52 protein-coding genes, 3 tRNA genes and 1 pseudogene (1 of these 56 cut by a window edge) are annotated in these 57,493 nt (G+C 55.2%); 27 read left to right on the plus strand and 29 right to left on the minus strand.

The features are described from left to right. Positions 1-108 (plus strand): annotated as a pseudogene (locus tag Q0O07_RS07485) (IS481 family transposase); the annotation flags it as partial. A 608-nt stretch (positions 109-716) separates the two neighbouring features. On the opposite strand, the gene Q0O07_RS07490 reads toward Q0O07_RS07485, so the two are convergent. The 4 genes from Q0O07_RS07490 to Q0O07_RS07505 form a co-directional block, all read right to left on the minus strand. Next, positions 717-792: transfer RNA gene (locus Q0O07_RS07490), tRNA-Thr, on the minus strand. A gap of 20 nt (positions 793-812) precedes the next feature. After that, entirely contained in the window at positions 813-1,664 is an 852-nt protein-coding gene (locus Q0O07_RS07495; protein WP_295492288.1) for a hypothetical protein, read from the minus strand. Then, positions 1,661-2,986 carry a replication-associated recombination protein A gene (locus tag Q0O07_RS07500; RefSeq protein WP_295492156.1) on the minus strand — a complete coding sequence of 442 codons (1,326 nt, stop codon included), beginning with the start codon at positions 2,984-2,986 and terminating at the stop codon, positions 1,661-1,663. The genes Q0O07_RS07495 and Q0O07_RS07500 overlap by 4 nt, the downstream gene beginning before the upstream one ends. 87 nt (positions 2,987-3,073) lie before the next feature. Then, positions 3,074-4,240, minus strand: a complete 1,167-nt coding sequence (locus Q0O07_RS07505) for a glycosyltransferase family 1 protein (protein WP_295492158.1) — start codon at positions 4,238-4,240, stop codon at positions 3,074-3,076. A gap of 71 nt (positions 4,241-4,311) precedes the next feature. Between Q0O07_RS07505 and Q0O07_RS07510 the strand changes: the two genes are divergently transcribed. After that, the gene (locus Q0O07_RS07510) at positions 4,312-5,016 is read left to right on the plus strand and encodes an MOSC domain-containing protein (RefSeq protein ID WP_295492160.1); all 705 of its coding nucleotides are present in this window, start codon (positions 4,312-4,314) and stop codon (positions 5,014-5,016) included. A gap of 212 nt (positions 5,017-5,228) precedes the next feature. Here Q0O07_RS07510 and Q0O07_RS07515 read toward each other — a convergent pair whose 3' ends face one another. From Q0O07_RS07515 to Q0O07_RS07565, 11 genes are all read right to left on the minus strand, one after another. Then, positions 5,229-6,167, minus strand: coding sequence for a hemolysin family protein (locus Q0O07_RS07515; RefSeq protein ID WP_295492162.1), 939 nt, complete (start codon positions 6,165-6,167; stop codon positions 5,229-5,231). A gap of 20 nt (positions 6,168-6,187) precedes the next feature. Beyond that, on the minus strand, positions 6,188-6,706 hold the full coding sequence (gene ybeY, locus Q0O07_RS07520) for an rRNA maturation RNase YbeY (RefSeq protein ID WP_295492164.1): 519 nt from the start codon (positions 6,704-6,706) through the stop codon (positions 6,188-6,190). Beyond that, positions 6,699-7,694, minus strand: coding sequence for a PhoH family protein (locus Q0O07_RS07525; protein WP_295492166.1), 996 nt, complete (start codon positions 7,692-7,694; stop codon positions 6,699-6,701). The genes ybeY and Q0O07_RS07525 overlap by 8 nt, the downstream gene beginning before the upstream one ends. Next, on the minus strand, positions 7,695-9,029 hold the full coding sequence (gene miaB / locus Q0O07_RS07530; protein ID WP_295492168.1) for a tRNA (N6-isopentenyl adenosine(37)-C2)-methylthiotransferase MiaB: 1,335 nt from the start codon (positions 9,027-9,029) through the stop codon (positions 7,695-7,697). A gap of 9 nt (positions 9,030-9,038) precedes the next feature. Then, positions 9,039-9,839 carry a 1-acyl-sn-glycerol-3-phosphate acyltransferase gene (locus Q0O07_RS07535; RefSeq protein ID WP_295492170.1) on the minus strand — a complete coding sequence of 267 codons (801 nt, stop codon included), beginning with the start codon at positions 9,837-9,839 and terminating at the stop codon, positions 9,039-9,041. Continuing rightward, positions 9,811-10,233, minus strand: coding sequence for a Fur family transcriptional regulator (locus Q0O07_RS07540; RefSeq protein WP_295492172.1), 423 nt, complete (start codon positions 10,231-10,233; stop codon positions 9,811-9,813). Before Q0O07_RS07540 ends, Q0O07_RS07535 begins: the two co-directional genes overlap by 29 nt. A 91-nt stretch (positions 10,234-10,324) precedes the next feature. Then, positions 10,325-10,759, minus strand: a complete 435-nt coding sequence (locus Q0O07_RS07545) for a MucR family transcriptional regulator (RefSeq protein ID WP_295492174.1) — start codon at positions 10,757-10,759, stop codon at positions 10,325-10,327. Positions 10,760-11,115: 356 nt separating this feature from the next. Then, positions 11,116-11,571 carry a ribosomal protein S18-alanine N-acetyltransferase gene (gene rimI, locus Q0O07_RS07550; protein ID WP_295492176.1) on the minus strand — a complete coding sequence of 152 codons (456 nt, stop codon included), beginning with the start codon at positions 11,569-11,571 and terminating at the stop codon, positions 11,116-11,118. Beyond that, complete coding sequence (gene tsaB / locus Q0O07_RS07555; protein WP_295492178.1) at positions 11,568-12,176, minus strand: tRNA (adenosine(37)-N6)-threonylcarbamoyltransferase complex dimerization subunit type 1 TsaB; 609 nt, start codon at positions 12,174-12,176, stop codon at positions 11,568-11,570. Before tsaB ends, rimI begins: the two co-directional genes overlap by 4 nt. A gap of 21 nt (positions 12,177-12,197) precedes the next feature. Beyond that, positions 12,198-12,788 (minus strand): malonic semialdehyde reductase, encoded by a 591-nt coding sequence (locus tag Q0O07_RS07560; protein WP_295492180.1) that lies wholly within the window; start codon positions 12,786-12,788, stop codon positions 12,198-12,200. Between the two features lie 26 nt (positions 12,789-12,814). Further along, positions 12,815-13,390 carry a NifU family protein gene (locus Q0O07_RS07565; protein WP_295492183.1) on the minus strand — a complete coding sequence of 192 codons (576 nt, stop codon included), beginning with the start codon at positions 13,388-13,390 and terminating at the stop codon, positions 12,815-12,817. A 97-nt stretch (positions 13,391-13,487) separates the two neighbouring features. On the opposite strand from Q0O07_RS07565, the gene Q0O07_RS07570 reads away from it, so the two are divergent. Further along, on the plus strand, positions 13,488-14,312 hold the full coding sequence (locus tag Q0O07_RS07570; RefSeq protein ID WP_295492185.1) for an SDR family NAD(P)-dependent oxidoreductase: 825 nt from the start codon (positions 13,488-13,490) through the stop codon (positions 14,310-14,312). A gap of 25 nt (positions 14,313-14,337) precedes the next feature. Here Q0O07_RS07570 and Q0O07_RS07575 read toward each other — a convergent pair whose 3' ends face one another. Together Q0O07_RS07575 and ccmA are read right to left on the minus strand one after the other, a co-directional pair. Continuing rightward, positions 14,338-14,985, minus strand: a complete 648-nt coding sequence (locus Q0O07_RS07575; RefSeq protein WP_295492187.1) for a heme exporter protein CcmB — start codon at positions 14,983-14,985, stop codon at positions 14,338-14,340. After that, complete coding sequence (gene ccmA / locus Q0O07_RS07580; RefSeq protein WP_295492189.1) at positions 14,982-15,593, minus strand: heme ABC exporter ATP-binding protein CcmA; 612 nt, start codon at positions 15,591-15,593, stop codon at positions 14,982-14,984. Before ccmA ends, Q0O07_RS07575 begins: the two co-directional genes overlap by 4 nt. 49 nt (positions 15,594-15,642) lie before the next feature. Between ccmA and Q0O07_RS07585 the strand changes: the two genes are divergently transcribed. After that, positions 15,643-15,936 carry a 4a-hydroxytetrahydrobiopterin dehydratase gene (locus tag Q0O07_RS07585; RefSeq protein WP_295492191.1) on the plus strand — a complete coding sequence of 98 codons (294 nt, stop codon included), beginning with the start codon at positions 15,643-15,645 and terminating at the stop codon, positions 15,934-15,936. A 7-nt stretch (positions 15,937-15,943) separates the two neighbouring features. Here the strand turns inward: Q0O07_RS07585 and Q0O07_RS07590 are convergent, their stop codons facing one another. The 3 genes from Q0O07_RS07590 to rlmB all read right to left on the minus strand — a co-directional run bounded on the left by Q0O07_RS07590 (position 15,944) and on the right by rlmB (position 18,230). Next, entirely contained in the window at positions 15,944-16,762 is an 819-nt protein-coding gene (locus tag Q0O07_RS07590) for an SDR family oxidoreductase (protein ID WP_295492193.1), read from the minus strand. A gap of 77 nt (positions 16,763-16,839) precedes the next feature. Next, entirely contained in the window at positions 16,840-17,463 is a 624-nt protein-coding gene (locus tag Q0O07_RS07595) for a DNA-3-methyladenine glycosylase 2 family protein (protein WP_295492195.1), read from the minus strand. Positions 17,464-17,468: 5 nt separating this feature from the next. Beyond that, entirely contained in the window at positions 17,469-18,230 is a 762-nt protein-coding gene (gene rlmB, locus Q0O07_RS07600; RefSeq protein WP_295492197.1) for a 23S rRNA (guanosine(2251)-2'-O)-methyltransferase RlmB, read from the minus strand. A gap of 143 nt (positions 18,231-18,373) precedes the next feature. On the opposite strand from rlmB, the gene Q0O07_RS07605 reads away from it, so the two are divergent. Further along, a tRNA-Tyr gene (locus tag Q0O07_RS07605) sits at positions 18,374-18,459 on the plus strand. 585 nt (positions 18,460-19,044) lie between these two features. On the opposite strand, the gene Q0O07_RS07610 is transcribed toward Q0O07_RS07605, so the two are convergent. From Q0O07_RS07610 to Q0O07_RS07620, 3 genes are all read right to left on the minus strand, one after another. Continuing rightward, on the minus strand, positions 19,045-20,076 hold the full coding sequence (locus Q0O07_RS07610; protein WP_295492199.1) for a rod shape-determining protein: 1,032 nt from the start codon (positions 20,074-20,076) through the stop codon (positions 19,045-19,047). 452 nt (positions 20,077-20,528) lie between these two features. Then, positions 20,529-21,896, minus strand: a complete 1,368-nt coding sequence (locus Q0O07_RS07615; RefSeq protein WP_295492201.1) for a hypothetical protein — start codon at positions 21,894-21,896, stop codon at positions 20,529-20,531. After that, positions 21,896-22,447, minus strand: coding sequence for a hypothetical protein (locus tag Q0O07_RS07620; protein WP_295492202.1), 552 nt, complete (start codon positions 22,445-22,447; stop codon positions 21,896-21,898). The genes Q0O07_RS07615 and Q0O07_RS07620 overlap by 1 nt, the downstream gene beginning before the upstream one ends. A 602-nt stretch (positions 22,448-23,049) precedes the next feature. Here Q0O07_RS07620 and Q0O07_RS07625 point away from each other — a divergent pair. From Q0O07_RS07625 to Q0O07_RS07640, 4 genes are all read left to right on the plus strand, one after another. Then, positions 23,050-25,866, plus strand: a complete 2,817-nt coding sequence (locus tag Q0O07_RS07625; protein ID WP_295492203.1) for a TonB-dependent receptor — start codon at positions 23,050-23,052, stop codon at positions 25,864-25,866. Positions 25,867-25,924: 58 nt separating this feature from the next. After that, the gene (locus Q0O07_RS07630; RefSeq protein WP_295492204.1) at positions 25,925-27,421 is read left to right on the plus strand and encodes a phosphoesterase; all 1,497 of its coding nucleotides are present in this window, start codon (positions 25,925-25,927) and stop codon (positions 27,419-27,421) included. A 215-nt stretch (positions 27,422-27,636) separates the two neighbouring features. Then, positions 27,637-27,972, plus strand: coding sequence for a helix-turn-helix transcriptional regulator (locus Q0O07_RS07635; protein WP_295492205.1), 336 nt, complete (start codon positions 27,637-27,639; stop codon positions 27,970-27,972). 117 nt (positions 27,973-28,089) lie between these two features. After that, a complete protein-coding gene (locus tag Q0O07_RS07640; protein ID WP_295492207.1) occupies positions 28,090-29,451 on the plus strand; it encodes an alginate export family protein in 1,362 nt (453 codons plus the stop codon). A gap of 332 nt (positions 29,452-29,783) precedes the next feature. Here the strand turns inward: Q0O07_RS07640 and Q0O07_RS07645 are convergent, their stop codons facing one another. After that, positions 29,784-29,951, minus strand: a complete 168-nt coding sequence (locus tag Q0O07_RS07645) for a hypothetical protein (protein ID WP_295492208.1) — start codon at positions 29,949-29,951, stop codon at positions 29,784-29,786. Between the two features lie 557 nt (positions 29,952-30,508). On the opposite strand from Q0O07_RS07645, the gene acs reads away from it, so the two are divergent. Further along, entirely contained in the window at positions 30,509-32,446 is a 1,938-nt protein-coding gene (acs, locus tag Q0O07_RS07650; protein WP_295492210.1) for an acetate--CoA ligase, read from the plus strand. 12 nt (positions 32,447-32,458) lie between these two features. On the opposite strand, the gene Q0O07_RS07655 is transcribed toward acs, so the two are convergent. Continuing rightward, complete coding sequence (locus Q0O07_RS07655; protein ID WP_295492212.1) at positions 32,459-33,475, minus strand: LacI family DNA-binding transcriptional regulator; 1,017 nt, start codon at positions 33,473-33,475, stop codon at positions 32,459-32,461. Between the two features lie 31 nt (positions 33,476-33,506). After that, positions 33,507-34,634, minus strand: coding sequence for an alanine dehydrogenase (ald, locus tag Q0O07_RS07660; RefSeq protein WP_295492214.1), 1,128 nt, complete (start codon positions 34,632-34,634; stop codon positions 33,507-33,509). 129 nt (positions 34,635-34,763) lie between these two features. Between ald and Q0O07_RS07665 the strand changes: the two genes are divergently transcribed. From Q0O07_RS07665 to Q0O07_RS07730, 14 genes are all read left to right on the plus strand, one after another. Further along, the gene (locus Q0O07_RS07665) at positions 34,764-35,234 is read left to right on the plus strand and encodes an Lrp/AsnC family transcriptional regulator (protein ID WP_295492216.1); all 471 of its coding nucleotides are present in this window, start codon (positions 34,764-34,766) and stop codon (positions 35,232-35,234) included. A 315-nt stretch (positions 35,235-35,549) separates the two neighbouring features. Continuing rightward, positions 35,550-36,272 (plus strand): TorF family putative porin, encoded by a 723-nt coding sequence (locus Q0O07_RS07670; protein WP_295492218.1) that lies wholly within the window; start codon positions 35,550-35,552, stop codon positions 36,270-36,272. Positions 36,273-36,392: 120 nt separating this feature from the next. Further along, entirely contained in the window at positions 36,393-37,739 is a 1,347-nt protein-coding gene (locus Q0O07_RS07675) for a glutamine synthetase family protein (RefSeq protein ID WP_295492220.1), read from the plus strand. Positions 37,740-37,883: 144 nt separating this feature from the next. Next, entirely contained in the window at positions 37,884-39,164 is a 1,281-nt protein-coding gene (locus Q0O07_RS07680; RefSeq protein WP_295492222.1) for an FAD-binding oxidoreductase, read from the plus strand. Continuing rightward, positions 39,161-40,528, plus strand: coding sequence for an aspartate aminotransferase family protein (locus tag Q0O07_RS07685; RefSeq protein ID WP_295492224.1), 1,368 nt, complete (start codon positions 39,161-39,163; stop codon positions 40,526-40,528). The genes Q0O07_RS07680 and Q0O07_RS07685 overlap by 4 nt, the downstream gene beginning before the upstream one ends. A 4-nt stretch (positions 40,529-40,532) precedes the next feature. After that, positions 40,533-41,936: a glutamine synthetase family protein gene (locus tag Q0O07_RS07690; protein ID WP_295492226.1), complete on the plus strand. Its 1,404-nt coding sequence runs from the start codon at positions 40,533-40,535 to the stop codon at positions 41,934-41,936. A gap of 142 nt (positions 41,937-42,078) precedes the next feature. After that, positions 42,079-42,366, plus strand: coding sequence for an Asp-tRNA(Asn)/Glu-tRNA(Gln) amidotransferase subunit GatC (gene gatC / locus Q0O07_RS07695; RefSeq protein WP_295492228.1), 288 nt, complete (start codon positions 42,079-42,081; stop codon positions 42,364-42,366). A 106-nt stretch (positions 42,367-42,472) separates the two neighbouring features. Further along, on the plus strand, positions 42,473-43,957 hold the full coding sequence (gene gatA, locus Q0O07_RS07700; protein ID WP_295492230.1) for an Asp-tRNA(Asn)/Glu-tRNA(Gln) amidotransferase subunit GatA: 1,485 nt from the start codon (positions 42,473-42,475) through the stop codon (positions 43,955-43,957). A 214-nt stretch (positions 43,958-44,171) separates the two neighbouring features. Further along, the gene (gene gatB / locus Q0O07_RS07705; protein WP_295492233.1) at positions 44,172-45,644 is read left to right on the plus strand and encodes an Asp-tRNA(Asn)/Glu-tRNA(Gln) amidotransferase subunit GatB; all 1,473 of its coding nucleotides are present in this window, start codon (positions 44,172-44,174) and stop codon (positions 45,642-45,644) included. A gap of 104 nt (positions 45,645-45,748) precedes the next feature. After that, positions 45,749-45,833 (plus strand) — tRNA-Leu (locus Q0O07_RS07710). 94 nt (positions 45,834-45,927) lie between these two features. After that, the gene (gene tig, locus Q0O07_RS07715; protein ID WP_295492235.1) at positions 45,928-47,427 is read left to right on the plus strand and encodes a trigger factor; all 1,500 of its coding nucleotides are present in this window, start codon (positions 45,928-45,930) and stop codon (positions 47,425-47,427) included. Positions 47,428-47,746: 319 nt separating this feature from the next. Continuing rightward, the gene (locus Q0O07_RS07720; protein WP_295492237.1) at positions 47,747-48,379 is read left to right on the plus strand and encodes an ATP-dependent Clp protease proteolytic subunit; all 633 of its coding nucleotides are present in this window, start codon (positions 47,747-47,749) and stop codon (positions 48,377-48,379) included. Between the two features lie 133 nt (positions 48,380-48,512). Further along, positions 48,513-49,784, plus strand: coding sequence for an ATP-dependent Clp protease ATP-binding subunit ClpX (clpX, locus tag Q0O07_RS07725; RefSeq protein ID WP_295492239.1), 1,272 nt, complete (start codon positions 48,513-48,515; stop codon positions 49,782-49,784). A gap of 264 nt (positions 49,785-50,048) precedes the next feature. Beyond that, on the plus strand, positions 50,049-53,333 hold the full coding sequence (locus tag Q0O07_RS07730; RefSeq protein WP_295492241.1) for a TonB-dependent receptor: 3,285 nt from the start codon (positions 50,049-50,051) through the stop codon (positions 53,331-53,333). 53 nt (positions 53,334-53,386) lie between these two features. Here Q0O07_RS07730 and mtgA read toward each other — a convergent pair whose 3' ends face one another. From mtgA to Q0O07_RS07745, 3 genes are all read right to left on the minus strand, one after another. Further along, positions 53,387-54,088, minus strand: coding sequence for a monofunctional biosynthetic peptidoglycan transglycosylase (gene mtgA, locus Q0O07_RS07735; RefSeq protein WP_295492243.1), 702 nt, complete (start codon positions 54,086-54,088; stop codon positions 53,387-53,389). A 51-nt stretch (positions 54,089-54,139) separates the two neighbouring features. After that, positions 54,140-55,045 (minus strand): RNA polymerase sigma factor RpoH, encoded by a 906-nt coding sequence (gene rpoH / locus Q0O07_RS07740; protein ID WP_295492245.1) that lies wholly within the window; start codon positions 55,043-55,045, stop codon positions 54,140-54,142. Between the two features lie 73 nt (positions 55,046-55,118). Beyond that, complete coding sequence (locus Q0O07_RS07745; RefSeq protein ID WP_295492247.1) at positions 55,119-56,060, minus strand: RluA family pseudouridine synthase; 942 nt, start codon at positions 56,058-56,060, stop codon at positions 55,119-55,121. Between the two features lie 16 nt (positions 56,061-56,076). On the opposite strand from Q0O07_RS07745, the gene Q0O07_RS07750 reads away from it, so the two are divergent. The 3 genes from Q0O07_RS07750 to Q0O07_RS07760 all read left to right on the plus strand — a co-directional run. Next, positions 56,077-56,484, plus strand: a complete 408-nt coding sequence (locus tag Q0O07_RS07750) for a M67 family metallopeptidase (RefSeq protein WP_295492249.1) — start codon at positions 56,077-56,079, stop codon at positions 56,482-56,484. 64 nt (positions 56,485-56,548) lie between these two features. Continuing rightward, complete coding sequence (locus tag Q0O07_RS07755; protein WP_295492251.1) at positions 56,549-57,190, plus strand: histidine phosphotransferase family protein; 642 nt, start codon at positions 56,549-56,551, stop codon at positions 57,188-57,190. A gap of 94 nt (positions 57,191-57,284) precedes the next feature. After that, a protein-coding gene (locus Q0O07_RS07760) for an N-acetylmuramoyl-L-alanine amidase (RefSeq protein ID WP_295492253.1) crosses the window boundary here: on the plus strand, positions 57,285-57,493 show its 5' end (the start). It continues 484 nt past the right edge of the window; only the first 209 of its 693 coding nucleotides appear in the window; the start codon lies at positions 57,285-57,287; its stop codon lies off the right edge, out of view.

A 57,493-nucleotide genomic window follows, 5' to 3' on the forward strand; every position in this document is an offset into this window, starting at 1 on the left:
GATCTCGAGGCCAAGCTCATCGAATGGGAGAACTTCTACAACTTCAACCGACCGCACGGTGCTTTCAACGGAAAAACACCCTATGAAGCCCTTCGCGAAAGGCTATAATCTCTCCCAGTCGATGTCCCGCTAGATCGTCAACCTTACACTGAACTGTTCGACCGCGTGGTGGACTTGGTAATTGACGCCTTGTCTTTTTATCTGGACAGGGTCAAAAATGGGAACTTGGATCGCTCTGAGTAAACTAGAACTGGCCGCCACGCATCCATCGAACGGAGCTGGATACAGCTCCGTTTCCGAGCCGTTCTTTAGGGGTTATCAGTAGCTGCAAAGTTGGCCGCGACAGCACCGAGCTCTGACCGGCTTAAACGGCAGCTTTTGATCAATCCACCCACAGAAGCAGACAGTCCACTCTCGGCCCAATTCCCGCCATTGACCGAAAGTGCTCCTGAACGCGTATCGTGTCCTGCTGACGCGGGCGAGGCAGGGCAGGGGCAGATCGTGTTCGTGCCGCACGGCGACGCAAAGGACCCCACTCGACCGCCTGCGCTTTATGACGAGACGTACGCGTTTTTGGTTTCGTGCGGCATTCCCGAACTCAAATAGGGCTAGCCGAGGACGCAACGCAGCGTCGTTCGGTGATTGCTATGTGATTGCTGGAAATTGAATGAGGCCTCGACCTTAATGGACAAAGGCATTTAAGTCTTTGAAAAATATGGTGCCGGCTACAAGGTTCGAACTCGTGACCCCCTGATTACAAATCAGGTGCTCTACCAACTGAGCTAAGCCGGCACTCGGCGCGTCCCATAGCGTCAAAATACGCCAAAGGTCCAGCCCTCAGTTGCAGCAATTTCAAAATTTAGTGCATCAGGTGCCCAAAGTTGCGGATTTCCGGCAACATTGCGGAGCCATGCCGCGGTTATCAGCGCGTCCGTTGCGTGGTCCGTGTAGCGGTTTAAGGGCAAATGCGGTTTTGATCCAAGCGTTTCCAACGCCAAATCGAGTCCGATGGCATCGCGTATCTTGCTGCGGCCCTTTGCCACGCCAGCCGCGCGGGCGGCGATGGTGGTGTAAATCTCTAAGGCCACCTTTCCGCCCGCCGGAAGCGGATCGAAGGGCCAAATGGCCACAGCATCGCGCAGTTGGTGTAGCAAGCGCATGCCGGCAAAACTGGCCTTAGCGACTTGCGACGCGCCAATGGCGTCATAGACGGTTGACGCCTTGCCGCTGCTGTTTTTGTTCAGCAACTCGCATTGCCGCCAAAACAGATAGTCGGATTTTGTGCCATCTGCCGCGCCGAAATAGAAATGGCGACGGTGGTGTTGCTCAAGGAAGGACGCCGCACCCAAATCCGGGTCGTCGCAGACATGGTCGACATAGCCCCAGAATTCCCGTGCGGACGCAGGAACGTCATCGCCCGGCAAATAACTGCCGCGCTCCATAAAGGGCGGGGCAAAGCTGAAGTCGAAACCGATAAGCAAATCATCATCTTGCGCCAAAAGCCAGTCGGCGATCCCTTGGCGCGACCAGACTTTGTCGGGCGGGGTCACGAGGTGCGGGGCTTCGTCGCCTGCGGCACACACCGCAAGCGCGATGCCGGGATGTCGGCTGCCTTTCGCGCCCGACCAATCGGCGCAGGCAAAACGCGTAAAGCGCGGCATTATTGCGTGTCCGGATCTGTATTGCGGGCGCGCAGCCGGTCCCAATATTGCAGCCGTTCAATTATCTTACGTTCAAAGCCACGTTCAACGGGCTGATATAAAGCGGTCGGTTGCACCGCATCTGGCCAGTAATTCGCGCCGGAAAATCCGTCCGCGCTGTCATGATCATAGGCATAGCCTGCGCCATAGCCAATGTCCTTCATCAGCTTCGTCGGGGCATTGAGGATGTGCGCTGGTGGCATCAGTGAGCCTGTATCCCGTGCTATTTTCCATGCAGATTTTTGCGCCATATATAGGGCATTCGATTTGGGTGCGGTGGCGAGATACAGGCAAGCTTGCACAATCGCGACTTCGCCCTCCGGACTGCCCAAAAATTCATAGGCCTGTTTGGCGGCGAGACATTGGACCAAAGCCTGCGGGTCGGCGAGGCCGATATCCTCACTTGCGAAACGGACCAAGCGACGCAGGACATATAAAGGCTCTTCGCCTGCCACCAACATGCGCGCCATCCAATATAAGGCCGCCTGTGGGTCGGAGCCGCGCAAGCTTTTATGCAGCGCGGATATAAGGTTATAATGCCCCTCCCGATCCTTGTCATAAACGGGCATCCGGCGCTGCAACAGTGCCGCCATGGCTTGCGGATTGAGCGGATTGTCAATGTGAATGGCAAACAAAGTTTCGGCTTGATTGAGCAAAAAGCGGCCATCACCGTCGGCGCTGGTAATCAATGCTGACCGGGCATCGTCGGTGACGGGCAAAGGGCGTTCCAATATGGCTTCTGCACGGGTCAGCAGCGTCGCCAGCGCCGTCTCGTCCAAACGTTGCAGCACCATCACCTGCGTGCGCGACAGCAAGGCGGCGTTGAGCTCGAACGACGGATTTTCCGTCGTTGCACCGACGAGCGTGACCACGCCGCTTTCGACAAAGGGCAGAAATCCGTCCTGTTGCGCGCGGTTGAAACGATGGATTTCGTCCACGAACAGCAATGTCTGCTTGCCCGTCCGTGCCATTGCCTCGGCTTCGGCAAAGGCTTTTTTCAGATCAGCCACGCCCGAGAACACCGCCGAAATCGACTTGTAATGCATGTCGACGGCGTCCGCCAGCAATCGTGCAATGCTGGTCTTGCCGGTGCCCGGTGGTCCCCACAGGATCATCGAGGATAATTTACCCGCAGCGACCATATGACCGATCGCACCATTGGGGCCCGTCAGATGTTCCTGACCGATCACCTCGTCCAATTTGGCGGGACGAAGCTTGTCGGCAAGCGGCGCATTTTCCTTCATAGATCCAGGAATAACCGGGGTTTCGCCAAAAAGGTCGCTCATGGGCAACGCCCGTTCCGCCGTGCTTCATGACATAAGCATAAGTGCTTCGGAAAGGTTCCGGAAGACGACCGCCCGCTTGCCACAGGTTTAACGCGCAGCGACCGCACGCGCAGCACGTTGGCGGATGAGGCGGATATAGGTGTCGGCGACGGTCTGGTTAATCGCATCCCAGCTGAAATCGAGCGATCGTTGCTCGCCAGCAGCGCCATGCCGCGCGCGCAAATCGGTGTCGGTGCAATAGAGTTGCAAACTGTCGGCAAATTTCTGGATTGCGCCCGGCGTGATCAGGCGGCCTGACACATTGTCCTGCACGAGGCTTTCGCTGCCAGTCGCCTTGGCCGCAACAACGGGCAAGCCGCAGGCCATCGCCTCCAATGTGACATTGCCAAAGGTTTCGGTCACGCTAGGGTTGAACAAGAGATCCATGCACGCCACCGCGCGGCCCAGATCCTGCCCCCCTTGAAAACCCACAAAACGGGCATGGGGCAGGCGGCTTTCAAACCAACCACGCGCCGGACCTTCGCCAATGACCATGACCTGATGTGGGACATTGCGGCGGTGCAACTGGTCAATCGCGTCCGAAAAGACGTCCAAGCCCTTTTCCATGACCAAGCGGCCCAGAAAGCCGATGACAACGGGTTCGTCCGTCACGCCTTGCGCGCGCCGCCATGCAAGGTCCCGGCGGCCAGAGTTGAAAATGTCCCGGTCCACGCCGCGTGACCAGATGTCGATGTCATAATTCATCCGTTGCGCACGCAAAACCTGCGCAAAGCTCTCGGATGGCGCGACCAAAGCGTCGCATTTGCGGTATAATCGGCGAAGCCACGCCTCCACCAAGGGTTCGGCGAAGGACATGTTATAATATCTGAAATAGGTTTCGAAACGTGTGTGCACGGAAGACAGAACTGGCAATTTGCGGCGGCACGCCCATTTGACCGCCTGACGCGCGACGCGGTCCGGACTTGCGATATGGACGACATTGGGGGCAAATGCCTCCAGATCGCGCCTGACTCTTGCCGACAGCGATAGGGGCAGGCGATATTCCGGACGAAAGGGTATAGCGAAGGACGGGACGCTAACGACGTCGCCTGTCGCAACAAACGCAGGCTCCGGTACCGTTGGGGAATAAATACGCACCGATGCGCCTTGCCCCAAAAGATAGCCTACAAGACGATTTAGAGCCTGATTTGCGCCATCACGGACATAATTATAATTGCCGCTGAATAGCGCAATGCGAAGGTCGCTGGTCTGCATGGCTCGGCTTTTATCGGCGACAGCGCAAAATGCCAATGGGAATGGTGCATTTGGTAAGATATACATCCAATATGATATCAAGTCAGGTCGATGTTTTGCTGATAGGGCAACCCAAAGCGTTTCACGCCGACGGCACGATGAGCGCTATGGCACGCGCGCCGGTGGACCGATCCGTCTTTCTGGGCAAGCATGGCTTTGCGGGGGACCAAGTGGCCGACCAGACGGTGCATGGCGGCGCGGACAAGGCGGTGCATTTTTATCCAGCGGAACATTATCCCAAATGGATTGCCCATTTTGCGGCGGAAAATTTTGTTCATCCTCTGCTCGACCAAGCTGGCGCATTTGGCGAGAATATTAGCGCTGGCGTACTTTTGGAGGACAATTTGCGTATTGGCGACCAGTTTCGCCTTGGGCGCGCAGTGGTTGAAGTCGCGCAGGGGCGGCAACCATGCTGGAAGCTCGATCATCATTTCGGTGTGCATGGCCTATCAGGTGCAGTCATCAAAACGGGCCGTTGCGGTGGCTATTTCCGCGTGATTGAAGAAGGCGAAGTCGCACCCGGCGACCGCATAGAACAGGTGCATATGGCCGAGCATGATTGGACCGTTGCCCGAAGCTTTCATCTGTTGATTGGCGGCGGGCATCGCGCTGAAGGCGCCAAATCAGCGCTGCGGGCGCTTGCGGCGCTGGAGACGATGGCGGAAAGCTGGCGGGCTAGGGCGGCGAAATTGGCGGGGTTACCCCCGTTCAAGGGAAGTGCAATGCCCTCTGCTTAACCTCTGCATAAACGGTCTGGGAGGCTGTGACTTTGAAAAGTCACACCCCGGCACCCTGAACTTGGTTCAGGGTCCATTTATCTATTCTTGCTCTGGATTTTCTGCTCGATAGACCCTAAAACAAGTTCGGGGTGACCACATCCTTTTAGGTCGTCATCCTGAAACAAGTTTAGGGTGACGACCAAAAAGGATTTGGCCGATCTCCTAGGCGCTTATTCGCTGATATCGTTTCTTTTGGACGCAGGGGCGTAAAGGCGAATGCGGGTTACGCGTTTTTCGTCGGCTTCCAATATTTCCAAAGTCCAGCCGCTCGCATCATGCATCAGCATTTGGCCGGTATCGGGGACTTGGCCGGCAATGACAAAGGCAAGCCCGCCAAGTGTGTCGACGTCTTCATCCACTTCCGCCAGCTTCGGGTCAATGGCATCGGCCAGATCGTCTAGCTCAGCGCGGGCGTCGGCTTCCCACATATTTGGGGCCATTTGCGTGAACAGCAATTCGGGTTCGTCGTCATGTTCGTCTTCGATTTCGCCGACGATTTCCTCTACCAAATCTTCAATAGTGACCAAGCCCTCGGTTCCCGAATATTCATCCAGTACGATGGCCAAATGGGTGCGGGTCCGGCGCATTTCGTCGAGCAAGGCAAGCACGCTCATATTTTGCGGCACGAAACGTGGTTGGCGAATGAAGGATTCGAGGCTGTGGGGACGGTCCTGACCTGAGGCGAGAACAGCGAACACATCCTTGATATGGATCATACCAATGACGCTATCCAACGTGTCGCGGTATACGGGCAGGCGGCTATGGCCATGCTCGGCGAACGCCGCGATGCAATCGGCAAAGCCGGCGCTTTCTTCAATCGCGATAATGTCGCTGCGCGGTACCATGACGTCGTCAACGCGGTGCTCGCTGAAATGGAGCAAATTGCGCAGCATCGTGCGCTCGACGGCGGTCAAGTCGCCATCGGCGTCCGATTGTCCGTTATCGTCGCTATCTTCCTCATGCTCAGCAATCGCTTCTTCAAGCTGCTCGCGCAAGGTCGGCTCGTGGTCGCGGCCAAAGAACATGGTCTTCAGCCGCTGCCATATTCGTCCGTCGTTATCGTCGTCGGTTGCGGTTTTCGAACCGCTAAAACTGTCACCCTCAGGCATAATGGAAGCGTACTGGCCTCTTAATGGTCGATCTGGTCAGTATATGGATTGGGAAGGCCCATAGATGCAAGCGCTTTTACTTCAAGCGCTTCCATCAATTCGGCTTCGTCCTCCTCAATATGGTCATGGCCAAGCAAATGCAGCATCCCATGGATGACCAAATGCGTTGCATGATAAGCGATGGGGATCCCTTTTTCTGCCGCTTCGGCGGCGCAGGTTTCATAGGCCAGTATGATGTCGCCGAGCATGATTTCGGGGGCATTATAGGTGCCGGTGAGCAAGGCCTCTAATTCCGCATCATCCAGCATAGGAAAGGACAGCACGTTTGTTGGCTTGTTCTTGTCGCGCCATTCTTGGTTGAGCGCATGGACTTCTGCATTGTCGGAAAGCTTGATGCTGACGCTGACGGGAACAGCGGGATCAGCTAGTTCAGCAATGGCCGCAAAGCGGAGCGCCACATCTACGGCCTTTTCGACTTCATTCTGCCCGAAATTGCTATTACCCCAAACCACGCCCATGTCGAGTTCGACATCAATCATGCCCGCCCTCATAGGCGTCGACGATCTTACCGACGAGCGGGTGGCGCACAACGTCGCTGCTGTTGAAACGGATGGTACTTATGCCATCGACACCGTCAAGCCGTTGCACCGCGTCATTCAGGCCGGACATGCGTTCGCCGCCGGGAATATCGACCTGACGGGGATCTCCGCAAATAACCATGCGGCTGTTCATGCCAAAACGGGTGAGGAACATCTTCATCTGTGCCGCTGTGGTATTCTGCGCCTCATCCAAAATGATGAAGGCATCGGCCAAAGTCCGCCCGCGCATGAAGGCAATGGGGGCGATTTCGATCTCGCCAGAGGCAATCCGCCGCTCGACCTGTTCGGCGGGCAAGCAATCGTACAAGGCATCGTAAATCGGCCGCAGATAGGGATCGACCTTTTCCTTCATATCGCCGGGCAGGAAACCCAGCCGCTCGCCCGCCTCTACCGCCGGACGGGAGAGGATGAGCCGTTGCACTGCGCCGGTAATCAACATGGCCACGGCCTGCGCCACCGCCAGATAGGTTTTGCCGGTGCCTGCTGGCCCAAGCGCGAAGATAATCTCGTCGCGGGCCAATGCCTCCATATAAGGAATTTGTGTGGCCGAACGCGGCACCAAAGTCTTCTTGCGCGTGCGGATCATGATACCCGGCGCGTCGGTCGCGTCCTTGCGGACTATGCCCTCTAAAGTCGGTTCGGCGGTCATCGCGATGATGGACTGCACAGCTTCGGTATCGATTTCCTGTCCACGCGATAGGCGGGAATAAATGTCATTGAGAACGTCGCGGGCGCGGCCAATGGCGCCAGCCTCGCCCTCAATCTGCACGCGGCTTCCACGGGCCGAGATATAGACCCCGAGGCGGTTTTCAATCGTAACCAGATTGCGGTCAAACTCGCCAAAAACCGCGTTAATCAAATGCGGTTTGTCGAAGTTCATTTCCAACCGGGACAAGTCACCGGCTTGCGCTTGGGCTTTTTTGGCCATTCAGGCGGCTGCTCTCATCGTTGGTTCACCTTTTAAGCTGAGCGGTCCAGAATCGGTTATCTTCGCGGTTACGATATCGCCGATTGAAAGGTCCGGCGCAAGCACATGAACGGACTGAAGCCATGGTGATTTACCAATTAATTGTCCGGTGAATTTTCCAGGCCGTTCCAGCAGGACATCGGTGGTGCGACCAACCGTTCGGTCGTTAAACGCCGTCTGGTCCGACACGATTTGCGCCTGAAGCCGTTGTAGCCGTTCGTCCATGATTTCCATGGATATCTGATCGGCCATGTCGGCGGCGGGTGTGCCGGGGCGGGGGCTATATTTGAAGGAATAAGCTTGCGCATGGCCGACTTCGCGCACGAGGCTTAATGTGTCCTCAAAATCAGCATCACTTTCGCCGGGAAAGCCGACGATGAAGTCGCCGGAAAAGGCGATATCGGGCCGTACAATACGAACGCGGTCCAAGATACGCATATAGCTGTCGCGGCTGTGGCTGCGGTTCATGGCCTTTAAAATGCGGTCTGAACCCGACTGAACGGGCAGATGCAGAAATGGCATCAGCTTTTCAACATCACCATGTGCGGCAATGAGCCCTTCGGTCATGTCGTTCGGGTGGCTGGTCATGTACCGGATGCGCCGGAGGTCTGGTATCTTGTCGAGCGCGCGAATAAGGCCGTCTAGGCCTTGAAGCGTGCCCTTATCGTCTTCGCCATCCCATGCGTTGACATTCTGGCCAAGCAACGTGATTTCGCGTGCGCCCGCATCGACGATCGCTTTTGCTTCGTCGATCAGTTCGGCCCAGCCGCGCGAAATTTCCGCGCCTCTGGTGTAGGGCACGACGCAATAAGTGCAGAATTTGTCGCACCCTTCCTGCACCGTCAGAAACGCCGATGGCGGTTGTTTGCGGCGGGCCGGCAGCTTGCTAAATTTGTCGAGGCCAGGCAGGTCGAGGTCAACCACACGTTCGCCGCGTCCGACCGCTGCCACCATGTCGGGCAAATTGTGATAGGCTTGCGGACCAACAACGATGTCGACTTCGGGTGCGCGGCGGCTAATCTCGCCGCCCTCGGCCTGTGCGACGCAGCCTGCGACGGCGATGACAGGGCTGGTCCCATCTTTGCGGCGCAGGCGGCCAATCTCGGAATAGACCTTCTCAGCTGCCTTTTCACGGATGTGGCATGTGTTGAGGACGACAAGATCGGCATTGGCTTTGTCATCCGCAGGCGACATGCCCTGGCTTTCGAACATCTCGGCCATGCGCTCGCCATCATAGACGTTCATCTGACAGCCGTAATTTTTGATTGAATAGGTTTTTGGGAAATCCATGCTCATAATGCGCGCTTATACTATGCGCGCCGCGTTACCGCCACCCTCCATCGCAGCGCCAATACGCGCCCGCACTTCGGCAGAAATCGCTTTGCGGTCCGGATAATGGAGCGGATCAAATGGCTCCAGAAAATGCAGGGTCGCGGTTATCGGTTTGAGATAAGACAAAAGGCGCCAGAAATTCTCAGTCACTTTTTCGTCGCCAACCCAAGCCACGCGCGGCGTGTGGTGGCCATAGCTTAGATAGACAGGCTGAACGAGCATGCCAGCGGGCGGCGGAACCAAAGCGGCGAACAAAGATGGTTTGAACGGCAATAGGCCCGATCCATCATGCGTCGTGCCTTCGGGAAAGATGGTCACCGGCTGGTCGCCCGTCATGGCCGCGCGTAAATCATTGACCTGATTGCTAACGCTGGCGCGGTTTTCGCGGTTGACGAAAATAGTGTTGTTGATCTTGCACAGCCAGCCAATCAGCGGCCAACCTTCGATGCCGTCATTGGCCACGAAAGTGCAGCCCGTAACGCCAGAAATTACGGGAATATCGATCCAACTATGGTGGTTTGCGGCATAGAACACATTCTGGCGTATACGGGTACCAGTGGTGGCGGTCGCAATGCCGCTGGTCCAGCTGATCGAGAGCAAAAACAAGCGCGGCCAAGGCGACGGTTTGCGGGTTATCCGCCAGACATTATGCAACAGCAAGCTTACGGACAGGCTTGCCGCCATCAGCAGCAGCCGTGTCAAAAACAAGAACTGTCCCGTAACAAAAGCTGTCGGGTTGCGCCGTTCAATCCTTGCGGTCGATGGCGACGCCATAAAGCTCCATACGATGGTCGACCAAACGATAGCCCAGCCGTTCAGCTATGATTTTCTGCAATGCCTCAAGCTCCGGATCGACAAATTCGACGACCTTGCCGGTTTCGACATCAATCAAATGGTCATGATGCGCCTCGGGTGATGCCTCATAACGCGCGCGGCCATCGCCAAAATCATGCCGGTCCAATATGCCAGCCTCTTCGAACAAACGGACAGTCCGATATACGGTGGCAATCGAGATTTTGGGATCAATGGCCGATGAACGGCGGTAAAGCTCCTCTACATCGGGATGGTCGGTCGCATCGGAAATCACGCGCGCAATGACGCGCCGCTGATCGGTTATGCGCAGGCCCCGTTCGTTACAGAGCGCTTCAATGTCAATTTTGATATCCATTGCCCAAGACGTTTAGTGCCGCCCCGTGATTCGTCAAAGAAAAAGGCCGGTGGTGTCCCAGCCTTATTTTTTTTGCGGATAAGCGAAAAGCTTATCTCACTTTTTTCTTACGGCCCGAACCCGGCGCGCGTCCAAGACCAATAGCCTTAGCCAATTCGCGGCGCTGTTCCGCATAAGCGGGCGCTACCATCGGATAATCGGCGGGTAATCCCCACTTTGTGCGATAATCATCCGGCGTCATACCATAATGCGTCATAAGGTGACGCTTCAGCATTTTTAGCTTTTTACCATCGTCCAGACAGACGATGAAATCACGCTTTATAGAGTTACGGATAGGAACGGCTGGTTCCAAGGCGGCTTCTACGACAATAGCAGGGCCAGAAATTCCGGACAGTGCGGCGTGTACGTTAGAGATTAAAGTGGATACATCAGACACTGCAACGCTGTTGTTGCTAACATGTGCTGCGACAATATCGGCAGTTAACGTAATTAACAGTTCAGTGATATCGTTACTTTCTTGTGACATTTTGAAAACTCTGCACCCGGTTATTATTGTTTTTGTAGTGTAGAATCGTTTACATTAGCAAAAAAAATCGTCAACTAGTTCAAAAATATTACCTTTGCGGTGTCAAAATGGCAAAGATATCGAGGTAAAATGTCCGCCGCAGACAGTTATTCTGCCTGCAAGGGCATTTTACCTAGAGATCGAAGCCATTTTGGCGTCCTTAAGATTTGACCCATTTTGTCCCTAACTGCGCTGGCAAAGCTGGACTTAGAACCACTAAGCCCGCACTTTGCTGCTTTGCACCGCACAAAACAGCCTCAAACCGCGAAGGTGATATTTAAGCGTTCACGGCCTGATGGTCAAACATCGGCGTTGCGTTATAGTTCCAATAGCATCGTGATTGCATCGGGATCTATACCGACAGCATTTTTGTAATAATTTTTCCGGCGCCCAATCGGGGTAAATCCAGATTTAAGATAAAAACCCTGCGCATTGTTGCCATCGCGCACTTCAAGGAAGATTTTTGTTCGCCCCGCATTGCGCGCTTGGTGGATTGTTTCGGATAATAAAAGTTTCCCGATATTTTGGCCCTGAAGTCGCCGGGCGACGCCAATCATCAACAATTCTTGATGATCAAATACCCAGCGGCTCATGGCAAAGCCGCAGATGTCTCCATCGTCTTTAGCAAGCAATAATTGGCAGTCGGGGAGCACCAAAGTTGATAGGCATTGTGCGGCGGTCCATGCCTCGCCAAATCTAGGGTCGAATGCGTCGTGCATGATATGCATCATGGCCGCAATGTCGCCGGCGCCGCCTTCGACAATTCCAATCATTTGATGTGGGTTATGGGCTTTGCGTCCGGCGCCCTGCCGTAAATTGGCGTTGCCGCAAGCGGATGCTGTGCCCGCAAATGCGTCCAATGGCGCGCATCAGGTAGCATATCCAGCCAGTGGCGGTCGTCCCGTTGGGGATCAATGTCGCCTGCCACCAATTTGGCCGTGGCAAGGCTCAGCAGATAGGCGGGCAAGACGGAGCGGACAGGTGCCAGCGAATGCCCATGCGCATCAAATGCCTCAAAGAAATACTCGCCATGGCCGCCCGTCATGACAACGTCTATTGGTGCGGCTTCGGACAGCTTTGAACGCCCCATCGCCGCCACTAAAGCGAGGCAGCCATAGCCATGCACATCAATGTGCCATGCCAGGCCTAAAGCCTTTGCGGCGGCCACGCCGACCCGAATACCTGTAAAACTGCCCGGTCCGACATTTACCATGACCCGATCCGCCTTGCCATTATCGGGCAATGCCGCGATCAGGGGAAGCAAGCGTTCGGCATGGCCGCGGACTATGACTTCATACGCAGCGGCAATAACATTCTCGTCATCAAACAAAGCGACCGAGCACGCCCGTGTCGCAGTATCGATGACCAATGTCCGCATGACCGTTCGTTGGCCGCTGTGTCAGAGGATATTGTTAAAGCGGTCGAACGCGGGCCTTGGGCTGCGCTCGAAAATGCTCGCTTTGTCGCCATAGCCCAAGGTGCAGATGAAGTTGGATTGCACTTTGGTATTTGCAAAAAACGCCTCGTCCACCGCGTCATTGTTAAACCCTGACATCGGGCCAGTGTCCAACCCCAGTGCGCGCGCCGCGAGGATGAAATATGCGCCCTGCAGGCTGCTGTTGCGAAAGGCGGTTTTTTCTATCGCGACATCATTGCCGGCAAACCAGCTGCGCGCGTCGGCGTGCGGGAAAAGCTCTGGCAGATTTTCGTAGAACTCAAGGTCCATGCCAATGATCGCGGTCACGGGGGCCTGAAGGATTTTTTCGCCATTGCTTGGCATGCAACATGCGGCAAGTTTCTGCTTAGCCTCTTCGCTGCTGCACCAAATGATTCGCGCAGGCAGGCAATTGGCCGATGTCGGACCAAATTTCATCAGGTCCCAAATCTGTTCCAGCTGTGCGGACGACACGGGCGTATCCAGATAGCCATTATAGCTGCGCGCTTCACGAAAAAGTTGATCAAGGGCAGCATCGTTCAGGGCGTGTGACATGATATATACCTTCGAAATATGGGAATTTAAGCTGCGCGCACTTCACTGACTTCAGGCACATAATGCTTCAGCAGTTGTTCGATACCGTTTTTCAGCGTGGCGGACGACGATGGGCAGCCGGCACAGGCGCCCTGCATTTGCAGGAATACGACGCCCTTCTGGAATCCGCGATAGATGATATCGCCGCCGTCATTGGCGACGGCAGGGCGGACGCGTGTTTCGATCAGCTCCTTGATCTGCTCCACAATATCGGCATCGGCAGGGTCATCCAACGGATAGTCTGCTGCACCTGACGGGACCGAGAAGCCAGCGGAGGCCGGCTTGAACAAAGGCATGTTGGCGCTGAAATGGTCCAGCAATATGCCAAGTACGTCCGGCTTGAGACTTGCCCATTCAACGCCGGGCGCTGCCGTCACGGAAATAAACGAATGCCCTAAAAAAACGCCGGTGACGTCAGCAAGCGCGAAGAGCGCTTCGGCCAAGGGAGAAGCCTCTGCCTCTTCTGGCGAAGCAAAGTCGCGCGTTCCTGTGTCCATGACCACACTGCCGGGCAGGAATTTGATGGTCGAAGGGTTGGGTGTGAGTTCAGTTTCTATCAGCATTTCCTGCATGTGGTGCGGTCGCTGACAAAGTGCAAGCCAGAATGTCTTGACAGCGGCCAAGCGTGCGTTGACGGAATGGACGAAAAGGAGAGCAAAAATGACAGATCAACCGCACAAAACCGCATGGATCACAGGGGCATCGTCGGGCATTGGCGAAGCGTTGGCCAAGGCTTTTGTTGCCAGTGGCGGCTATGCGATATTGTCTGGGCGCAATGTTGCGGAGCTACAACGCGTTGCGACTGAAACAAATGCGGCGGAACGCTGTTTGATTTTGCCATTCGACACGGTGGATTATGACGGCTTGGCTGGCAAAGTGGCCGAAGCTATTGCGTTTCAGGGCCATGTCGACGTGCTGGTCAACAATGCGGGCATTTCCCAACGGTCGCCAGCATTGGATACCGATCTGTCGGTCTATCAACGGATTGTCGATGTTGACTTGCTCGCGCCCATTGCGCTCACGCAAGCGTTGCTATCGCACATGGTGTCGCGCGGTAGCGGGCAGCTTGTGATGATCTCCAGCGTGGCGGGCAAGGCAGGAATTCCGATGCGTACCGCTTATTGCGCGGCAAAACATGGCTTGATCGGCTATGCCGACGCGCTGCGCAGCGAGGTCGCCGGGCAGGGTGTAAAAGTCCTTGTCGTCGCGCCGGGGTCCGTCAAAACCAATGTCTCACGTAACGCGCTCAATGCCGATGGCTCCGTGCGGGGCATCAGCGACGCAGCGATCGACAATGGTATTGATCCCGATAGGGTCGCAAGTCTCATTTGGGAGGCTGTACGTGATGGTAAGCGCGAAATCGTAATCGCCGAAGGGATGGAGGCTGGCATACCCGTGCTGCGCGCGCAGGATCCGGAAAAGCTGTTTGACATGGTCGAGGCTATGGTCGCGGACGGCTACGCCAAGAAGCTATCGGCGCGATAACGCTCCTTACCCCAGGGGCAGGACTCTAAGTTCTGCCAGCGCGCAACGCCGCGCCCGCGGCAAAGGGGGACAGCGCCGTAATCACCAACGACGTCGCCGCCAGTAACTGCATCGCGTTGCCGGGGTCTTCGGCCAAGGTGCCTGCGCCGAAGATCAGCAATGGAATGGTGATGGGCACCAACAACAACCCGCCAAGCGCGCTTGCACCGCTTAGGCCAGCGGTGAGGGCTGCGATCATCACCGACAGGCCAGACAAAGCGGGCAAAGCCAAAGCAAGGCCAAGGAGCAAGATACCTAATTGCGCCTCTGGCAAGCCAATCAGCGCAGAGCTAACCACGGTTGCCAATAGTAATGGCAAAGCGAAAGCGACAATATGTCCTGCAATCTTGGCCGTCGCGACAAGTTCATCCGACCAACCCCGCAAGGCAAGCTGATCGAGCACGCCGGACTGACGGTCGGGCAGGATAAGCCGTTCAATGGGCAGCAGCGTCGCGAGCAGCGCGGCAATCCATAAAATGCCGCCGCCTGTGCGTGCCAGCAATGCCTTGTCGGGCCCCGTCACAAAGGGGAATAATGTCGCCACGGAGAGATAAAACACCACCGGAAGCCATAGACCGCCGCCCGTCCATGCCAAACGCACTTCGCGCCCGACCAGAGCAACAAACGCCCTCACGCTGCTGCGCCTTGGCCGTCGAGCAATAGGCTGATTGCGACATTGATGGAGGGCGGTTGATGTGCGGCGACAAGGACAATTCCGCCCGAGGCCGCACGCGCAATTATCGCCTGATCAAGCCGCACGCAGCTTGCACTATCGAGGCCATTATAGGGTTCATCCAGCAACCAAATATCTGCATGGGATGCAAGGACGCGCGCGATGCTTGCGCGCTTGCGTTGTCCCGTGGAGAGAAAGCGCACGGGAATATAAGCGAGGTCTTGCAAATCCATATCGGTTAAGGCCGCATTACGTGCCTCGGCCGATGCGCCGTCCATATCCGCCCAAAAGCGGAGCGCGGCCTCCACGGTCATATTGCCATCCAACGCCAGATTTTCGTCCGCAAGCGCCATGTAACCTTCGGAATGGATCGCACCGGACGTTACTGTCAGCAATCCGGCGACAAGGCGCAGCAATGTCGATTTTCCGCATCCATTGGCACCCCTGATCCAGATGATGTCACCGGCGCGCGGCGCCAGCGATAGATCGCGCAGCACCATGCGGTTGCCGCGCATGACCGCGACATTGTCAAGGCTAAGCGATGGCAAGGATGCTTGACGGGAAGACATATCGCGACTTAGGCAGATATTCGTGCAATTGCAAAAGCAGGATGAGGTTATGCATATTTCAAGACTGGAAGACGCCGCCCGCGATATCGCCATGCAACAATTGCCGCAATGGACATATGATGCGGATGCCAAGGGTATCCGCCGAACATTGCGCTTTGCCGATTTTGCAGAAGCGTTTGGTTTCATGACCCGCGTGGCGATTTTGGCCGAAAAAGCGGATCATCATCCCGAATGGTTCAACGTATATAATCGCGTTGAAATTTTGCTGACCACCCATGATGCCGATGGCCTGTCGCAACGCGATATTGACCTTGCCAGCAAAATCGACGCGATTGCGGCTTAGGCCGCAATTACGGCTTTGGCTGCACAACGTCGCCTAGGCCGCCCAATAGGCCCAATTGCTTGCGTAAACGGTTCGGAAACCAGCGCGCAGAAAAGGCCAGTTGCTTCGCCATTTTGTTAACCGGCGTATGCACCTTCTCGCCGTGAATGGCTTCCCACGCTGCAGGGCCGATGATTGAAACGGGGCTGACCTCAACGCCCGCCGACTGAAGTCTTTCCTTGCCCGTCATGTTGCTGCTGGCGTCGACATTGCCGATGATGTTGGTATCGATGAATCCGGGCATCAGGCTGCGAGATTTAATGCCGTACGGACGCCATTCAATGTCATGCGCTTCGGCAAGCCCACGTACCGCGAACTTGGTGGCGCTATAGACGCTTAAGCCCGCCGACCCGTAAATACCCGCAGCAGAACTGGTGTAAAGCACACATGCGTCCTGCGTATTCTTCAAAAGGTCGAAACACGCCCGCGTGCCGCTGATTACGCCCGTCAGGTTGATCGCGATCATGCGGTCAATGTCTTCGTCGGTCATGTCCTGGATAGGGCCGCCAGCGCCGATCCCTGCATTGTTGAACAAGACGGTCATATGGCCGTTGGTGTGCTTGGCAAATGCGGCAACAGCCTTTTTCCATTGCGCGCGGTCAGTGACGTCCAATTTGTGACGCGAATAACTGTCCTTTGGTAACAAGGCAGCGGTTTCGTCCAAACCTTTTTCATCAATGTCGGCCAGACCGATAAACCAGCCCGCATTTGCAAAATAGCGCGCGACTTCGCGACCAAGGCCGGACGCGGCGCCCGTAATGAAAATGCTTTTTTGTGCTGTCGACATGATGATCATTCCTCTCTTACTCACATGACTGTCAGCGACATCAATTTGCCTCAAAGGTCAACTGATTATTGCAGATCCTAAATGGCCTGAAATCCCTTAGCATAGATATGCCAACTAAAAATCGCTGCAGCCCCGCGATGCGGCCGCCAGCGTTCGGCAATGACGCGGATTTCTTTTTCCGATGGCCGCGCATCAAGCTTGAGCAAGCGACCAACCCCCTCTTGCACTGCAAGGTCGCCCGCTGGCCAAATATCTGGGCGGCCCTCGGCGAACAGCAAATATATCTCTGCTGACCAGCGGCCAATGCCCTTGACCTGTGTGAGATAGGTAATGGCCGCCTCATCATCATCGGGCAAGGCGTCGAGTGGCAATGCGCCTGACATAACCAGCTCCGCCAGTGACCGCGCATAGCCCTGTTTCTGCCGACTAAGGCCGCAGGCCCGCAACGCATCGAAATCTTGCGCCAACAACTGCTCGGGCGGGCATCCGGCGCCCAGTTGGGCTTCCAGCTTGTTCCATACCGATGCCGCCGCCGCGACGCTGACCTGTTGCCCGACGATCGTGCGCAGCAAGGTGGCGTATCCGCGCTGACTAATCCTTTCGTCAGGATAGCCTGTGACCGTGATGGCTTCAGCGATGCCGGGTTCAATCGCGGCCAGCGTATCGAGTGCGGCATGCAGCTTTTGTGTCGTTATGCCCACGCGGCTTATGCGCTGCGTCGCACGGTGGCCGCGTATAAGGCGATTGCGGCAGCATTGGACACGTTCAGCGACTCCATCTGTGCGCTGATCGGCAATTTCGCTAATTGGTCGCAATGCTCCTCAATATTACGGCGCATACCGTCGCCTTCTGCGCCTAGAACCAATGCATTGCGTCCCGGTGTCAGCGCTTGATCCAGCGTGACCTCGGCATGGCCGGACAAGCCGATTCGCCAATATCCCGCCTCGGCAATCTCCTCCAGCGCACGCGCCAGATTAACCACCCGCACCCATGGCGTAATTTCCAGTCCGCCCGACGCGGCTTTGGCCAATGCGCCCGATTCGGGGGGCGCGTGCCGATCTTGCGTCACAACAGCCACCGCATCAAAGGCGGCCGCTGTTCGGAATATTGCACCGACATTGTGCGGATCGGTGACTTGGTCGAGAATCAGCAAGGGCCGGTTATCGTCATTCGGCAACGCAAGTGCATCGGTCAGCCAGACATCCTCCAGCGGCGCAACCTCAAGCACAAGACCTTGATGCGGCGCATCTTTCGGCACGAAACGCGCCAGATCGTTCACCTCGGCATATTGCACTGTCAGGCCCTCAGGCACGACAATCTTGCCGATTTCCTCCCGCGTGCCCCATAAATTGATCAGGCGGCGTTCGGGATTGTCGAGCGCGGCATAGACAGCGTGCCGTCCGTAAAATTTGGGATTGCCGCTGGTAACGGCGGCGCCACGGCGTCGATGGCTCTTATGTGAAGACATATATGTACCTGTACATGAAAAAGAGAAGCTTCTGGTGCCCTTTCCCACTTGAGGCATTGACAGGCAAGGGCCGTTTCGCCATTGCGCTGCTTCTTCTGCGGGACCGGCCCTTATGCTTTGGCATATTGCCCCGACGAAGAAGTGGACAGGTGGCCGAGTGGTTAAAGGCAGCAGACTGTAAATCTGCCCGGTTTTCCGTACGCTGGTTCGAATCCAGCCCTGTCCACCAATTTTACCTATAAGTTATCGTTTTATAATAACTTTATTTCTTATTTTTGGCAAACCTCTTTTCCGTGTTAGCGATTCCGTTGTCCGCCATGCCTGCTTTATTTGCCTTTTCAGCGTGCGGGCAAACTCTCGATCTGTCTTGTGTCCGGTGATTGCGCGGCCCTCTTGATTGGTCACGCCAGACCCGGCCAAAATACGCGAAATCGCTTTGCGTAGGGCGTGGGCGCTGCACTCTCTTGGCAATCCAGCTTCGTCAATGCGGCGGCGAATCCAGTTGCAAAATCTAGTCATGCGTGTCCCGCCCTCTGGCTATAGCATGGCCGAAATTGGACCGAAAGCAGACTGTCTGCTTTGAAGCCCAGATGTTCGATTATCAAAACAGACTTATTTGATGCTCAGGCTCATTACTGCCGTGATACCGTCCCAGTCCACGAATTCATAATTCTGCGTTTCAAGAACGCTATCGCTGCCTACTCACCTCGACTTTGCAGCAGGGGAATTTGTTATAACGGTGCATGGGATCAATTCATGAACGGCTTGGATGCAACCATTAGGCCTAGCATCGCTCTTGGCTAGACCAGAAAAGCTAATAGGTAAAAATACGGAACTGTTCATTTTCCAGAGCGAGTACCGTGCCTCTCGCAACACAAGTTAATGGATCGTCTGCTACCATTACCGGCAATCCAGTTGCCTCGCTGATTGCAGCATCCAAGCCACCCAAAAGCGCCCCCCCACCTGTGAGGACAATACCTTGGCCTACGATGTCTGCCGCGAGTTCAGCCGCCGTATTCTCAAGAGCAATTCTAATGCCTTCAATGATAGCGCCGACAGGTTCCGATAGTGCCTCTGCAATCTGCATTTGGTTAATCGTGATTTCTTTGGGTACGCCGTTCACGAGGTCACGCCCCTTAATGCTTACCGTCTCCCCATGTCCTTCTGTTGGACGACGTGCCACGCCAGCTTCCTTTTTTATATGCTCTGCGGTTGTTTCTCCGATGAGTATATTGTGGTGTCGGCGCACATAAGACACAATTGCTTCGTCCATCTTGTCTCCGCCAACGCGAACCGATGCTGTGTAGGCAAGGCCGCGCAGAGAGAGTACGGCGATTTCCGTAGTGCCGCCACCCACATCGACGACCATCGTTCCGATAGGTTCTGCGACTGGCAGGCCCGCACCAATGGCAGCTGCCATGGGTTCAAGGATCAAGTGCACTGCCCTTGCCCCCGCATTGGATGTCGCATCCCTAATAGCACGGCGTTCGACGGAAGTAGCCCCCGAGGGTACGCATATTACAATCTCGGGAGCCCTTAAGAAACTTCGACTACCGTACACCTTCCCGATGAAGTACTTTATCATCACCTCTGCGGCTTCAATATCAGCGATTACGCCGTCTCTAAGCGGCCGGATCGTCTCAATATGTGCTGGTGTTCTGCCCATCATAAGCTTGGCTTCGTTGCCCACCGCTTTCACACGCCTGACACCATTGATCGTTTCAATCGCAACGACAGACGGTTCATTCAGCACAACACCGCGGCTAGGCACATGCACGATTGTGTTGGCTGTGCCTAAGTCAATCGCCATATCGTATGAGGCAAACTTTAGGATCCTGTCGAGCATTGAGCTTTATCTCCTTTCAACCTAAGTGCACGAAATCGATAATCAGCAGGAGCGATGAGAATGATCAATGCGTGCGCCGTGAGTAGGGTTATCAAATAGAGCGGGTAAGGCAGAAGAAGTACCACTGCGGAGATAACGCAAGCGATGCTGTAGGCCGCAAACAAAGCGTTGCGCGCTGAACACTGCGACCCAAGCGCCCAAGATAGTTGAACGGAGTTAGAATGCGCAACTAGACTAATGATTGAAAAGAAAGTTACGTTCAAGATTACAAAAGCTTCCTGCATCTGTTAGACATCTTGAACAAATAGGACATTAACTGTCGCTAACGCGGCACCACCCGCTTTTATTTCGCCGGTTGTAGTGGATTTATCTGTAAACAAGCGGCGCAGCGCCGTAAGGCGGCTAAGCAGTGCGCAGATGTGCTTGATCAACAAAAACATTGCGTTAACGGATCATGCTTTGCGCACGGTTACGCTGCGCTGCGCTGCCTCTAGCTGGCTGGCGAGGAAAGCCGTTTGGTTGCGCTGCGCTGTCAGTTCCTTCTCAAGTTCAAAGACTTTAAGGCCCAAGCTCTCGATCGTGTCTTGCGCGCTGTCGCGCTCCTGCTCAGATTGACTAACCAGTCGCGCGACTTGGTCATCCCGCTCTTTTATACCAGCCTCTCGCTCCTCTAGCAATTGCGTCATGGCTTCCAGTCGGGCGGTGATTGTTGCCCGCGACTGCTCCGTCTGAACCTTGGCCTCAATCGTGGTTTCTAGCTTCGCATTCAGTCGCCCGATGCTGGCCTCGAGCCGCCCAGCCTTAATATTTGACTGTTTTGCCAAATCGTCCAGATGTCGAACCTGCAATGCGAGCCGTTCATTTTCTGCAGCGGCTTCGCCATTAACCTCCTCAAGCGTCCGCAGTCTAGATCCAGCGTTATCAAGCTCCGATTTAAGTTGGTTAATTGTTGAGTCCCGATTTTTTTTATCGTGCTGACCTTCCTCAAACAAACGAGTCATTTCGGTGCGAGCATGTGTTGCCTCTTGCTCTTTTTGCTGACTGTAAAGAACAGCAGATTGTTTTTCTTGATAAATGAGATCGTATTTATCGTTGGCAGCAATTATCTCGTCGGACTTTTTCTGAAGGCTATTCTCTAACGCGTCACACTGATTGGAAAAGAGCAATATTTTGCCATTTGCATCGTTATATTTAGCAGTCAGATCTGCAATCTTCAGGGTATAGTTTCCCACCGTCTCTTGAAGAGAAGAGACTTGGATCTGAAGGCTTTCTGACTCCTCATTCGCTACGGCAAGTTGGCTTACATAACGATCAAGTTGATCCTCAGTCTCGCGCTTGGCGACACCGAGCAAATGGTGCCGATGCTCCAAAGCTTCAAGGCCTGTCCGCGTCAGCTCATATTTGCGACGTACGTCTTCGACTTCTGCCTGCAACGGAACAAGCGCTGCGTGCGTCACTTTATACTGCTCCGACTTTTCAGCAAGCTGCTGCTGGAACTGGTCGCGTTCTTGCCGAATAGCCGAATTTGTAAGAGCGAGTTTGCGATGCTCCTCAAAGCTCTTTGCTAGGTCAACCCTTAGGACGAGAATCTGCTCGACAAGGGCTTGGATACCAATCAGCCCTTGATGAACGGTACCGATGGTGGACTCAATTGATTGCTTGCTCTCACCTAGGCTCCCGAACGCCGCCAGATCGTTCGCATAAACCGAATCCTTGTCTCGAAGCTTGCTCGGGTCACCTTCTGCCGAAGAAATAGCCATTGCATCAGAGGGGGAGTTTGCCGAACCGCGGCGCGAGAAAAGACTCAATATGGTAGCCATCAAGATATCCTACAAAAACTGTGTACAGTGAAAATGTCGCAAGGATCAAAAAGGCGGAGAGTTCTTAGCGCACCAGACCTCAGCTGCAACCGGAGTGTCATCAACATACGACACACAGAAATGCGCGCGGCTTGGCAGGCGGAGCCAGAGCCAGACGTAATGCCTCGAACAACGATATCGGGTTTGTTCCCGCTCTGCTCTTGGATGTTGAGCCCGGAAACATAGTTTGAGAGCTTATCAAGGCCATCAACGACAATTTCGCCCAAACGTATTCCAATAACCGCGGCAATCGTTAACGTCACATCAATATGCAGTTTTTCGGTTTTTTGGGCTGTAACGATATTTTCTTTTTCTCTCGACACCTCATCTACCGCCACATGTTGGGCAACGGTGGAAATGCTTGGCGTTGAGGACAAAAAAATAGAAATCAATGACAAAATGCCCCTGAAAACGATATAAGCATGAACGATTTTTGTTAATTCACTTCTATGGCGGTTTAGGGACTCTAAGATGTAAATTGATGTAAAATAGATGACAAATTTATGACTCATTAGGTCGCCAACAAGTGAAGATTTAGCAGTGGTTTAAAGCACCAAATATTGAGATGCTTGTCCGGAGTCAGAGCATTTGAAGCTGTTTTAGGGAAATTTAATGCTTCTGGTACAGCGCAGCATTTCTCTGCTTTAGACCCAACTCCCTGTCTACAAGGAGGCGCTGGCGCAAGGCAGAATCGGCAGCTTTTGGGCCGGTTCCGGAATGACTGTTTTAAGACGGCGACGGCAAAATAGCTGCCGCTCGACTGATGCTTGGCATCGTCAGAAAAGGGCGGCGAATGAAAACTTTCGGGATTGTAGTCATCTCTCTGCCGTTAAGAGACTTGGCCCTAGCCAGCAATAGGTAAGCAGAACACGCCATCTGGTTCGACCTTAGCAACGGCAATCATAGCTCCTTTGAAGAAAATTGGATTGGTGCATCAATATACGCGAAGTTGAGCGAGCTTGAGCGGAGAGCAGCCTAAACATATCGTCGCTGGGCGTCTTCAAATTGAAATATTAAAGACGCCCAGCTTCATCAGAAAGTCGCTAGGCTTTAACGAGTGTTCACTAGACGCCCCATCGTCGGTCTATTTCGTTCGATTCAATAGGGGCTTTTAATGAAACTGAAACTGTCTGCGCGCGGCGTTGCCGCTCTTCGCCTTGCTCTTCTGGTCAGCGTAGCTGGCACGCCCGCTATGGCGCAGGAAATCGATGGTGCCGAACAAGCCACGGCTGTAAATGCGCGCGACCGCGCCGGCGAAACGACAACCGGTGAAGACGGCGAAATCGTTGTTTTAGGTGAGCGCCCGATCCGCGAATCTGAGCGCGCCGCGTTATTGGTGCAGAAGAACAGCGAGCAGCTAGTCAGCGTGCTGTCGGCCGACTCCGTGGGTCGTCTACCTGACCAGAACATCGCACAGGCCGTTAGCCGCCTTCCCGGCGTAGCCGTGCAGCGCGACCAGGGCCAGGCCCGCTACATCAACCTGCGTGGTTCGCCGCTGAACTGGACGACGCTCAGCTTCGACGGCATCAACGTCATCTCGCCAGAAGGCCGTGATGCGCGTTTTGACTCCATTCCGTCGGCCATCGCGTCGCAGGTGATCGTGCGCAAGGCCGTTACGCCGGACATGACCGCTGAAACCATCGCTGGTAACGTCAACGTCGTCACCCGTTCGGCCTTTGACTATAAGGGCCTGCATCTCGCAGGTCGCGGCGGCATCGGCTATGTCGATCTGGGCGGCGGCAAGGAATATGAAGGCAGCGGCGTGATTTCGGATCGCTGGGAAACTGGCATCGGTGAAATCGGCGCGGTGATCTCCGGCAGCTATTATCAGCGCACCATGGCCACCGACAATTTCGAAACCGATTTCGAAACGGTTAGCCGCGACCTGCGCCCCGTCGGTTCAAACGAAGATACTAACGGCCTGATCAACGTTGGCGGTTCCAACCGCCGCGTGTGGGCGCGTGAAACCGAGAACAAAGAATATCGCCTGACACGCAAGAACTACAGCATGTCCGGCAAGCTGGAATGGGCACCGGACAGCGACAATAAGCTCTTCGTGACCTCCATCTACTCGGCGTTCACCGACGATGAGCTGCGCAACAATTACATCTTCGACATGGACGACCAAGAAAGTCGCACCCCCAACGCCACCACGGCGTGCACCAGCAGCGTGCTGTCCCCCAACACCACCGGCTATGCCGATGCCTGCGTGAACACCCCGTTGAAGGGCACGGTCTATGGCGTCGATCTGAATGCCAACCTGCTTAGCCGTGAATTTCTGCAATCGGTGTTCATCAACACCATCGGCGGTGATCACACTGCCGACCTATGGACCATCAGCTGGCGCGGCAACTATACAAAGTCCAAGGATGACCGCACAGCGCCAGCGCAGCTGAACTATGACAGCCCCGGTTTCGGCACCAACGGCGCAACTGCCAATCAGCGTCTGACCGTGGCCTATGACCTCACCGATCCCCAGTTGGCCAAGGTCGAGCTGTATCGCACCCTGCGTGCTACCAATGGCACGCTGTCTCGCGGTGACCGGGTGACCAGCGTCGTCGATTTCACCCAGCCGCTCAGCCGCATCCGTGGCCTGAAGGCGGTGGACACCACCGAAGCCTATACTGGCCGCATTGATGTCACCCGTGAAACCGAGATGCTCGGCGGCACCAAGTTCAGCTTCGGCCTGCAATATGACAATCGCGTCAAGGAAACCGATGACCGTCTGCTCGATGTAAGCGCCAGTACAGTGGTGAATGGCCAGAATCTGTTCACCCTTGCCGGTGTGCCGACCACGCCGCAGGCGGTTAGCATTTCGGACAAGTTCAAGGGCCAGTTGCCAATGGGCTACACCTTCCCATATCACAGCAAGGATGCCATCATCGACGTGGTAAAGAAGGTGGAGCCTTACGCAAACTACAACGCTGTCACCGCCAACTACTACAAGGTGCAGGAGAAGGTCTGGTCCGGTTATGCCATGGGCGTGACCCAGATGGATTGGGGCAGCATCGTTTACGGTGCCCGTATCGAGAAAGTGGACAATGTCTCCTCGGCGTTCGCGCAAACCGGGCTAGTCACTGTCGACAGCAGCTTCACCGAGGTCTATCCCAGCTTGCACTTCAACTGGACGCCCAGTGACGACATGAAGGTGCGTTTGTCCTTCAACACCGGTGCGGCTCGCGCGGATTATGATGTGCTGCGCCCCAACTTCACCTTTAACGATGCCAACCTGACCGTGTCGGGCGGCAACCCCGATGCGCGCCCGGAAAAGACCAAGGGTGTTGACCTGTATTGGGAATATTATCCGCAGCGCGGCGGCTTCATGATGGTTGGCGCTTATTACAAGGATGTCAGCGACGTGTTGTTCGGCGCGACCCGTCAGTTCGGTTCGGACATCCTGAATTCGAACGGCATCAACCGCTCGGATTATGTGTTCTCCACCACGCTGAACGGCGGCAAGGGCAAGGTCTATGGCGTTGAAGGCGCCCTGCAATTGCAGCTGGACAATTTCCTGAGCGAGGATAGCTGGATCGGCGGCTTCGGCATCCAGACCAACGCTTCGGTGAACCGCAGCGAAGCCATCACCCCAGATGGTGACAAGGTGCGCTTCCCCGGCACGTCGGATTTTGTGTGGAACGTCGGACCATATTACGAGAAGTACGGCTTCTCGGCGCGTGTGTCCTATCAGCTGCGTTCCAGCTGGATCGATGGCCTAGGCGAGCCAGCGGTGGGCGGTGACTTCTATTGGGCGGCCGATGGCGAGCTTGATGTGTCGGCGCGTTACGCCATCACGAAGAATATCGAAGTCTATGCCGACTTGTCGAACCTGCTAAATGGCCCCGGCCGTCGCTTTGTTGGCACCGATGCCCGCACGATTGAGCGCGAAACTTTCGGTCGGCGTTACACTGGTGGCTTCCGCGTAACGTTTTGATGATAACACAGCCCGCTGCGGCACATTGCTGCAGCGGGCACCCAAATGGAGCGGTACCATGCGCCTAATCACTCTGGCGGCATGGACCGCTTTTTGCGTTTCCCCCGTCCTCGCCCATGATGGTCACGGGGGCCTCGTCGAGCACGACAAGAATACGTCCACCGCCGGTGCCGTGCCCGCCAAGGGCCGACTGTGGTTGCCCGGCGACCATCACATTCACAGTGAATTTAGCGCCGATTACGAACCCAATCCGGCTAGTCCGCAGACGGCACCGACCCCGCTGCTCGGCAAGGATGGGCGCTATTCGATCGCTCGTAATGCAGAGATGGCGCGCCGTTTTGGCTTAGGCTGGATGGTGAGCACCGATCACGGCGGGCCCAATCACAGCAAGCTGAATTACGAACAGGCCTGGCCCGAAGTCGACAAAGCGCGCGCCGCTGTGCCGGAAATGTTGATCTTTTATGGCATGGAGTTTGACACGCCGGCCGGCGATCATTCGAGCTTAATCATCCCTTTCACTGGTGATGAACGCGCGCAGTTGCGTGCCATTGAATCCGGCTTTTCTAAGCGCGACCCATGGCCGGTAGACAAAGCCTGGGACAGCGAAGGCCGCATGATTGACGCGCTGAAACTGATGCGCGACCAAAAGGTGCCGCCGGTGCTGATTGCCAATCACCCGAGCCGCTCCGCCACCGCGCCCTTTGCGTGGGGCCTTTATACCCCTGCGGAGTTCCGTAACTGGAATGATACCGCGCCCATGATATCGGTAGGCATGGAAGGTGCGCCCGGTCATCAGGCTGCTGCAATCAATACCGATGGCAGTATCGATGCAACCGGCGCGCGTGGAGGCTATCGTAATGCACCCACGCTCGGCGGATTTGACCAAATGACTGCACAACTCGGCGGGTTCTGGGACTCGATACTTGGCGAAGGGCGGCGGTGGTGGATCACTGCTACTTCAGATTCACATTCCCATTGGCGCGACGGTGGAAGCGATTTTTGGCCGGGCGAATATTCAAAGACCTACGTCCATGCCCGCAGAGAACATCGTGATGTGCTTGACGGCGTGCGAAATGGCCGCATGTTTGTCACCACTGGTGATCTTATAAGCGAATTGGATGTCACTGTTACAGCACTTGGCGGCCGGAAGACGGCCAATATGGGTGGAGCAATTTTGGTCAAGACCGGCGACGATGTGGCAATTGTGATGCGTTTGCGCGATCCGTCCGGCGCTAACCATGGTGGGTACATGCCTGAGGTGGCACGGGTCGATCTCATCATAGGTGATGTAACTGGACCAGTTACCGATCGTTCGGCAGACGTTAACCCAAGCACGCGTGTGGAAAAGCGTTTTGCTGCTAGCGATTGGACGCGATCAGGCGAAGTGCTTACGATGCGCCACACGCTCCGTAATGTGCAGGATCCATTTTATGTCAGAGTTCGCGGCACCAACACCAGCCAAATTGAACCAACAGCAGATGCCAAAGGCGAAAATCCATGGGAAGATCTGTGGTTTTATAGCAACCCTATATTTGTGAAATTAGCCAGACCCTAGCAAGTTCTTAAGTTTGCGCCTGAGCGCAGATGGAAGCAAAGCGCCATATCCAAGATTGGTATAACACATAGCTGAAGCGATCGCCGCCCATTTTTGGTGACAGTGTACCGCAGGCCATATATCTACAAATAGACGCATAACAGAAGGCCAACACCCACTTGACCAGAGAGGCTTGATATGATATTTCCATAATTCTCAAAACATAGGAATTAAACATGGCAAGACACACTTGGGCGGTCGAGGCGCTAAGTGCGCTGGCCCATGAGACCCGCCTTCGCGTGTTTCGGCTGCTGGTGCAGGCGGGTGCGGAGGGCATGACTGCGGGCGCGATCGCCGCTGCGGTCGATGTGCCTGCGTCAACCATGTCACACCATATCGCCACCTTGGAGCGGGCAGGGCTCGCGCAGTCCGAGCGCGAGAGCCGGATGATCCATTACCGCGCCGAATATGATGGCATGCGCCGACTCCTCTCGTTCCTGATCGAAGACTGCTGTCAGCAACGGCCGGAGATGTGCGCCGACCTGGTCAGCGCGCTGGCCTGCAAGCCTTGAGGGGGAAGCAATGACCGACAAGAATAACAATATGCGGTTTCTGTGCATGGGCAACAGTGTCCACTTAATCCCAGACAAGGCGTGCCTCCAGACGATGCGCTACGCACCCGGTGGGGCGTGAAAACGCGCCTCATCATCGCCGCGAGTGTCGTGGTACTGGCGCCAGCGCAGGCGATGGCTGCGCCGCCAACACTTCAGGATAGTATAGGAGGCCCCGAGTGGGTGACGCTGTCGGGAAGCAGTCGCCTGCGATACGAAGCGCTCGAAGGCCAGCCGCGCGCGGTCCTGAACGCGACAGACGAGCAACTGGCTATACGCACGATCATCACGGCGCAGGCCGACCTGCAAGGCATTAAGGTCAACGCCGAGTTGCATGACAGTCGTGCCTGGCTGACCAAGCCGGGCGGTGTGGTGAGCGCGAACGAAGTGAACACCTTCGAACTGGTCCAGGCGAACATCGCGGGGGATGTCAGCCTTGGCGGCGGTGCCAAATTGTCGCTACAATTGGGTCGCATGACGCTCGGCCTCGGTTCCCGACGGCTGGTTGCGGCAGACGACTACCGCAATGCCACCAACGGCTACACCGGCTTGCGCTCGGACCTGCGCACCAAAAACGGTCTGGCGGCGACGATGATCTATGTCCTGCCGCATATTCGCCTGCCCGACGACCTGCCCTCGATAAAGGCGCAGCAGCCTCAGTGGGACCGGGAAAGCTTCGATTTGCAGCTCTGGGGCGGGCTTGTCTCGCACACCGGGCTTGTGCGTCAACTCACGCTCGAAGTCGGCTATTTCGGCGTGCTGGAGCGCGACTGGCCGGGCCGCGTCACGCGGCAACGCGACCTCGACAGCTTCAGCGCACGCCTGATCCGTGATCCCCGGCCAGGCAAGGTCGATTTCGAGCTGGAGGGTATCTACCAGTCGGGAACCGTTCGGGCGAGCGGCTCGACCAGTGCGGCGATCCTGCCGGTGCGCGCCTGGTTCATGCATGCCGATGCCGGCTACTCCTTTTCCGGTCCTGCGAAAGTGCGGCTTTCGCTGGAATATGACCGCGCCAGTGGCGACGAGCCCGGCGGGAAGTTCGGGCGGTTCGACACGTTGTTCGGAATGCGCGGTGCCGACCTTGCGCAGTCGGGTATCTACAATGCGATTGGCCGAGCCAACATCAGTGCTGTCGGCGTTCGCCTGGAGAAGGGCCTCGCGAACCGCTGGGAAGGTTACCTCACCTACAAACCAATGTGGCTCGCCAGCCGGACGGATTCCTTCTCGACCACCGGGGTGCGAGACCTCACCGGTAGCGCCGGGAACTTCGCAGGCCACCAGGTCGAAATGCAGTTGCGATACTGGTTGGTGCCTAAATTCCTGCGCGGACAACTCAGCGCCGTGAACCTTTCAAAGGGCCGCTTCCTGCGCACCGCGCCGAACGTCGTTACTGGGGCCGACACGCGCTACGTCGCAACCACAATCAGCGTACATTTCTGAACCTGGTATCCGCTCGCGGATTCGTCTGGTCGAGTAAGACCCGCGGCGGACATCGGCAAGTCAGAATGACAGGTTTGGGGATTGGCAGTTGTTCCGTACAGCGACCACAAATTGGTTGCTGCGCCATCATACTGACTGGAAACATATCATTATTTTGTCGGCCGGCGGAGCGTTTACTCGGTCAGTGGACGGGGGATTAGGGTGATTTCTGTTTGGCGCCCATCGATGAAGCGCACGTTAGTTCCATTAAAAAATGCGTTCTCTTCAGTCCGGAAATCTACGCGCTGACCGCCCCATTCGGACACTGCGGCGTAAGTTGTCAGCTCAATTGACTAAGCAGTATTGGCGGCAATCAACCCGCTGCCGCGTGGATCAGCATTCTGATTGTCCCAAAATCCGATGGAGGGACCTGCGCCGTGACCATGCAAACCAATTGGGTGCGTGTAAATCGATGGATCAAGCCCAGCCGCCAATGCTTCCGCCCGAGCAAGCGCCAGCACGTCGTTCCCACTGCGCCCAACCGCGGTTGTCACGCCGGGGTATCAAAGGCTCTTATACTCGGGCGTTCTTCAATGTCCCTGGAGCGGTAAACATTGACGGTGATAAGGGGCACGGTTGGTCTTACACGAATGAGTTGTTAGTCGATGATCAAAACATGACCTATCATCTGAATGGTATGTATTCTGATCTATATGTCCGGGAGAACGGACAGTAGGTGTTTGAAGAACGGGCATTTAGAAAGCTGCACATCGATCACCCTTATTAGGGTCAGGACCTATTTGCTTGCCGGGCAATGCCTTATACGGGATTATATGCTTTGGCCGCAATTCCCGACTGCAACCAAGCGCCAGTTTCATGGGTTGCATTAGCCTTTCCCCCGCGGCTTGTGCTGGCCGAATGTGCAGGGGATGTTATCTTCGCTGGACTTTGCCGTTGCGGACCTTGGGACTTTGGGCCTAGTTCGGAATGCGTCTGTGCTGGATTGCGGTCGGGGGTGCAGATGACTGCAGGCGGCATTATACGGACGTAGGCATGATAATTTTAGGGAGAGGGCAAAATGTCGGAAATCTATCCTGTTTCGGACGATTGGAAGAAAAAGGCTTTTGTCACGGCGGAGGGTTACAACGCCGCTTATGCCCAATCCGTCGGCGATCCGGATACATTCTGGCGCGAAGAGGCCAAGCGCCTCGACTGGATAACGCCCTTTACCAAAGTGAAGAATACGAGTTTTCACGAAGCTGATTTCGGCATTAAATGGTTTGAGGATGGCGCGTTGAACGTGTCTGCCAACTGCATTGATCGCCATTTGCCCGAACGCAAAGATGATATCGCAATCATCTGGGAAGGCGATGATCCCTCGCAGCAACGGCGGATCACTTTTGGCGAGTTGCACGCCGAAGTGTGCTTGATGGCCAACGCCTTGAAGGCATTAGGTGCACAAAAGGGCGACCGCATCACCATCTATATGCCGATGATTCCCGAAGCCGCGATGGCCATGCTTGCATGCACGCGCATTGGCGCCATCCATTCGATTGTCTTTGGCGGATTTTCGCCCGAAGCGCTTGCGGGTCGCATTCAGGATTGTGATTCCAATATTGTCATCACAGCCGATGCCGGCATGCGCGGCGGGAAGCTGGTGCCGTTGAAGCAGAATGTGGATGCAGCCTTAATGCAGTGCGCGTCGGTCAAGGCATGCCTTGTGGTGCGCCATGTGGGGAACGACATCGACATGCATGGCGCGCGCGACGTCTGGTATCACGATATCCGGATAACGGTCTCAAGCGATTGCGCGCCAGAAATCATGGGCGCAGAAGACCCGCTGTTCATTCTCTACACGTCGGGGTCCACCGGAAAGCCAAAGGGCGTGTTGCACACGACTGGCGGGTATCTGGTGTGGGCGGCGATGACGCATCATTATGTGTTCAACTATACGCCGGGCGACATATATTGGTGCGCTGCCGACATTGGCTGGGTCACGGGCCATAGCTATGTCGTTTATGGTCCGCTTGCCAATGGTGCGACGACCGTGATGTTTGAAGGCGTTCCCAATTATCCCGACCATAGCCGGTTCTGGCAAATTGTTGACCGTCATCAGGTCAATATTTTCTATGGCGCGCCAACGGCCTTGCGGTCACTGATGCGCGAAGGCGATGATTGGGTGAAGAAAACCTCCCGCAGTTCGCTGCGTTTGTTGGGGTCGGTCGGGGAACCGATCAATCCGGAGGCGTGGGAATGGTATTATCATGTCGTCGGCGAAGGCCGCTGCCCTATTGTCGACACTTATTGGCAGACCGAAACAGGCGCGACCATGATGACGCCTTTACCGGGCGCGCATGCGTTGAAACCGGGCGCGGCATCAAAGCCGATGTTTGGCGTGCAGCCGGTGCTTGTAGACGGCGACGGCAAAGTGCTGGAAGGCGCGACGGACGGGAATTTGTGCATGATCGACAGTTGGCCGGGTCAGATGCGCACAGTGTGGGGCGATCATGAGCGGTTTTTTCAAACCTATTTCACCACCTATCCCGGCAAATATTTCACGGGCGATGGATGTCGGCGCGATGCCGACGGTGATTATTGGATTACAGGGCGGGTTGACGACGTCATAAATGTTTCGGGACACCGAATGGGCACTGCTGAGGTTGAAAGCGCACTGGTCGCCCATGCCAAAGTCGCAGAGGCGGCGGTGGTCGGTTTCCCGCACGATATCAAAGGGCAGGGCATTTATGCTTATGTTACGCTCAATGCAAATGAGGTGGAGTCCGCGGACATACGCGCTGACCTCATCAAATGGGTGCGCCATGAAATCGGTCCGATCGCAACGCCTGATGTCATCCATTTTGCGCCGGGTTTACCGAAAACACGCTCGGGAAAAATCATGCGCCGGATATTGCGCAAAATTGCCGAAGGGGATGTGTCCAATTTGGGGGATATTTCGACCCTCGCGGATCCGTCGGTCGTGGACAATCTGGTACAATCAAGGTCTACCGACGTATAAATCGCTCTGGTTTCAGGCTGTTCCGCGTGTGAGCAGCCTTACCGGAACAGGCGCGATGCTGAGCGCTTCGCCTTTGAGCACGGCGATCAAAGCTTCGACCAGCATTTCGCCGGCTTGTACATAATCCTGCTCAATGGTTGTAAGTGGCGGCTGCGCATAAGCGCCCATCGCTATGCCATCAAACCCGATGACGCGGACATCCTGACCAATGTTGATGTCCTGTTCCTCGAGCGCGCGCATGGCACCGAGCGCGATAAAATCATTCGCACAGAACAAGCCATCGAAAGCGATTTTGTCGCGGAAGAGGCCTTTTACTGCGGCATAGCCTTGGTCTTCACGCACTGCGTTTTCGGGCAGCGGCGGGCAAATGGGCTGCATCCCCTTATCCGCCATCTGCGCCATATAGGTTGTCAGCCGGTCCTGAAACTGCGGCTGCTCGCTATGGGTGGGGCCAATATAGGCAATGTTTTTACAACCCTGTTGCAACAAATGGTCAATGGCCAGTTGCGCGCCTTCAACATTGTCACTTTTGATCGAAATCAGGTCTTCTTTGCTGGCGCCCCAGCAGATCATTGGTGTTTTGTGCCGGGCATATTCGCCGAAAAACTGCCAACCGGCAATATTCTGACCGCTACCAATGACGATGAGGCCATCGGCCTGTCGGGTGCCCGTATAATTGGCAAAGAAATTGGCAGGTGAATCCTGAAATGAGATGATCAGATTATAGCCCCGTTCGGAAGCCGACGCCGCAATGCAGCCCAATAACGACAGATAAAACGGGTTGATATTCGCCTTATTTTCACCCTGCCGACACAGGATGACAAGTGCGATCGAATATGTCTGCTGCGTGCGCAAGCGCAGCGCATTATGGTCAACCGAATAATTGAGTTCGTTCGCCAGCGCGACGATGCGCGCGCGCGTGGTTTCATTGACTTTCTTATCCCCGCGCAAGGCACGCGACACGGTGGGCTGCGACACCCCAAGCATCGCCGCAATTTGATGCGCCGTAATGCGTCCCTTTTTACCCATGCTATGGGGTTAGCACTGGCAGGTGGTCAAGTCACGCAGTGAGAGCCGTTTCCGGTGCAACAAAGTCCAAATTGAGGCTTTCTGCAACGGCTTGGCTGGTAACTTTGCCCTGATGCACGTTCAAACCGGCGCGCAAGCCGCGTCCAGTTTCTGTGCTGCTGTCCAACGCAGCTATGCCCTTGTTGGCAAGCGCAAGGCCATAAGGCAAGGTCGCGTTGTTGAGCGCGGCGGCGCTGGTCTGCGGGACGGCACCGGGCATATTGGCGACGCAATAATGGATGATGCCGTCAACAACATAGGTTGGTTCGGCATGGGTGGTGGGGCGTGATGTTTCAAAGCAACCCCCTTGGTCAATGGCGACATCGACTAAGACCGCCCCCGGCTTCATCCGTTTCAGCATCTCGCGGGTCACAAGGCGTGGCGCGCTTGCACCGGGAATAAGCACTGCGCCAATGACGGCGTCGGCTATACTTATTTCATGGTCGATAGTTTCAAGCGTCGAATAGCGCGTGCGCACCCGTCCGTTGAACATGTCGTCGAGTTGGCGCAGGCGGGGGATCGAACGGTCAACAATGGTGACCTCTGCGCCAAGGCCAACGGCCATACGCGCCGCATGCGTGCCAACAACGCCGCCGCCCAGTACGGTCACACGGCCAGCAGCCACACCCGGGACACCGCCGAGCAATATGCCTGCGCCACCTTCGCTGCGGCGCATGGCTTGGCCAGCCGCTTCAATTGCGAGGCGGCCAGCGACTTCGCTCATGGGCGCCAATAGGGGCAGGGTGCCACGATCATCGGTTACGGTTTCATAGGCAATGGCGGTGCATCCGCTGGCGATGAGGCCCTTTGCTTGTTCTGGATCGGGTGCAAGGTGCAAATAGGTGAACAGCAATTGGCCGGGGCAAAGCTGCACCCACTCGCTTGGCTGTGGTTCCTTGACCTTAACGATCATGTCGCAGCCTGCGAAAATTTCCGCTGCCGTTGCTGCGATTTCGGCACCTGCCGCGCGATAGGCCTCGTCACTTGCCATGATGCCAGCGCCAGCGCCCGATTGCACCAAAACCTGATGGCCATCGGCCACATATTCGCGGACCGCACCGGGCGTTAGGCCAACGCGATATTCATGAACCTTGATTTCGCTCGGGACGCCAACACGCATGAATTCTGCTCCTCAATATATGATGATGAAGACTAGCATTGTCGTGACGCCGAAACTGCGCAAAGATTCGACTTATATGGACATTTGGTGCATATATTCGTCGTATTTCGTCTATTGGATAAAAATAATATGCAACTTGATCGGGCGGACCGTAAATTACTGGGCGCGTTAGTGGCAAATGGCCGCGCGACTCAGATGGAGCTGGGGGAGGCGGCTGGACTATCCCCAAGCGCGGCGGCGCGGCGGCAAAAAGCCTTGGAAGATGAAGGCATATTGCGCGGCTATCGGGCCGATGTAAATTTGCGCAAGCTGGGGCTGGGGGCGACGGTCATGGTGACAATCACCCTCGATAGTCAAAGCGAGGAGGCGATGGCTGCGTTTGAGGCAGCGGTCGTCAACAGCCCGTCGACCATCCGTTGTCACCTCATGAGCGGGCGGAATGATTATCTGCTGGTCGTGCGCGCCGCATCTATTGAGGATTATGAAATCATTCACCGCCAAGAAATCGCTCGGTTGCCGCGGGTCGCGCGGATCGAAACCGCATTTGCGTTGCGCGAAGTGGTGAACCGAGCGGTTCCTCCCCGTCTTTTCGATACATAAAGCGGCTTAAACGCGACGATCAGGCACTGGTAACATTGCGGTGACTTGCCCGACATAAATGGTGTCTAGAATTGCGCAAGACTGTGTCCGTTATGTCACATGACTTAAAAAGGACAATGAGGTTGCGACAAAATTGCTTGCTTGGGGAACGCTTTAATGTTTGTGTGCACGTGCACAATAAAAGCATCGGTAAAGGCAAAGCCAGCCATTGCGTGGGCAAACAGATTTAGCGGGAAGAGAACGGCATAGGCCGTTGGTGGCGCATTGCGTGGCTATCAGGCTAGTATCTATTATACCTAAAGAAGGGGTAAAATTATGCGTAATTCCATGTTAAAATTGGCAGGCATCAGCGTTGCGATCAGCGCGATGGCGTTGTCGGCACCTGCTTTCGCACAAGACGAAGCGGCTGAAGCTGCTGGCCCAATCACGGTATCTGGCGGCGCTGCTCTGGTGTCCGACTATCGTTTTCGGGGCGTATCGCTTTCCGATAAGGGTTTTGCGATCCAGCCTTATTTGACGGTCAAACATGAGTCTGGCCTATATGTTGGCGCTTGGGGTTCCAATATTGCCGATAATGCCGGCGACGATCTTGAACTTGATCTCTACGCGGGCTTTAGCGGCGGCGACAAATTAACCTATGACATTGGCGCAACTTATTATGTCTATCCAGGCGTTTCGAGCGTCAATTATGTTGAGTTCACTGGAAAGCTGGGTTCAACCTTTGGCCCGGCAACGCTGGGTGTGCAATTGAGCTATGTCCCAAGCCAAGACAACACCGGCAATGACGACAATATCTATCTTGGTTCCAATGCCACCATCGCAGTGCCCAATTCCCCGATTTCAATCGTCGGAACATTGGGCATGGAAGATGGCGCGTTTACCTCTGGTAGTGACAAGCTCGATTGGTCGCTTGGCTTGAACGCGGCTGTTTCCGGTTTCACACTTGGTGCGTCTTATGTTGACACCAACCGCCGTTCGATCTTCGCACCCAAGGACAGCTCGTCTGGACTAATTTTCACGGTAAGCTACGGCTTCTGATGCTGAATTGAGCGTTTTCGGCGCGGCAAAACGCCGGTCGATGTAGAATAGACACATGCCGGGCTTGACCTTTCAAGTCCGGCATGCGCTTATTCGTCTTCCGAAAAACTGGTGAAAAAAATGTCCGTCAATCTTGCGAATTGGATCGCTGAGCACAAAATCGATGAGGTTGAGTGCATCGTGCCTGACATTAACGGTGTGCAACGGGGCAAGGTTTTGCCTGCGAAAAAATTTCTGTCATCGGTCCGTGACAAATCGCTGCGCATACCGGGCAGTGTTTTCATCTGCACCATTGACGGCCATTATCCCGAAGACATTGCGGACATTTGGGACAAGGATCCGGACAAAATCCTGGTCGCTGATCCCGATACAATTTGCGTTGCCCCCGGCTTTAAATCACCGACGGCTTTCGTGATTGCCGATGTCCTGCATGGCGACGGAACCGATGTTGAAATCGCCCCACGCACGATATTGAAAAAAGTACTTAACATGTATGCTGATCGCGGGTGGAAGCCGATTATGGCGCCTGAGGTCGAGTTTTACCTTGTCAGTCAGAATGTCGACCCCGACTTTCCGTTGATGCCACCAACGGGATCAAGTGGCCGGGCAGAAACCGCAAGCCAGCCTTATGGGTTGGAAGCGATGAACGAATATGAGGATATTATCGACCACATCTATGATGATTGTGAGTTGATGGGCCTCGATATCGATACGATGATCCACGAAATGGGTGCGGCGCAGTTGGAGGTGAACTTCGTCCATGGCGACCCGTTGAAGCTGGCGGACCAAGTGTTTCTGTTCAAGCGCACCGTCCGCGCGGTGGCAAAACAGCATGGCGTCTACGCTACCTTCATGGCGAACCCGATGGCTGGGCAGCCGGGCAGCGCAATGCATATCCACCAGTCGGTGGTTGACGCAGAAACTGGCCGCAACCTCTTCTCCAATGCCAATGGCAAGGACAGTGCGTTGTTCCGCAGTTATATCGCTGGCCTCGTCAAGTTTATGCCGCAGATATCGCCGCTCTGGGCGCCTAATGTGAACAGCTTCCGCCGGATGCGCCCCGATAGCGCCGCGCCGATTAACGTCCAATGGGGCGAAGACAATAGAAGCTGCGGTTTCCGCGTACCCATTTCGGACAAGGCCAACCGCCGCGTTGAAAACCGCCTGCCGGGTGCGGATTCCAACCCTTATCTCGCCATGGCGGCGTCGTTGGTCTGCGGCTATATCGGCATGGTGGAACGGATGGTGCCCGCCAAAGCAATCACCGGCAGCGCCTACAACCGCGCCCGCACCTTGCCGCGCACATTGGAAGCAGCCTTGGATCGGTTCAGCGCCTGCAAGCCCGTGCGGAACCTGCTAGGCGAAGAGTTTTTTGACATCTTCTACGCGGTCAAGGACTATGAATTGTTCAATTACCAGTCCGTGGTCTCAAGCTGGGAACGTGAGCATTTGTTGCTGAGGGTGTAACGTGAATCGCGTTTGCACATCGCTCTTTCGTCGTCATGTTGAACTTGTTTCAGCATCTATCCCGCAAAGCCGACAACCGCCTTTTGCTTATAAACGGACCTTGGAACGCCCGTCACCACAGGTGAACCAAGTTCAGGGTGAGCAATGAAAATGATCGGGGCAAGTGACCTCAACCAAAGCTATTACGCCGCAACGGCACAAGCTTGGGAAACGCAAGCTTCGTTGGCTTCTGCAGAAGACTGCGACATAGTCGTTATTGGCGGAGGATTTACGGGTCTTTCCGCCGCGCTGGCCTGCGCGGAAAAAGGCCTTTCGGTTATATTGCTTGAGGCCAACAGCATCGGCTTTGGCGCTTCGGGACGCAATGGTGGGCAACTCATTCCCGGCCTGCGCTGGTCGATGCGGGAAATTGACGCTGCGTTTGGGCGCGCACGCGCACAGGCTATATTTGATTTGGCGTATGGTGCGGTCGACCGGGTCAAGAACCGTATCGCCGAGCACCATATTTCGTGTGATGCAAAATCGGGGCATTTGGAAGCGGCCTATAAGCCAGCGCATTTTGATGCCATGCAGCGCGATGCCGCATTTTTGGCACAGCATTTTGGTTGGGAGGCACAAATCGTCCCGCCGCAGGATGTCGGGCGCCATATCAGCGGTGGAGGCTATCACGGCGGTATTTACGACCCCCAAGGCGGGCATTTTCATCCGTTGAATTACGCGCTTGGACTGGCCAAGGCGGCGCAAAAGGCTGGCGTGCGGATATATGAAAATAGCGCGGCCCAAACACTGGCCGATACAGGAACACATGTCGAAATACGGGCAGGGGCAGGAACTGTGACCGCCAAGCATGTCATCATGGCGGCTGACACTTGGACGGGCGGTATCGCGGCCCAACTGAGCAGCTACACCGTCCCAATCATGAATTATAACATTGCGACTGCGCCGCTATCGCATGCTGACCAATTGTTGCCAAGCGATGCAGCGGTTGCCGACAGCAGGTTTGTGCTGAACTATTTCCGCTTGAGCGCGGATAGACGCCTGATTTTTGGCGGTGGCGAGAAATATGTGCAGCAACCGCCCAGAGACATTGCGGCCTTCGTCCGCAAACATATGGTCGAGGTGTTCCCATCGCTTGCCCACACGCCAATTGATTATGCGTGGGGCGGTGCGGTAGGGGTCACTATAAACCGGCTGCCGCACATGGGACGCGCAGGAAATGTGTTTTTCGCCCACGGCTTTTCTGGCCATGGCGCGCTGGTGACGACGCTGGCGGGGGAATTGATGGCAGAGGCGGTGATTGGCACACTGTCCCGCTTTGATGTGTTCGCGAACTTACCGCACAACCGCTTTCCCGGTGGAAAATGGCTCGCGCGGCCCTTGGCGACGCTTGGGTTACTTTATTATGCGATGCGGGACCGACTATGATTGACCGCCAAGCGATAAACGACATGCGCGAACGCGAAATCGCGCGCTTCATTGCGGCTAACCCGAAATCGAAAGCGCACGCCCAAAGCGCGCAGGGCTGGTTCCAAGGTGTGCCGTTCCATTGGATGCTCGATTGGTCCACCCCATTTCCGATCGTCGCTCAGGCGGCGTCTGGCGCGACGCTGACGAGTATTGACGGGCAGATCTTCGATGATTTCTGCCTTGGAGATACTGCAAGCATGTTTGGCCACGCACCAGCGCCGCTGGCAAAAGCCATAGCCGAACAAGCGGAGCAGGGATTAAGCTATATGCTGCCCACGGCAAAGGGCGCAGAACTGGGCTGTATGCTTGCCGACATGTTCGGCCTGCCGCAATGGCAAGTCACGACCACAGCCAGCGAAGCCAACCGCGCCGTCATTCGTTGGTGCCGCGGCATAACAAGACGTGACAAGATTTTGATCTTCAACGGTTGCTATCATGGCGCGGTCGATGATGTTTTCGTCGACTTGCGTGATGGCCGCGCCGTCAACCGACCAAGCTTGATCGGGCAAGTGCAGGACTTGTTGCCAACCACCGTGGTCGTTGAATTTAACGATGTGGATGCGCTTGCCGCTGCTTTACGCGGCGGCGATATCGCTTGCGTCTTGGCAGAACCGTTGATGACCAACATCGGCATGGTGCGCGATGCGCCGGGGTTTCTTAAGGAACTACGCCAGCTTTGTGATGAAACTGGCACGATTTTGGTGCTCGATGAAACGCACACCATCTCGTCCGGCTATGGCGGACATAGCAACACGCACGGCCCAAAGCCCGACATATTGGTCGTGGGCAAATCCATCGGCGGCGGCGTGCCATGCGCGGTTTACGGCTTCACGGCGGAGATTGCCGAACGGATGGCGGCGCTGAATGCATCGCGTCCAGCGGGGCATAGCGGCATAGGCACGACCCTGTCCGCCAATGCGCTCGCCATAACCGCCATGCACGCGATGCTGGGGCAAGTGATTACGCACGACGCTTATGCCCATATGCTGTCCATGACTGACCGGCTGGTGGCGCAATTGAACGTGGTGATTGCGGCTAAGGGGGTGCAATGGCATGTCAGCCATGTCGGTGCGCGCGTTGAATTGGTCTGTTGCGCAAAGCCGCCCCGCAATGGCAGCGAAGCACGCGCAGCGATGGACCATGCACTGGAAGCAACCATCCACCTCTATCTTGCCAATCGCGGCATATTGCTCGCGCCATTCCACAATATGATGCTGGTCAGTCCGGTAACGCAAGCCGCACAGGTTGACCGCCTCGCCGCAGAGTTGAACAATGCGCTGACTGAGCTATTAGTATTTGAAAATTCGGGCGGACGGAAGTGACATCATGACAATCAAACGCGCAATATCATCAGCGACCATCGCGCCGCGTAGCGAGGCAGAGGCGTTTTTTGCGGCGCATCCCGACATCGATTCTATCGAGATGATCTACACCGACTTTGGCGGCGTGCCCCGCGGCAAGCGCCTGCGCCAGCATGAGGTGTTGTCCGTCTATGAAATCGGGCGCTTTTTCCCCGGCTCCATCGCTGTGGTCGATATCACTGGGCAGGACACCGTCGAAACGGGGCTGGTCTGGGAAGATGGCGACGCCGACCGTTCGATGAAGCCAATTCCGGGTACATTGGTCCGCACCCCTTGGGCCGGCGACAATGCTGCACAATTCATGGTCGATTTTTATGAACTGGATGGCCAGCCGCATGATCTTGACCCGCGCCATGTTCTTGGTCTTGTCGTGGACCGTTTTGCCGAAATGGGCCTGACGCCCGCTTTGGCGGTGGAACTGGAGTTTTACTTGCTGGATCCAAAGCGCGCACGCGATGGGTCTATCCGTCCCGCGCGGCCAGAATATAGTAATGAAGCCCCGCAGATGGTCGAAGTTTATGGCCTGCGCGAGCTTGACGATTTCCGTCCCTTTTTCGACGAATTGTACGAAACCTGCGATATTCAGGGGCTTCCGTTGGAATCGGCGATATCCGAATTTGCGCCGGGCCAGTGCGAGTTGACCCTGCGCTATAAGCCCGACGTGCTGCGTGCGTGCGATGACGCGATCATGTACAAGCGCGTCGTGAAAGCGGTGGCGCAGGCGCACGGGCTTGAGGCGACGTTCATGGCAAAGCCATTTGCCGAACAGGCAGGCTCTGGCATGCATATTCACGTGTCGATGAACGACAAAGAAGGCAATAACCTCTTCGCCGCCGATGATCCCGAAGGTACGCTTATGTTGCGCCATGCCATTGGCGGGATGATCGCCAGCGTTGGCGATTGTTTCGCGCTGTTTGCGCCGCATGCCAATAGCTACCGCCGGTTTAAGGCGAACAGCTACGCGCCGGTTGCCCCCACTTGGGGCGTCAATAATCGCACCGTATCCTTCCGTATTCCGGCCGGTCCGTCCTCAAGCCGCCATGTCGAACATCGCGCCTGCGGTGCTGACGCCAACCCCTATCTTGCGGTGGCGGGTGTATTGTCGGGTATCCATCATGGTATCACGCACCAGATTGACCCCGGCCCTGCGGTTGTGGGCAATGGTTATGACCGTGATGGATCAGGTGATGACAAGCCGCCAAGCAACTGGTTTGCCGCAGTCGACCGCTTCCACGGCTCCGCATTGTTGCGGGACTATCTGGGCGACCGCTTTGTCGACATGTTCACGATTGTAAAGCGCGTGGAGCAGGACCGCTATTTCGGACAAGTGCCCAGCATTGATTATGATTGGTATCTGCGTAACGCTTAGGATCAGGGCCAATTAAATCCAATTTGGTGCCGCGAAGGTGCATTTAACTATTGCTGCCCCTAAGCTTTTCCGTTGAAGCAATGCGGGCGCAATGCTAGCGGCACGAAGGGAGCGCTTGTCGATCCCGACCACAAGGAACACCATGTCTGTAGATAAAGATACCGTGAACAAAATCGCGCGGCTTTCGCGTATCGCGATTAGCGATGCTGAGGCTGACAAAATGGTCGGCGAGCTCAATGGCATTTTGGCCTGGGTGGAGCAATTGGGAGAGGTCGATGTCACCGGCGTCGAGCCGATGACGGCGGTCATTCCCAATAAGCTGCGCCTGCGCGATGATGTGGTGACCGATGGCGACGTGCGCGACAAGGTGCTCGCTAACGCACCAGCCAAGGAAGGCAGCTTCTTTGGCGTGCCGAAGGTGATTGAGTGATGGGTGCGTTAATTCTTTCTACTGTCGTCACCCTGAACTCGTTTCAGGATAACGCCCAACCGTCGCATGTTATCCTGAAACAAGTTCAGGATAACGAGGATTTTGTATGACCGAACTTACCAAATTAGGCGTGGCCGCTATCCGTGAAGGGGTATCCTCCGGCGCATTTACGGCTGTTGAAGTCGCTACGGCTTTCAATGCAAATGTCGCTAACGCAAAGGCGCTCAACGCCTTCATCGTCGAAACACCGGAAAAGGCCATAGATGCGGCGCAGGCCGTCGATGGCGACCGCGCCGCTGGCAAGCCGCTTGGCAAAATGGCGGGCGTGCCGATTGGCATGAAGGATTTGTTCTGTACCCAAGGCGTGCAGACAACCGCGGCAAGCCATATTTTGGAAGGCTTTGTGCCGACCTATGAATCGACCGTCTCTGCGAATCTTTGGAAGGCTGGGGCAGGGATGCTCGGCAAGCTGAATATGGACCAATTCGCCATGGGATCATCGAACGAGACCAGCTACTTCGGCAATGTCATTTCGCCTTGGCGGCGCAATGACGGCAGCAATGCTGCATTAGCGCCCGGTGGCTCGTCTGGCGGATCGTCCTCGGCAATCGCCGCGCGGCTTTGCCCCGCAGCGACCGGAACCGACACCGGCGGCTCAATTCGTCAGCCTGCGGCGTTCGTCGGCATTAGCGGCATTAAGCCGACTTATGGCCGTTGTTCGCGCTGGGGCGTTGTCGCTTTTGCCAGTTCGCTTGACCAAGCTGGGCCGATGGCGCGCGACGTGCGCGATTGCGCGATCATGTTGGAGGCGATGGCGGGCTTTGACCCTAAGGATTCGACCTCGCTCGACTTGCCCGTGCCCGCATGGGAAGCTAGCCTGAACAGCGACCTGAAGGGCAAGCGTATCGGTATTCCACGCGAATATCGCCTCGACGGTATTGACGAAGATATCGCCAAAATGTGGGACAATGGCATCGCCTGGTTGAAGGATGCAGGCGCGGAAATCGTGGACATCAGCCTGCCGCACACCAAATATGCGCTGCCCGCTTATTATATCATCGCGCCAGCCGAAGCGTCATCGAACCTTGCGCGTTATGACGGCGTGCGCTTCGGTCTGCGCGACTTGCCGGAGGGGGCTGGCCTGCAAGACATGTATGCCGCGACCCGCGCCGCTGGCTTTGGCGAAGAAGTCCGCCGCCGGATCATGATAGGCACATATGTGTTGAGCGCTGGCTTCTACGACGCTTATTACACCCAAGCGCAAAAGGTCCGCGCCTTAATCGCGCGTGATTTTGACAATGCATGGGCAAGCTGCGACCTCATCCTCGCGCCAACCGCACCAAGCGCAGCGTTTGGATTAGGCGAGAAGAACGCCGATCCCTTGTCGATGTATTTGAACGATGTGTTTGCTGTGCCAGCCTCACTGGCTGGTCTGCCTGCCATGTCGGTTCCCGGCGGTCTGAGCAAAGAAGGCTTGCCCTTGGGGCTTCAGATTATTGGCAAAGCGCTTGATGAGCAGGCGGTGCTGAACGCTGGCCTAGCGATTGAGCAGCGTTCAGGGTTTACGGCGGAAGCCAAGAAGTGGTGGTGAAAAATGTCGCAATGGCGGATGGAAAAACGATCCTCTAGATATGTTTGGGCTACGGGTGCATGGGCATGGAAGGAATGGGCCAAGTACTTTTGGACCGGCAATATGCTTCGTTCGACAGTTGATTATTACGACCTCTGGTTAAATCGTGACCGGTACATAGAGAAACACTTTACGTTGGAAGAAATCCAGCAACGCACAGAGGCGTTTGAAGAAAATGACTGAATCCACATATCGCATTCAAGGCAACACCGGCGCATGGGAGGTCGTGATTGGCCTTGAAGTCCATGCGCAGATCACCAGCGAGTCCAAGCTGTTTTCGGGCTCGTCGACCGGCTTTGGCGCTGAACCCAATAGCCATGTCAGCTTGGTCGACGCCGCTATGCCGGGCATGTTGCCCGTGCCCAACCGCGAATGCCTGCGTCAGGCGGTCCGGACGGGCATGGCGATCAATGCGCAGATCAACCGCTGGTCACGCTTCGACCGTAAAAATTATTTCTACGCCGATTTGCCGCAGGGCTACCAAATTTCGCAGCTCTATCACCCCATCGTAGGCGAAGGCGAGATTGAGGTAACGCTCAACGAAAAAGACCCGGATAGCGCGGTCAAGAAAATCGGCATCGAGCGAATTCATGTCGAACAGGACGCGGGCAAGTTGATGCATGACCAGCATCCAACCATGTCCTTTGTCGATCTCAACCGTTCCGGCGTGGCCTTGATGGAAATCGTCTCGCGCCCCGATATGCGCAGCCCGCAAGAGGCTGGCGCCTATGTCAAGAAATTACGCTCTATTCTGCGCTATGTCGGCTCTTGCGACGGTAATATGGAGCAAGGCTCCATGCGCGCCGACGTCAACGTGTCGGTGCGTAAGCCCGGCGGCGAATTGGGCACGCGTACCGAGACCAAGAACGTCAATTCGATCCGCTTCATGATGCAGGCGATTGAATATGAGGCGCAGCGTCAGGTGGACCTGATCGAAAGCGGCGGCGCGGTGGTGCAGGAAACGCGCCTGTTTGACGCGGACAAACAAGAAACGCGCTCGATGCGGTCAAAAGAAGACGCGCATGACTATCGCTATTTCCCCGACCCCGATTTGTTGCCGGTGGAACTGGACGATGCGTTTCTGGAGGAATGTCGCGCGTCCTTGCCCGAGCTTCCCGATGCCAAGCGCGCGCGCTATGAGGCATTGGGCCTAACGGCATACAACGCCGCTGTCCTGACCGCAGAGGCCGAAACCGCATTTTGGTTTGAAGATTTGCTCGCTGAAGGCGTCGATGCCAAGCAAGGCTCCAACTGGTTGATGTCCGAATTGTTCGGCGCGCTGAACAAGATGGGCAAGACTTTGGACGAAAGCCCGGTCAATCCCAAGCAAGCTGCCGAATTGCTCGGCCTCGTTGCCGATGGCACGATCAGCGGCAGCATCGCGAAACAAGTCTTCGAAATCATGTTGGAGACAGGGCAGGCGGCATCGGCTATTGTCGAAGAAAAGGGCCTGAAGCAAACCAACGACACGGGCGCGATTGAGGCGGAGATCGCCAAGATCATGGCCGCGAACGAGGACAAGGTTGCGGAATATCGCTCCGGCAAGGACAAATTGTTTGGCTTCTTTGTGGGCCAAACGATGAAGGCGATGCAGGGCAAGGCCAATCCGCAAATCATCAATGATTTGCTGAAAAAGGCTTTAGGGTAAGCAGGCGGTGCGGGGCTGCGGTGCTTTCGCCGCTTCTCCCCTTGCCCCGCAGCGGCTTTCCCGTTAGAGGCTCCCGTCGTTTGTTAAACGACAGCTTTTCGTAAGCGGGCGTGGCGGAATTGGTAGACGCACCAGATTTAGGTTCTGGCATCGCAAGGTGTGGGGGTTCGAGTCCCTTCGCCCGCACCACGAAAAAGGGGACGTTCCCGGCTGTCGTTGAACCCGAAAGCCATTTAACAGTTTTTGGCAGGCCAGCGGGTCTGTCGTAGATAGAGAAGAAAACATGCAGACCGTCGAGACACAGAATGAAGGCCTGAAGCGCGCTTATCGCATGACGATTACCGCAAAGGATGTTGAATCCCGCATTGATGCCGAGGTGAAGAAAATTGCCCCTCAAGTGCGTATGCCCGGTTTCCGTGCCGGCAAGGTTCCTGCCAATCTGGTCAAGAAGATGCATAAGGACTCGCTCCTTCAGGACGCGCTGAACAGCTCGATTCAAGAAGGCGTGCAAAAGGCGATTTCGGATAACAAATTGCGTCCAGCAACTCAGCCACATGTGCATCTCGGCGAAGATTATGCGCCGGGCAAAGACGCAGTTGTCGATTTTCATCTCGAAATCCTGCCTATGATTGCAGCGCCTTCGATTGACGGTATCGCGCTTGACCGCCTGACTGTCGAAGTGAGCGACGCGCAAGTCGATGAATCGATCCTGAAGCTTGCCGAAGGCCAAAAAAGCTTTGAAGCAGCCGACAAGAAATATGCCGCCAAAATGGGCGATAGCGTCGTGATTGATTTTGAAGGCAAGGTTGATGGCGTGCCTTTTGAAGGCGGCAAGGGCGAAGGCATGGCCGTAGAGCTTGGCTCTGGTCAGTTGATCCCCGGTTTCGAAGACCAATTGGTTGGCGTGAAAGCCAATGATGAAAAGGTTTTGAACGTAACCTTCCCAGACGATTACAATGCCGAAAACCTGAAGGGTAAGGCGGCAACTTTTGACATCGTCGTCAACGAAGTGCGCAAGCCCGTTGCAGCCAAGGCGGATGACAATCTTGCTAAGATGTTTGGCCTCGACGGCATCGACAAACTGCGTGAACTGATGAAGGTTCAGGTTGAGCAAGAGCATAATGGCCTGACGCGGACTTACATGAAGCGCCAGTTGCTGGATCAGCTTGCCGCCGGTCATGATTTCGAGGTGCCGCCGTCGATGGTCGAAGCCGAGTTTGAACAGATTTGGGCGCAATTGGAGCAGGAAGCTGCCCGCGAAGAAGATGCCGAAGCTGCGAAAAAGGAAATGGAAGCTGAGCGCGAAGAATATCGCGATATCGCCGTCCGCCGTGTTCGTTTGGGCTTGCTCCTCTCCGAAATCGGTCAAGCCAATGGCGTTGAAGTCAGTGCGCAGGAAATGAACATGCTCGTGCAGCAAGCTGCGCAGCAATATCGCCCTGAAGACCGTCAGCGTTTCGTCCAATATCTGCAGGAAAACCCAATGGCAGCCGCACAATTGCGGGCGCCGATGTTTGAAGACAAGGTTGTCGACTTCCTGTTCGACAAGGCGACCGTGACGGACAAGACCGTGACCAAGGACGTGCTGGAAGCAGCGATTGAAGCCGAACCAGATGCACAGCCTGCGGCCAAGAAAAAGGCACCTGCGAAAAAGGCGGCGGCAAAAGACGAGGCACCTGCCGAGGAAGCCAAGCCTGCTGCGAAGAAAGCTGCCCCTAAAAAGGACGCTGAAGCCGCGCCAGCCAAAAAGGCACCCGCCAAAAAGGCTGCGCCTAAGAAATAATCGCTGCGATATGCGATAAAGCAAAAGGGGGGATGCGATGCGTCCCCCTTTTTGTATCGGCTAAGGCTAAGGCGCTTTGTTGTCCGCGAGAACAAATGGCGTGCGTTTGCGGGTGTTGGATATGTTTGCGAGGACAGCGTAAATATCGATTAAGGCACTAAAAATAGAAAAAATAATCGAGTTTGTGAATGATGGAGCAGCAGCGCTCACCTAAACGCTCCAACTCATCCCCAAACTTAACCGTTTTCGTGCTTGAAACTTTGCTTGCCCACGCCGATGTAGGCGGTAACGCATAAACATAACATCTTAGAGGTATTTCATGCACGTTCCTTTTGATCCTGTCCAAGCATTGGTCCCCGTCGTTATCGAGCAATCGAACCGTGGGGAGCGCAGCTGGGACATTTTTTCGCGGCTTTTGCGCGAACGGATCATTTTCGTGACGGGCGAAGTGGAGGACAATATGGCCTCCGTCATCACGGCGCAGCTGTTGTTTCTCGAATCGGACAATCCGAAGAAAGACATCTGGATGTACATAAACTCGCCGGGCGGTGTGGTCACTGCGGGCATGGCGATCCACGACACGATGCAATATATCCGTCCGAAAGTCGGCACCGTATGCATCGGGCAGGCGGCTTCGATGGGCAGTTTTCTGCTTGCGGCGGGGGAGCCTGGCATGCGCGTTGCTTTGACCAATTCCCGTATCATGGTGCATCAGCCTTCCGGCGGCGCGCGCGGCATGGCGTCGGATATCCAGATTCAGGCCAACGAAATCCTGCGTATTCGCAAGCGGATGAATGACCTATATGCAAAATATACTGGTAAACCATTGAAGGATATCGAAAAAGCGATGGATCGCGATACCTTCCTTGAAGCAGATGAAGCAAAGGCATTTGGCCTTGTGGACGAGGTGTTCGACAAACGCCCAGCCAATGCAGAAGCGGACGCAAGCTGACCTATCGTCGATTAAATTCTTAAATTTGCCGTGATGGCATGGTCCATATTGGGCTATTGCCAAATCGGAGCGCATCTTTAGGATGTGGTTTCAATAAGGTGCGTTTGAAATTGGCGCGCAAGCAGGACATATCATGACGAAGTTGAGCGGTTCCGATACAAAAAGCACCCTTTATTGCTCCTTCTGCGGAAAATCGCAGCATGAAGTGCGCAAGCTAATTGCTGGCCCCACTGTGTTCATCTGTGATGAATGCGTGGAACTTTGCAATGATATCATTCGCGAAGAAACAAAGGGCGCGTTGAACGGCCGTAAAGAAGGCGAAGTGCCAACACCGCGGGAAATCTGCGAGGTATTGGACGACTATGTCATTGGTCAGCCGCAGGCAAAGCGCGTATTGTCGGTTGCCGTACATAACCATTATAAACGCCTCAACCATGGCGCAAAGGGCGCGGATGTTGAACTGGCGAAGTCCAACATCCTGCTTGTCGGCCCCACAGGTTGCGGCAAGACATTGTTGGCGCAGACGCTGGCTAAGACCTTCGACGTGCCGTTTACGATGGCAGACGCGACGACATTGACGGAGGCCGGCTATGTCGGTGAAGATGTCGAGAATATCATTCTGAAGTTGCTTCAAGCCTCCGATTATAATGTCGAAAAGGCGCAGCGCGGCATCGTCTATATCGACGAAATAGACAAGATCAGCCGCAAGGCCGAAAATCCCTCCATCACCCGCGATGTTAGCGGCGAGGGCGTTCAGCAGGCGTTGCTCAAGCTCATGGAAGGCACAACGGCCAGCGTCCCGCCACAGGGCGGCCGCAAGCATCCGCAGCAAGAATTTCTGCAGGTCGATACAACGAACATCCTGTTCATCTGTGGCGGTGCCTTTGCCGGACTTGAAAAGATTATTTCAAACCGTCTTGAAGGCAAGTCGATTGGTTTTGGCGCGCATGTCGCCGACCCGGACGAGCGTCGTACCGGGGAAATCCTCAAGCAGGTCGAACCTGAAGACCTTTTGAAATTTGGTCTCATCCCGGAATTCGTCGGACGATTGCCGGTAACCGCCACGCTTGAAGACCTCGACATCGCGGCTTTGGTGAAGATTCTGTCAGAACCAAAGAACGCGCTGGTGAAGCAATATCGCAAGTTGTTTGAAATGGAAGATGTCGGCCTAAGCTTCACCGATGATGCGTTGGAAGCCATCGCCAAAAAGGCGATTGAACGCAAAACCGGTGCGCGTGGGCTGCGGTCCATTCTTGAGGCAATTTTGCTGGATACGATGTTCGACCTGCCGACCTATGACGGCGTGGACGAGGTTGTGGTCGACAAGGACGTGGTCGAGGGTCGCAAGACCCCCGTTTTGGTCTATGCCAAGTCTGCCAAGGCCAGCAAAGAGGATGCGGCCTAACCTAGGGTCAGGTCACTGTGGCAAACGTGCCACATTGGCCGATAAAATAAACAAAAATGCTGCTGTGCACAATTTGGTGCAACGCAAAACTTTGCTTGTGCAGCGCACTCAGCTAATCGCGTCTCGTCCGTGGGACTGACTGTCATTTTACTGACTTTTTCAGGTTTCAAGGGGAGCGCAGGGTCCTTTTCGTCCGCGTGATTCGCACTTGTTGCGCGAGGGTGTCGAAATGTCAGAACCAGAATTTCTCAAAGGGGTTTATCTATGCAAGTTCGTTTTTATCTAGCCGCTAGCGCCGCCGCATTGTCGGTGGCTTCAGTTTTCGCCACGCCTGCGTTCGCGCAAGAGACCACTTCATCTGTTCGTGGAACCGTTGAAAGCGATACCGGCCCAGTTGCTGGTGCGACTGTTACGATTGTCCATGAGCCATCGGGCACGACATCGACAAGCACGACCGACAACTCTGGCAACTTCAGCGCAAGCGGTCTGCGTATTGGCGGCCCATTCACAGTGAGTATTAACGCAAGCGGTTACGAGACTGCTCAGGTGACTGACCTATCCTTGAGCGCGGGTGAAAGCTTTCGTCTTCCGGTTGTTCTTCAAACACAACAAGAGATCGTAGTTACCGCCTCTGCTCTTCGCGGTGCGACCGAGACAAGCACCGGACCAATATCCGCTTTTAACCGTGAAGATATTGAGGGTGTTGCGTCGATTAACCGTGATATTCGCGATGTCGCACGCCGCGATCCATTTGTAACTATTGACCTTTCGAACAGCCGTACAATTGAAGTCGCTGGTCAAAATGGCCGCTTAAATCGTTTCTCTGTTGACGGCGTTCAGTTCTCCGATGATTTTGGCTTGAATAACGGCGGCTTGCCTACCTCGCGCGGTCCTGTGCCGTTTGACGCAATTGAACAGCTTTCTGTTAAAGTGGCACCTTTCGACATTTCAGAGGGCGACTTTCAGGGCGGCGCAATTAACGTCGTTCTTAGGTCTGGCGGTAACAACTTCTCCGGTTCGGCTTTCTATACTTACACAGACGAACGTCTGACGGGCGACAAAACGCGTGATCGCCAAGTCGCATTGAAATTTGACTCAAAGCAATATGGCGGCATCATTTCGGGACCAATTGTGAAGGACAAGCTGTTCTTTATGTTTGGATATGAAAAAACGAAGGAATCGGATCCTTTTGATGACGGTGTAGGCGCTGGCTATTCCAACCAAGTTCCAGGCATAACACAGGCGCAAATTGATCAAATTAGTTCGGTCGCGAAGTCCGTTTATAGCTATGACACGCTTGGGCAGATCCAAAACGCCGTTGAAGAAGACGAAAAATACGTTGCCAAATTGGATTGGAACATAAGCGATGACCATCGCGCGTCGCTTACCTATATCCGGAACGTTGGTACGCAGCAGTTCCAGCAGAACACTTTTACGACCCCGCCTTTCGCGCTGGGATTGTTCTCGAATGGCTATGAACTGGGAGAAGAAGTCAATTCGGGCGTGTTCCAGTTGAATTCTCAATGGACCGATACATTCTCTACTGAAGTACGTGCATCTTATAGAGATTACAATCGTGATCAGACACCATTCGGTGGTCGTGAATTTCCGCAATTTGAAGTTTGTCTTGATCCGACGTCGGTGACGAACGTCGGCACTAACACCTTTATCGCTTGTGGCGGATCGCGCGTTTTCTTCGGGCCTGACGTCAGCCGTCAGTCGAATGATTTGAATACTGATAACCTCTCAATCGATTTCACCGCTCGTAAAGACGCAGGCAGCCACCAGATCAAGGCAACCTTCGGCTATTCAGAAATCAATACCTTCAACCTCTTCCTGCAACGGTCGTTGGGCGATTATTATTTCGACTCTCTTGCGGATTTCCAAAATCGCGTTGCAAGTCGCGTGCGCTTTGGTGCTGCGGTTCCGAGCTTAGATGCGAGTAACGCTGCAGCTAACTTTAAGAGCCGCGCCTATACTTTCGGTATTCAGGATGATTGGGAAGTGTTTCCCGGTCTGGAAATGAACATCGGGTTCCGTTATGATTTGTACGAAAACCCAACGTCTGTTCCGCTAAATTCCAACTTCCTGACGCGCCAAGGTTTCGCCAATACCAACACGTTCAATGGCGAAGGCGTGTTCCAACCGCGCTTTGGTTTCAACTGGCAAGCAACAGACCGCTTGGTTGTTCGCGGCGGGATCGGCATTTTTGCAGGTGGAACGCCAGATGTGTTCTTGTCGAACAGCTATTCGAACACTGGTCAGCGGACCAATGCGATCGATATTCAGCGGAGCACGGCGGCCGCAACCTGTAACGTATCACCAGCTGACCCTGCATTGTGCGCAGCAGCTTTGACTGGTGTGAACGGCGTTATTCCTGGAGCAGTGAAGACTTTCGTGGCTACCAACACGGCGTCACTGGCTGCTGCACCTGTCAATGCAATTGCGCAGGATATTGCAACTGCCCGTCAGGCACGCGCAACGCTCTCGCTCAATTACGATGCAGACCTTGGACCGCTTGGCGATGGCTGGTTATTTGGTGTTGACGCTTTGTACGGCAATGTCATTGAAGCGTATCAGTGGACCGATGCGCGTTCAGTAAGCATCGGTACACTTCCTGATGGGCGGCCCCGTTATGCGCCATTGGGCGGTATCTCCACGACCAACCAAGATTTGTTGATGACCAACGAACAACAAGGCCGCTCCTATGTTGGCGTGGCGCGGGTTTCAAAGTCTTGGGATTGGGGGCTTTCGATTGACGCGAGCTACACACGTTCAGACGTGAAAGACACCAATGCTATCACGTCTGCAACGGCAGGGTCGCTTTATTCAAACAACGCTTTTGCAAATCCAAACTTCGCTGCCTACGGCACTTCGATCTATCAGATCAAAGACCAATGGAAATTTGGCGTCGATTTCAACAGAGCGTTCTTTGGTGAAAATAAAACGCGTTTGTCCTTGTTCGGTGAATATCGTTCGGGCCGACCATACAGCCTGACGATGAATGACCAAACAAACCGCTCCGCCGTTTTCGGCACAGTAGGGAATGGTGCACGTCATTTGCTCTATGTTCCAACCGTTGGGGATACCCGCGTTTCGTTTGATACCGTAGCCAATGAAACTAAGTTCAACGACCTTGTCGGTCAGTTGGGAATTGCCAAGTATCGCGGAAAGATCATTGGCAAGAATACCCAAATGTCGCCTGATTTCTTCAAGATCGACCTCTCGTTGAGCCAAGAGCTTCCCCTTTTCGTTGGAAATTCGAAGCTGCGGTTGTTTGCCGATATCGAAAACGTGCTGAACATGATCAATAAGGATTGGGGTTCATTGCGTCAGGTATCGTTCCCACAAACGGCTGCTTTGGTCTCTGTTCAGTGCCTAAGCGCTCCTGTTGCGACAGGGACAGCGGCAGGTACTGGCGTTGCCAACACTGCTTCGACACAAAATTGTGCACAGTTTCGTTACTCCAGCGTGAACGCGCCAAACGAAGCATTGGTTACGCGTCAGTCTCTTTACGGCATCCGCGTTGGCGTGAAGGTTAGCTTCTAAGCTACCTCTAACCAAACCGAAAAACAGGGCGGGGCTTCGGCTCCGCCCTTTTTTTATGTGTAGATGCAAGCGTCGAGGCCGTCACGTTTGACGACGCGGATGCGGGCGGAGATGCTGTTGCCATAGCGGCGGGTAAAGCCGCCCACGCCGTTGACTGCCCGCTTTTTGGGCAAGGGCAGGATTGCCGCTAGGCGCGCGGCCTCTATGCGGGTCAGGTTCTTGGCGGATTTCTTGTAATAACGCTGCGCACCGGCTTCTGCGCCATAGGTCCCGATGCCGGTCTCGGCGACGTTCAAATACACTTCCATGATCCGGCGCTTGCCCCAGATCTTTTCGATCAGGAACGTGAAATACACCTCAGGCACTTTGCGTAGATAGCGGGTCCAACCGGACCCTTGCCAGAGGAATACATTTTTCGCGGTCTGCTGGCTTATGGTCGACCCACCACGCATACGGCCACCCTGCTGGTTACGCGCCAAGGCTTTTTCAATGGCGTCGCGGTCAAAGCCGTCATGGCTGCAATATTTACCGTCCTCTGCGGCGATCACTGCACGCACAAGGTTCGGCGAAATGTCGGAAAGGGGGGTCCAGTCGCGTTTGGCGCCGTTGCTGTCGAATAACATCGTCAACGTCGTCGGGACAGGGACCACGGCATAGACGGCGGTAAGCGCGACGGTGCCCCCAATGAAGTACAGTGCGCCCTTAAAGCTGGAACGAAGGACACGGGCGGAAAACGAACGCTTGGTTTTTGTCATAGCCAAAAACTAGCGCAGTGTTTTCCGCCCGTCACCTATTTTTACAGATAGTTAATATGCGAGCAGTAGCCGTTTTTCGCCCGCAATGCGCAACATAGCCTTTTGCAGTTTTTCAAAAGCGCGCACTTCGATCTGGCGCACACGCTCTCGGCTAACGCTGAAGGTCTGGCTGAGTTCTTCCAGAGTTTGCGGGTCTTCGATCAGGCGGCGCTGCGTTAATATGTGCTTCTCGCGTTCATTCAGGCTGCCCATCGCTTCGGATAACAAGGCATGGCGCATGTCACCTTCTTGTGCGTCGGCCACGCGCTCGTCTTGCAATGGCGTGTCATCGACCAACCAGTCTTGCCACTGGCCATCACCATCTTCACGCATGGGCACGTTGAGCGATGTATCACCGCCCATCGCCATGCGACGGTTCATATTATTCACTTCTTCTTCGGAGACGCCAAGGTCCGTTGCGATTTTGCGCAATGCTTCTTGGTTTAGATCGCCGTCTTCAAAAGCCTGAAGATTGTTTTTCATGCGGCGCAGGTTGAAGAAAAGCTTCTTCTGCGCGGCGGTGGTGCCGATTTTGACAAGGCTCCAGCTACGCAGGATAAATTCTTGCATCGACGCGCGGATCCACCACATCGCGTAGGTCGCGAGACGGAAACCACGGTCGGGATCAAATTTCTTTACGCCCTGCATCAATCCGATATTCCCTTCGGAAATCAGCTCGGATACCGGCAGGCCGTAGCCGCGATAGCCCATTGCGATTTTCGATACGAGGCGGAGATGCGACGTGACCAGCTGTTCAGCCGCTTTGGTGTCACCATGTTCTTGAAAGCGCTTGGCAAGCATATATTCTTGCTCAGGCTTGAGTATCGGAAATTTCCGAATTTCGCTTAGGTACCGATTTAGGCTCGCGTCCCCCCCAAGGGCAGGTATCGTAGCCGGAACATTCTTTTTAGCAGACATGTTTTCCTCTTTCACTGTGCCTTCCTTCGGGCCTCATCAAGCACCCGATGGAAAAGCGTTCCCTTCGCCACTTTTATGACTGAAGCTTGCTTAACAGAAGCTGCATGTCTTCTGGTATACCGCATTCAAGCCGTAAAGTTCCGCCGGTGATGGGATGAATAAACCCCAAAGAGGCCGCATGCAATGCCTGCCGGTCGAATTTGGCTTGATTTGGACCAATTTTATAGTGGTTTTGTCGATTAGAATATACGCCATCGCCAATGAGCGGATGGCCGATATGCGCCATGTGCACCCGGACTTGATGCGTGCGTCCTGTTTCCAGCGTGCATTCGATCATCGCCGTTTTGGCAAAGGCCTCAACCATCCGGTAATGCGTGACGGCATGGCGTCCCTTTGATTCGGGTAGCACCGCCATTTTCTTTCGATTTGTAGTGGATCGGCCAATTTGTGTGCGGACCGTGCCTGCAGGTGGTGCGGGAATGCCGTTTACGATCGCAATATATTTACGTTCGATGTCATGCGCGGCGAAGAGTTTCGCTAGCCCCTCATGCGCGGCATCGCTTTTGGCGACCACCAGAAGCCCAGATGTATCCTTGTCAATGCGGTGGACGATGCCGGGACGCTGCACCCCGCCAATGCCCGATAGATTACCCTGGCAATGGTGCAACAGCGCATTGACGAGAGTTCCATCGCTATGGCCCGCCGCAGGATGCACGACGAGCCCGGCGGGTTTATTAACGATGATCAGATGCTCATCTTCAAAAACAACATCCAGTGCGATGTTCTGCGCTATTGCTGTGTCCGGTACTGGGGCAGGGACGATAAGCTCAAATGCCTGTCCCGTCATTTTTTTGCTGCCGGCGTCGGCAAAGGGCTGACCATTGATATGCAAAGCGGCATCGGCGATCAAAGCCTGAATGCGGGCACGCGAAAATTGCGGCAGTGCGGTGGCCAGCGCACTATCCAGCCGTCCCGCGCCCAAAACGCCTGTAAATGTGGTAATTTCCCCTGACATCGCATAGACATGGGAGATGGCTTTACATTTATCAAGCAGCGACTGGCGACAACTTCTGGACTGGGCCGAAACGGCGGGGGATCATGAGTGCTGTGGTATATTGCGGGGGGCGGGGGATCGTGTCGCTGCGGTGGAGCTGGCACAGAATGTCGCGACCGATCCTGCTCACTATTTCGAAATCGATCCGGCCACATTGATCTCTACAGCTAAGGACGTGAGAAGTGGCGGAATTCCTGTGTTGGGATTTTTCCATTCGCACCCCAATGGACTGGCCGAGCCGTCCCTAACCGACGTCGCGCAAGCGGCACCCGATCAGCATATTTGGCTCATCATTGCCAATCGCGCGATCACCGCATGGCAGCCTGTGGTTGTGGCCGCTCAAGTAACTGGATTTGCGCCCGTCACCTTATTGGTCGAGGGTTGAAACACCCGCCAACTGGGTCCATGAGCGGCGGCATGACGCCAGATACCATCAGGAATTTTACATAATGTCCGAAGCCGAGATCGATTTTGCTAGCCTGCTGTGCTCGCGCTTATGCCATGACCTATTGAGCCCTGTTGGCGCGATGAATAATGGCCTTGAGCTCTTGGCGGATGAGCATGATCCCGAAATGCGTCAACGGTGCATGGATTTGCTGGCGGAGAGTGCAAAGGCGGCGGCCGATAAGCTTAAGTTTTTCCGTTTGGCCTTTGGTGCCGCTGGCGGGTTTGGCGCCGAAGTTGATCCCAAAGAGGCAAAATTGGTTATTGAACCATTGGTAACGTCAAGCGGACGCACCGCCCTTGAGTGGGCCGTGCCTGCGCAGATGATGCCTAAACGGGCCGTGAATATATTGCTGAATCTCGTTCTGTTGGCCAATGAGGCGTTGGTCCGTGGCGGGACATTGTCCGTTGCTGCAGAAGCGCGCTCCGGTGAGCAGGAAATTGTCATTCGGGCGAGTGGACCAAAGCTCATAATGGATTCGGCCATTCGGGAGGCGCTAACTGGTCAGCTTGACCGGGCAGCTGTGGATTCGCGGACGGCTGCGGCATGGATGGCGCATACACTGGCCGTTCAAGGTGGGGGCATGTTGCAACTGGCAGAGTCCGATGCGGAACATCTGGTTATCGGCGCGCTTATCCGCGTTTAAGCTTAGGGTCAGGACCACTTAAATGCAGGACGCGGCGTAAAGAGTGTGCGGACCTGATATTGCACGTCGCTCCGGACTTACCTATGGTCTCGTCATGACTATGATCTGGAACCCATCACCCAATTTCGGCGAGCGTAGCCTGCCCATCAGCATGATCGTTCTGCACTATACCGGCATGCAGTCCGGCGCGGCTGCCATTAACTGGCTGGCGAACCCGGCGTCCAAGGTTTCGGCGCATTATGTGGTCGATGAAGATGGACAGTTGGTGTATATGGTGCGCGAAGAACAACGCGCCCAACATGC

This window comes from Sphingorhabdus sp. EL138 (genome assembly GCF_945890115.1).
In the GTDB taxonomy this organism is placed as follows: domain Bacteria; phylum Pseudomonadota; class Alphaproteobacteria; order Sphingomonadales; family Sphingomonadaceae; genus Sphingorhabdus_B.

Excerpts from the sequence above, each read along its gene's own strand:
- Q0O07_RS07500 (WP_295492156.1), bottom strand. The coding sequence starts at position 2,986 with ATGAGCGACCTTTTTGGCGAAACCCCGGTTATTCCTGGATCTATGAAG.
- Q0O07_RS07505 (WP_295492158.1), bottom strand. The coding sequence starts at position 4,240 with ATGCAGACCAGCGACCTTCGCATTGCGCTATTCAGCGGCAATTATAAT.
- Q0O07_RS07510 (WP_295492160.1), top strand. The coding sequence starts at position 4,312 with ATGATATCAAGTCAGGTCGATGTTTTGCTGATAGGGCAACCCAAAGCG.
- Q0O07_RS07515 (WP_295492162.1), bottom strand. The coding sequence starts at position 6,167 with ATGCCTGAGGGTGACAGTTTTAGCGGTTCGAAAACCGCAACCGACGAC.
- ybeY (WP_295492164.1), bottom strand. The coding sequence starts at position 6,706 with ATGATTGATGTCGAACTCGACATGGGCGTGGTTTGGGGTAATAGCAAT.
- Q0O07_RS07525 (WP_295492166.1), bottom strand. The coding sequence starts at position 7,694 with ATGGCCAAAAAAGCCCAAGCGCAAGCCGGTGACTTGTCCCGGTTGGAA.
- miaB (WP_295492168.1), bottom strand. The coding sequence starts at position 9,029 with ATGAGCATGGATTTCCCAAAAACCTATTCAATCAAAAATTACGGCTGT.
- Q0O07_RS07535 (WP_295492170.1), bottom strand. The coding sequence starts at position 9,839 with ATGGCGTCGCCATCGACCGCAAGGATTGAACGGCGCAACCCGACAGCT.
- Q0O07_RS07540 (WP_295492172.1), bottom strand. The coding sequence starts at position 10,233 with ATGGATATCAAAATTGACATTGAAGCGCTCTGTAACGAACGGGGCCTG.
- Q0O07_RS07545 (WP_295492174.1), bottom strand. The coding sequence starts at position 10,759 with ATGTCACAAGAAAGTAACGATATCACTGAACTGTTAATTACGTTAACT.
- rimI (WP_295492176.1), bottom strand. The coding sequence starts at position 11,571 with ATGATTGGAATTGTCGAAGGCGGCGCCGGCGACATTGCGGCCATGATG.
- tsaB (WP_295492178.1), bottom strand. The coding sequence starts at position 12,176 with ATGCGGACATTGGTCATCGATACTGCGACACGGGCGTGCTCGGTCGCT.
- Q0O07_RS07560 (WP_295492180.1), bottom strand. The coding sequence starts at position 12,788 with ATGTCACACGCCCTGAACGATGCTGCCCTTGATCAACTTTTTCGTGAA.
- Q0O07_RS07565 (WP_295492183.1), bottom strand. The coding sequence starts at position 13,390 with ATGCTGATAGAAACTGAACTCACACCCAACCCTTCGACCATCAAATTC.
- Q0O07_RS07570 (WP_295492185.1), top strand. The coding sequence starts at position 13,488 with ATGACAGATCAACCGCACAAAACCGCATGGATCACAGGGGCATCGTCG.
- ccmA (WP_295492189.1), bottom strand. The coding sequence starts at position 15,593 with ATGTCTTCCCGTCAAGCATCCTTGCCATCGCTTAGCCTTGACAATGTC.
- Q0O07_RS07585 (WP_295492191.1), top strand. The coding sequence starts at position 15,643 with ATGCATATTTCAAGACTGGAAGACGCCGCCCGCGATATCGCCATGCAA.
- Q0O07_RS07590 (WP_295492193.1), bottom strand. The coding sequence starts at position 16,762 with ATGTCGACAGCACAAAAAAGCATTTTCATTACGGGCGCCGCGTCCGGC.
- rlmB (WP_295492197.1), bottom strand. The coding sequence starts at position 18,230 with ATGTCTTCACATAAGAGCCATCGACGCCGTGGCGCCGCCGTTACCAGC.
- Q0O07_RS07610 (WP_295492199.1), bottom strand. The coding sequence starts at position 20,076 with ATGCTCGACAGGATCCTAAAGTTTGCCTCATACGATATGGCGATTGAC.
- Q0O07_RS07615 (WP_295492201.1), bottom strand. The coding sequence starts at position 21,896 with ATGGCTACCATATTGAGTCTTTTCTCGCGCCGCGGTTCGGCAAACTCC.
- Q0O07_RS07620 (WP_295492202.1), bottom strand. The coding sequence starts at position 22,447 with ATGAGTCATAAATTTGTCATCTATTTTACATCAATTTACATCTTAGAG.
- Q0O07_RS07625 (WP_295492203.1), top strand. The coding sequence starts at position 23,050 with ATGAAACTGAAACTGTCTGCGCGCGGCGTTGCCGCTCTTCGCCTTGCT.
- Q0O07_RS07630 (WP_295492204.1), top strand. The coding sequence starts at position 25,925 with ATGCGCCTAATCACTCTGGCGGCATGGACCGCTTTTTGCGTTTCCCCC.
- Q0O07_RS07635 (WP_295492205.1), top strand. The coding sequence starts at position 27,637 with ATGGCAAGACACACTTGGGCGGTCGAGGCGCTAAGTGCGCTGGCCCAT.
- acs (WP_295492210.1), top strand. The coding sequence starts at position 30,509 with ATGTCGGAAATCTATCCTGTTTCGGACGATTGGAAGAAAAAGGCTTTT.
- Q0O07_RS07655 (WP_295492212.1), bottom strand. The coding sequence starts at position 33,475 with ATGGGTAAAAAGGGACGCATTACGGCGCATCAAATTGCGGCGATGCTT.
- ald (WP_295492214.1), bottom strand. The coding sequence starts at position 34,634 with ATGCGTGTTGGCGTCCCGAGCGAAATCAAGGTTCATGAATATCGCGTT.
- Q0O07_RS07665 (WP_295492216.1), top strand. The coding sequence starts at position 34,764 with ATGCAACTTGATCGGGCGGACCGTAAATTACTGGGCGCGTTAGTGGCA.
- Q0O07_RS07670 (WP_295492218.1), top strand. The coding sequence starts at position 35,550 with ATGCGTAATTCCATGTTAAAATTGGCAGGCATCAGCGTTGCGATCAGC.
- Q0O07_RS07675 (WP_295492220.1), top strand. The coding sequence starts at position 36,393 with ATGTCCGTCAATCTTGCGAATTGGATCGCTGAGCACAAAATCGATGAG.
- Q0O07_RS07680 (WP_295492222.1), top strand. The coding sequence starts at position 37,884 with ATGAAAATGATCGGGGCAAGTGACCTCAACCAAAGCTATTACGCCGCA.
- Q0O07_RS07685 (WP_295492224.1), top strand. The coding sequence starts at position 39,161 with ATGATTGACCGCCAAGCGATAAACGACATGCGCGAACGCGAAATCGCG.
- Q0O07_RS07690 (WP_295492226.1), top strand. The coding sequence starts at position 40,533 with ATGACAATCAAACGCGCAATATCATCAGCGACCATCGCGCCGCGTAGC.
- gatC (WP_295492228.1), top strand. The coding sequence starts at position 42,079 with ATGTCTGTAGATAAAGATACCGTGAACAAAATCGCGCGGCTTTCGCGT.
- gatA (WP_295492230.1), top strand. The coding sequence starts at position 42,473 with ATGACCGAACTTACCAAATTAGGCGTGGCCGCTATCCGTGAAGGGGTA.
- gatB (WP_295492233.1), top strand. The coding sequence starts at position 44,172 with ATGACTGAATCCACATATCGCATTCAAGGCAACACCGGCGCATGGGAG.
- tig (WP_295492235.1), top strand. The coding sequence starts at position 45,928 with ATGCAGACCGTCGAGACACAGAATGAAGGCCTGAAGCGCGCTTATCGC.
- Q0O07_RS07720 (WP_295492237.1), top strand. The coding sequence starts at position 47,747 with ATGCACGTTCCTTTTGATCCTGTCCAAGCATTGGTCCCCGTCGTTATC.
- clpX (WP_295492239.1), top strand. The coding sequence starts at position 48,513 with ATGACGAAGTTGAGCGGTTCCGATACAAAAAGCACCCTTTATTGCTCC.
- Q0O07_RS07730 (WP_295492241.1), top strand. The coding sequence starts at position 50,049 with ATGCAAGTTCGTTTTTATCTAGCCGCTAGCGCCGCCGCATTGTCGGTG.
- mtgA (WP_295492243.1), bottom strand. The coding sequence starts at position 54,088 with ATGACAAAAACCAAGCGTTCGTTTTCCGCCCGTGTCCTTCGTTCCAGC.
- rpoH (WP_295492245.1), bottom strand. The coding sequence starts at position 55,045 with ATGTCTGCTAAAAAGAATGTTCCGGCTACGATACCTGCCCTTGGGGGG.
- Q0O07_RS07745 (WP_295492247.1), bottom strand. The coding sequence starts at position 56,060 with ATGTCAGGGGAAATTACCACATTTACAGGCGTTTTGGGCGCGGGACGG.
- Q0O07_RS07750 (WP_295492249.1), top strand. The coding sequence starts at position 56,077 with ATGGCTTTACATTTATCAAGCAGCGACTGGCGACAACTTCTGGACTGG.
- Q0O07_RS07755 (WP_295492251.1), top strand. The coding sequence starts at position 56,549 with ATGTCCGAAGCCGAGATCGATTTTGCTAGCCTGCTGTGCTCGCGCTTA.